This window comes from Brenneria tiliae, from assembly GCF_023347575.1.
Taxonomy (GTDB): Bacteria; Pseudomonadota; Gammaproteobacteria; order Enterobacterales; family Enterobacteriaceae; genus Brenneria; species Brenneria corticis.
In genome coordinates, this window is sequence record NZ_JAKPCB010000101.1 from 1 (window position 1) to 56954 (window position 56954).

General features: G+C 57.1%; 58 protein-coding genes (1 of these 58 running past the window's edge). 50 read left to right on the top strand and 8 right to left on the bottom strand.

Going from position 1 to position 56954, the window contains the following annotated elements:
• Nucleotides 1–140: 140 nt before the first annotated feature.
• From rbsR to MFP24_RS16950, 7 genes are all read right to left on the bottom strand, one after another.
• On the bottom strand, nt 141–1136 hold the full coding sequence (gene rbsR, locus MFP24_RS16920; RefSeq protein ID WP_249231474.1) for a ribose operon transcriptional repressor RbsR: 996 nt from the start codon (nt 1134–1136) through the stop codon (nt 141–143).
• A 3-nt stretch (nt 1137–1139) separates the two neighbouring features.
• Nucleotides 1140–2066: a ribokinase gene (rbsK, locus tag MFP24_RS16925; RefSeq protein ID WP_249231475.1), complete on the bottom strand. Its 927-nt coding sequence runs from the start codon at nt 2064–2066 to the stop codon at nt 1140–1142.
• A gap of 72 nt (nt 2067–2138) precedes the next feature.
• Nucleotides 2139–3029 (bottom strand): ribose ABC transporter substrate-binding protein RbsB, encoded by an 891-nt coding sequence (rbsB, locus tag MFP24_RS16930; RefSeq protein ID WP_136164482.1) that lies wholly within the window; start codon nt 3027–3029, stop codon nt 2139–2141.
• Between the two features lie 25 nt (nt 3030–3054).
• Nucleotides 3055–4023, bottom strand: a complete 969-nt coding sequence (gene rbsC / locus MFP24_RS16935) for a ribose ABC transporter permease (RefSeq protein ID WP_249231476.1) — start codon at nt 4021–4023, stop codon at nt 3055–3057.
• Nucleotides 4024–4030: 7 nt separating this feature from the next.
• The gene (gene rbsA / locus MFP24_RS16940; protein WP_249231477.1) at nt 4031–5536 is read right to left on the bottom strand and encodes a ribose ABC transporter ATP-binding protein RbsA; all 1506 of its coding nucleotides are present in this window, start codon (nt 5534–5536) and stop codon (nt 4031–4033) included.
• A 7-nt stretch (nt 5537–5543) separates the two neighbouring features.
• The gene (gene rbsD / locus MFP24_RS16945; RefSeq protein WP_136164485.1) at nt 5544–5963 is read right to left on the bottom strand and encodes a D-ribose pyranase; all 420 of its coding nucleotides are present in this window, start codon (nt 5961–5963) and stop codon (nt 5544–5546) included.
• Nucleotides 5964–6208: 245 nt separating this feature from the next.
• Nucleotides 6209–6613, bottom strand: coding sequence for a YgiW/YdeI family stress tolerance OB fold protein (locus MFP24_RS16950; RefSeq protein ID WP_249231478.1), 405 nt, complete (start codon nt 6611–6613; stop codon nt 6209–6211).
• A 224-nt stretch (nt 6614–6837) separates the two neighbouring features.
• On the opposite strand from MFP24_RS16950, the gene qseB reads away from it, so the two are divergent.
• Both qseB and qseC read left to right on the top strand, forming a co-directional pair.
• Nucleotides 6838–7500 (top strand): quorum sensing response regulator transcription factor QseB, encoded by a 663-nt coding sequence (qseB, locus tag MFP24_RS16955; RefSeq protein ID WP_249231479.1) that lies wholly within the window; start codon nt 6838–6840, stop codon nt 7498–7500.
• On the top strand, nt 7497–8846 hold the full coding sequence (gene qseC / locus MFP24_RS16960; protein WP_249231480.1) for a quorum sensing histidine kinase QseC: 1350 nt from the start codon (nt 7497–7499) through the stop codon (nt 8844–8846). Before qseB ends, qseC begins: the two co-directional genes overlap by 4 nt.
• Before the next feature lie 29 nt (nt 8847–8875).
• Here the strand turns inward: qseC and kup are convergent, their stop codons facing one another.
• Nucleotides 8876–10744 (bottom strand): low affinity potassium transporter Kup, encoded by a 1869-nt coding sequence (kup, locus tag MFP24_RS16965; protein WP_249231481.1) that lies wholly within the window; start codon nt 10742–10744, stop codon nt 8876–8878.
• 277 nt (nt 10745–11021) lie between these two features.
• On the opposite strand from kup, the gene ravA reads away from it, so the two are divergent.
• The 48 genes from ravA to MFP24_RS17205 all read left to right on the top strand — a co-directional run.
• Complete coding sequence (gene ravA, locus MFP24_RS16970; RefSeq protein WP_249231482.1) at nt 11022–12518, top strand: ATPase RavA; 1497 nt, start codon at nt 11022–11024, stop codon at nt 12516–12518.
• Nucleotides 12519–12524: 6 nt separating this feature from the next.
• A complete protein-coding gene (viaA, locus tag MFP24_RS16975; RefSeq protein WP_249231483.1) occupies nt 12525–13994 on the top strand; it encodes an ATPase RavA stimulator ViaA in 1470 nt (489 codons plus the stop codon).
• Nucleotides 13995–14161: 167 nt separating this feature from the next.
• Entirely contained in the window at nt 14162–14623 is a 462-nt protein-coding gene (gene asnC / locus MFP24_RS16980) for a transcriptional regulator AsnC (protein ID WP_249231484.1), read from the top strand.
• 89 nt (nt 14624–14712) lie between these two features.
• Nucleotides 14713–15156, top strand: coding sequence for an FMN-binding protein MioC (mioC, locus tag MFP24_RS16985; RefSeq protein WP_249231485.1), 444 nt, complete (start codon nt 14713–14715; stop codon nt 15154–15156).
• 392 nt (nt 15157–15548) lie between these two features.
• Nucleotides 15549–17438 carry a tRNA uridine-5-carboxymethylaminomethyl(34) synthesis enzyme MnmG gene (mnmG, locus tag MFP24_RS16990; protein WP_249231486.1) on the top strand — a complete coding sequence of 630 codons (1890 nt, stop codon included), beginning with the start codon at nt 15549–15551 and terminating at the stop codon, nt 17436–17438.
• A gap of 57 nt (nt 17439–17495) precedes the next feature.
• Nucleotides 17496–18116, top strand: a complete 621-nt coding sequence (rsmG, locus tag MFP24_RS16995) for a 16S rRNA (guanine(527)-N(7))-methyltransferase RsmG (RefSeq protein ID WP_249231487.1) — start codon at nt 17496–17498, stop codon at nt 18114–18116.
• A gap of 626 nt (nt 18117–18742) precedes the next feature.
• The gene (gene atpI, locus MFP24_RS17000; RefSeq protein WP_249231488.1) at nt 18743–19126 is read left to right on the top strand and encodes a F0F1 ATP synthase subunit I; all 384 of its coding nucleotides are present in this window, start codon (nt 18743–18745) and stop codon (nt 19124–19126) included.
• 22 nt (nt 19127–19148) lie between these two features.
• Entirely contained in the window at nt 19149–19952 is an 804-nt protein-coding gene (gene atpB, locus MFP24_RS17005; RefSeq protein WP_136164497.1) for a F0F1 ATP synthase subunit A, read from the top strand.
• 49 nt (nt 19953–20001) lie between these two features.
• Nucleotides 20002–20241: a F0F1 ATP synthase subunit C gene (gene atpE / locus MFP24_RS17010; RefSeq protein ID WP_005976545.1), complete on the top strand. Its 240-nt coding sequence runs from the start codon at nt 20002–20004 to the stop codon at nt 20239–20241.
• 64 nt (nt 20242–20305) lie between these two features.
• Complete coding sequence (atpF, locus tag MFP24_RS17015) at nt 20306–20776, top strand: F0F1 ATP synthase subunit B (RefSeq protein WP_136164498.1); 471 nt, start codon at nt 20306–20308, stop codon at nt 20774–20776.
• A 14-nt stretch (nt 20777–20790) separates the two neighbouring features.
• The gene (atpH, locus tag MFP24_RS17020) at nt 20791–21324 is read left to right on the top strand and encodes a F0F1 ATP synthase subunit delta (protein ID WP_249231489.1); all 534 of its coding nucleotides are present in this window, start codon (nt 20791–20793) and stop codon (nt 21322–21324) included.
• A gap of 12 nt (nt 21325–21336) precedes the next feature.
• Entirely contained in the window at nt 21337–22878 is a 1542-nt protein-coding gene (gene atpA, locus MFP24_RS17025) for a F0F1 ATP synthase subunit alpha (RefSeq protein ID WP_249231490.1), read from the top strand.
• Nucleotides 22879–22930: 52 nt separating this feature from the next.
• Nucleotides 22931–23794 (top strand): F0F1 ATP synthase subunit gamma, encoded by an 864-nt coding sequence (gene atpG, locus MFP24_RS17030; RefSeq protein ID WP_249231491.1) that lies wholly within the window; start codon nt 22931–22933, stop codon nt 23792–23794.
• A 32-nt stretch (nt 23795–23826) separates the two neighbouring features.
• The gene (gene atpD / locus MFP24_RS17035) at nt 23827–25209 is read left to right on the top strand and encodes a F0F1 ATP synthase subunit beta (RefSeq protein WP_136164502.1); all 1383 of its coding nucleotides are present in this window, start codon (nt 23827–23829) and stop codon (nt 25207–25209) included.
• A gap of 28 nt (nt 25210–25237) precedes the next feature.
• On the top strand, nt 25238–25651 hold the full coding sequence (locus MFP24_RS17040; RefSeq protein WP_249231785.1) for a F0F1 ATP synthase subunit epsilon: 414 nt from the start codon (nt 25238–25240) through the stop codon (nt 25649–25651).
• A gap of 240 nt (nt 25652–25891) precedes the next feature.
• Nucleotides 25892–27262: a bifunctional UDP-N-acetylglucosamine diphosphorylase/glucosamine-1-phosphate N-acetyltransferase GlmU gene (gene glmU / locus MFP24_RS17045; RefSeq protein WP_249231492.1), complete on the top strand. Its 1371-nt coding sequence runs from the start codon at nt 25892–25894 to the stop codon at nt 27260–27262.
• Nucleotides 27263–27451: 189 nt separating this feature from the next.
• Nucleotides 27452–29281 carry a glutamine--fructose-6-phosphate transaminase (isomerizing) gene (gene glmS / locus MFP24_RS17050; RefSeq protein ID WP_249231493.1) on the top strand — a complete coding sequence of 610 codons (1830 nt, stop codon included), beginning with the start codon at nt 27452–27454 and terminating at the stop codon, nt 29279–29281.
• Nucleotides 29282–29531: 250 nt separating this feature from the next.
• A complete protein-coding gene (locus MFP24_RS17055; protein ID WP_249231494.1) occupies nt 29532–29918 on the top strand; it encodes a hypothetical protein in 387 nt (128 codons plus the stop codon).
• Nucleotides 29919–29998: 80 nt separating this feature from the next.
• The gene (locus MFP24_RS17060) at nt 29999–31066 is read left to right on the top strand and encodes a methyltransferase (RefSeq protein ID WP_249231495.1); all 1068 of its coding nucleotides are present in this window, start codon (nt 29999–30001) and stop codon (nt 31064–31066) included.
• A gap of 63 nt (nt 31067–31129) precedes the next feature.
• Entirely contained in the window at nt 31130–31858 is a 729-nt protein-coding gene (locus MFP24_RS17065; protein ID WP_249231496.1) for a beta-ketoacyl synthase chain length factor, read from the top strand.
• Nucleotides 31851–32642, top strand: a complete 792-nt coding sequence (locus MFP24_RS17070) for a lysophospholipid acyltransferase family protein (RefSeq protein ID WP_249231497.1) — start codon at nt 31851–31853, stop codon at nt 32640–32642. Before MFP24_RS17065 ends, MFP24_RS17070 begins: the two co-directional genes overlap by 8 nt.
• 16 nt (nt 32643–32658) lie before the next feature.
• The gene (locus MFP24_RS17075) at nt 32659–32925 is read left to right on the top strand and encodes a phosphopantetheine-binding protein (RefSeq protein WP_009115063.1); all 267 of its coding nucleotides are present in this window, start codon (nt 32659–32661) and stop codon (nt 32923–32925) included.
• An 18-nt stretch (nt 32926–32943) separates the two neighbouring features.
• Entirely contained in the window at nt 32944–33195 is a 252-nt protein-coding gene (locus tag MFP24_RS17080) for an acyl carrier protein (protein ID WP_071778500.1), read from the top strand.
• Nucleotides 33196–33210: 15 nt separating this feature from the next.
• A complete protein-coding gene (locus MFP24_RS17085; protein WP_249231498.1) occupies nt 33211–33771 on the top strand; it encodes a COG4648 family protein in 561 nt (186 codons plus the stop codon).
• Nucleotides 33768–35120 carry an AMP-binding protein gene (locus MFP24_RS17090; protein ID WP_249231786.1) on the top strand — a complete coding sequence of 451 codons (1353 nt, stop codon included), beginning with the start codon at nt 33768–33770 and terminating at the stop codon, nt 35118–35120. Before MFP24_RS17085 ends, MFP24_RS17090 begins: the two co-directional genes overlap by 4 nt.
• On the top strand, nt 35107–35460 hold the full coding sequence (locus tag MFP24_RS17095; RefSeq protein WP_249231499.1) for an ApeI family dehydratase: 354 nt from the start codon (nt 35107–35109) through the stop codon (nt 35458–35460). Before MFP24_RS17090 ends, MFP24_RS17095 begins: the two co-directional genes overlap by 14 nt.
• Nucleotides 35461–35464: 4 nt before the next feature.
• A complete protein-coding gene (locus tag MFP24_RS17100) occupies nt 35465–37174 on the top strand; it encodes a glycosyltransferase family 2 protein (RefSeq protein ID WP_249231500.1) in 1710 nt (569 codons plus the stop codon).
• 2 nt (nt 37175–37176) lie between these two features.
• On the top strand, nt 37177–37599 hold the full coding sequence (locus MFP24_RS17105; RefSeq protein WP_136164514.1) for an acyl-CoA thioesterase: 423 nt from the start codon (nt 37177–37179) through the stop codon (nt 37597–37599).
• Nucleotides 37596–38201, top strand: coding sequence for a LolA family protein (locus tag MFP24_RS17110; RefSeq protein WP_249231501.1), 606 nt, complete (start codon nt 37596–37598; stop codon nt 38199–38201). The genes MFP24_RS17105 and MFP24_RS17110 overlap by 4 nt, the downstream gene beginning before the upstream one ends.
• Nucleotides 38173–40494 carry an MMPL family transporter gene (locus MFP24_RS17115; protein ID WP_249231787.1) on the top strand — a complete coding sequence of 774 codons (2322 nt, stop codon included), beginning with the start codon at nt 38173–38175 and terminating at the stop codon, nt 40492–40494. The genes MFP24_RS17110 and MFP24_RS17115 overlap by 29 nt, the downstream gene beginning before the upstream one ends.
• A complete protein-coding gene (locus MFP24_RS17120) occupies nt 40491–41063 on the top strand; it encodes a DUF3261 domain-containing protein (protein ID WP_249231502.1) in 573 nt (190 codons plus the stop codon). The genes MFP24_RS17115 and MFP24_RS17120 overlap by 4 nt, the downstream gene beginning before the upstream one ends.
• 1 nt (nt 41064) lies before the next feature.
• The gene (locus tag MFP24_RS17125) at nt 41065–42222 is read left to right on the top strand and encodes a beta-ketoacyl-[acyl-carrier-protein] synthase family protein (RefSeq protein WP_249231503.1); all 1158 of its coding nucleotides are present in this window, start codon (nt 41065–41067) and stop codon (nt 42220–42222) included.
• Nucleotides 42215–42691: a hotdog family protein gene (locus tag MFP24_RS17130; RefSeq protein WP_249231504.1), complete on the top strand. Its 477-nt coding sequence runs from the start codon at nt 42215–42217 to the stop codon at nt 42689–42691. Before MFP24_RS17125 ends, MFP24_RS17130 begins: the two co-directional genes overlap by 8 nt.
• On the top strand, nt 42688–43419 hold the full coding sequence (locus MFP24_RS17135) for a 3-ketoacyl-ACP reductase FabG2 (RefSeq protein WP_249231505.1): 732 nt from the start codon (nt 42688–42690) through the stop codon (nt 43417–43419). The genes MFP24_RS17130 and MFP24_RS17135 overlap by 4 nt, the downstream gene beginning before the upstream one ends.
• Nucleotides 43419–44645, top strand: a complete 1227-nt coding sequence (locus MFP24_RS17140) for a beta-ketoacyl-ACP synthase (protein ID WP_249231788.1) — start codon at nt 43419–43421, stop codon at nt 44643–44645. Before MFP24_RS17135 ends, MFP24_RS17140 begins: the two co-directional genes overlap by 1 nt.
• Before the next feature lie 192 nt (nt 44646–44837).
• The gene (ssp4, locus tag MFP24_RS17145; RefSeq protein ID WP_249231506.1) at nt 44838–45803 is read left to right on the top strand and encodes an Ssp4 family T6SS effector; all 966 of its coding nucleotides are present in this window, start codon (nt 44838–44840) and stop codon (nt 45801–45803) included.
• On the top strand, nt 45800–46405 hold the full coding sequence (locus tag MFP24_RS17150) for a hypothetical protein (protein ID WP_249231507.1): 606 nt from the start codon (nt 45800–45802) through the stop codon (nt 46403–46405). Before ssp4 ends, MFP24_RS17150 begins: the two co-directional genes overlap by 4 nt.
• A gap of 176 nt (nt 46406–46581) precedes the next feature.
• Complete coding sequence (gene pstS, locus MFP24_RS17155; RefSeq protein WP_249231508.1) at nt 46582–47622, top strand: phosphate ABC transporter substrate-binding protein PstS; 1041 nt, start codon at nt 46582–46584, stop codon at nt 47620–47622.
• Between the two features lie 204 nt (nt 47623–47826).
• Complete coding sequence (pstC, locus tag MFP24_RS17160; RefSeq protein ID WP_249231509.1) at nt 47827–48786, top strand: phosphate ABC transporter permease PstC; 960 nt, start codon at nt 47827–47829, stop codon at nt 48784–48786.
• On the top strand, nt 48786–49673 hold the full coding sequence (gene pstA / locus MFP24_RS17165; protein WP_009115079.1) for a phosphate ABC transporter permease PstA: 888 nt from the start codon (nt 48786–48788) through the stop codon (nt 49671–49673). Before pstC ends, pstA begins: the two co-directional genes overlap by 1 nt.
• Before the next feature lie 50 nt (nt 49674–49723).
• Nucleotides 49724–50500 carry a phosphate ABC transporter ATP-binding protein PstB gene (pstB, locus tag MFP24_RS17170; protein ID WP_009115080.1) on the top strand — a complete coding sequence of 259 codons (777 nt, stop codon included), beginning with the start codon at nt 49724–49726 and terminating at the stop codon, nt 50498–50500.
• A gap of 14 nt (nt 50501–50514) precedes the next feature.
• A complete protein-coding gene (gene phoU, locus MFP24_RS17175) occupies nt 50515–51246 on the top strand; it encodes a phosphate signaling complex protein PhoU (protein WP_249231510.1) in 732 nt (243 codons plus the stop codon).
• Nucleotides 51247–51582: 336 nt separating this feature from the next.
• Nucleotides 51583–51921: a helix-turn-helix domain-containing protein gene (locus tag MFP24_RS17180; protein WP_009115083.1), complete on the top strand. Its 339-nt coding sequence runs from the start codon at nt 51583–51585 to the stop codon at nt 51919–51921.
• 277 nt (nt 51922–52198) lie between these two features.
• Nucleotides 52199–53731 carry an ABC transporter substrate-binding protein gene (locus tag MFP24_RS17185; RefSeq protein WP_249231511.1) on the top strand — a complete coding sequence of 511 codons (1533 nt, stop codon included), beginning with the start codon at nt 52199–52201 and terminating at the stop codon, nt 53729–53731.
• 58 nt (nt 53732–53789) lie between these two features.
• Nucleotides 53790–54707 (top strand): ABC transporter permease, encoded by a 918-nt coding sequence (locus MFP24_RS17190; protein ID WP_249231512.1) that lies wholly within the window; start codon nt 53790–53792, stop codon nt 54705–54707.
• Between the two features lie 9 nt (nt 54708–54716).
• Nucleotides 54717–55649, top strand: coding sequence for an ABC transporter permease (locus MFP24_RS17195; protein WP_249231513.1), 933 nt, complete (start codon nt 54717–54719; stop codon nt 55647–55649).
• Between the two features lie 10 nt (nt 55650–55659).
• Nucleotides 55660–56655: an ABC transporter ATP-binding protein gene (locus MFP24_RS17200; protein ID WP_249231514.1), complete on the top strand. Its 996-nt coding sequence runs from the start codon at nt 55660–55662 to the stop codon at nt 56653–56655.
• On the top strand, nt 56652–56954 hold the start of the coding sequence (locus tag MFP24_RS17205; protein WP_249231515.1) for an ATP-binding cassette domain-containing protein. Its footprint extends 570 nt past the window's final position; only the first 303 of its 873 coding nucleotides appear in the window; it begins with the start codon at nt 56652–56654; its stop codon lies beyond the right edge, outside the window. Before MFP24_RS17200 ends, MFP24_RS17205 begins: the two co-directional genes overlap by 4 nt.

Genomic DNA, 56954 nt, shown 5'->3' on the forward strand with positions numbered 1-56954 from the left:
ACTGTCATCACAACCGCGTTGCCGCCGTTGCCCTGTCAGTGGAGGCGCATTATAGGGAGTTCTCGCCGGCTTACAAGGGCTAAATGCAAAAAAGTGACTGAGTGCGTTTTTTTTCGGCAACGCGCGGGGGAAACGCGGCGCTACCCAACGGAGTGTCGAACCATTAATTCGGGCGTCAGCACCAGAACATTCGGTTCGGTATCGGGGTGTCCCAGACGATAAAGCAAGGTATCAATGGCTAATTCGCCAAGTTCATCCTTGGGTTGATGAATCGTCGTCAGCGGGGGAGACATATAGCGGGCCAGTTCAATATCATCGTAGCCGATAACCGCCATATCTCCGGGGATGGAGAGTCCGGCCAGATACAGAGCATGATAAACGCCCACGGCCATGGCATCGTTACCGGTAAAGACGGCATCCGGTCTGTTATCCAGCGCCAATAGCTGCCGCATGGCCCGATAACCGGTTTCAAATTCAAAATCGCCGAAGATTTCATATTCGGCGGGGATCGGCAATCCTGCGCCCTGCATTGCCTGACGATACCCTTCAAGGCGGTTATAGGCGGTGGTTTTATCCTTTGGACCCGCAATGCAGGCTATTTTTCGGTAACCGCGGGAAATAAGATATTTCGTTGCCATCTCGCCGCCGAGCAGGGAGTTATCTTTAATGACGTCGATTCCCCCGTCAAACGGCGCCCAGTCCATCATCACCATGGGGATGGAAGGATAGCGACTCACCATATCAGGCAAAGGACGATGGCTCTCCGTACACATCAGCAGCACGCCATCGACGCGCTTTTGCAGCAGCGTTTCCAGACTGCGCCTCATGCGATCGGGATCGCCCTCGGTATTACACAGAATCAGACTGTAGCCGCGCTCATAGCAACAGCGCTCGACGCCGCGCACCACCTCGGCATAAAAAGGGTTACTGCTGGCCGTCAGCAACATGCCGATGGTTTGCGTCTGATTTATTTTGAGGCTTCTGGCCAGCGCCGAAGGCGCGTAGTTAAGCTGTTCAACGGCCGCCATCACCTTGTCGCGAATCGCATCGCTGACAAAGCGATCTTTATTGATAACGTGAGAAACCGTAGAGGTGGAAACGCCCGCTAAACGGGCAACGTCTTTCATGGTTGTCAAAGGTCACCCCTGAGCCTGCAAGAAAGCATCAATCTCTTCACGCCACGGAACGGAAGGCTGAGCGCCCGGACGGGTAACGGCAATCGCGGCGGCGGCGTGAGCAAACTTAACCGCGGACGACATCGGCCGGTTCTCCAGCAGCGCCGTTACCAGCGCGCCGTTAAAGGTGTCCCCGGCGGCGATGGTGTCCACCGCCTGAACCCGATAGCCGGGGATGCGTTGCCCGCGACCGTTTTCACTCAGCCAGACGCCGCGGCTTCCCAAGGTAATCAATACGCTGGCGATACCTTTATCGTGCAATACCTGCGCGGCGCGAGCGGCGTCCGCTTCCGTTTCGACGGCGACACCCGTCAAGCGCTGAGCTTCGGTCTCATTAGGCGTAATCATATCGACCAGCGCCAGCAACTCATCCGGCAGTTCGCAGGCGGGCGCAGGGTTAAGGATAACGCGAGTATGATGTTTATGCGCCAGCCGGGCGGCTGTAAGAACGGTTTCCAGCGGCGATTCCAGCTGCATAAGCAGCGCGGAGGCATCAATAATCTGCTGCTGATGGCGGCCAAGATAGTCCGGCGTAACGGCGGCATTGGCGCCGGCGTTTATGGCGATCATATTCTCCGCCTCGCCGTTGACGAAAATCAACGCCACGCCGGTGGTTTCGCCGGCGACGGCTTCCACCGCCGACACATCAATACCATCGTCGGATAGCTGCCGGCGAATGCGCGCCCCGATATCATCATCGCCGACGCAGGCGATAAACGAGATATCCGCGCCGCTGCGGCCCGCCGCCACCGCCTGATTGGCGCCTTTTCCGCCGAAAGCGATACGATATCGTTTCCCGATCACCGTTTCACCGGAACGGGGAAACTGCTCCAGATTGAGAATATGGTCAGCATTAATACTGCCCAGCACCACCAGCTTGCCCGTTTTCATTACGCCGCATTCCAACATGTTTATTATGCGCCGCCGCGGATGCGGCGGCGCTCGCCCTGCTGTTCTTTATTTTTACTGTTTGGTTACCAATTTCAGATCAACCGGGATAATGGCCTGTATTTTCTCACCTTTCAGCGCTTTATCAGCGGTTTCAACGCCGATGACGCCGATCTGATCGGGACGCTGCGCCACCGTTGCCGCCAGTTTACCCGCCTCAACGGCCTTTACGCCGTCCTCCGTGCCGTCAAACCCGACCACCAGCACATCGGTTTTACCTGCGGTTTGCAGCGCCCGCAGCGCGCCGAGCGCCATTTCGTCATTCTGGGCGAACACCGCCTGCACGTCAGGATGGGCGGTCAACAGGTTCTGCATCACGTTCAACCCTTTGGTGCGATCGAAGTCGGCGGGTTGACTGGCCAGAATGGCAAATTTGTTCTTTTCGGCGGATTTTATAAAGCCCGCCCCGCGCTCACGCGCCGCGGAGGTGCCGGCAATCCCTTCCAGCTGGATAACCTTGGCGCCTTCACCCGCCTTTTTGGCAATAAAATCGCCGGCGACTTTACCGCCGAAGGCGTTATCAGAAGCAACGTGGCTAACCACTTCACCGCTGCTGGCAACGCGATCGAGCGTAATCACCGGGATTTTCGCCTGGTTGGCCAGCTTGATGGCGTTGCCTACCGCATCGGAGTCGGTAGGGTTAATCAGCAACACTTTGGTGCCGCGAACCGTCAGATCCTGAACGTTCGCCAGCTCTTTAGCCGGGTTGTTCTGGGAATCCAGCACCACCAGGTTATAGCCCAGCTTGTCGGCTTCCTTCTGCGCCCCGTCTTTCATTGCCACAAAGAACGGGTTGTTCAATGTTGATACCACCAGGGCAATCGTATCTTTGGCTAATGCATTCGCGCTGACGGTCGCACTCAGCGCAACGGCGGAAACCAGAGTAGCCAGTTTTTTCATATTCATAGCGCAATTCCTGTGTGAATAAAGGTTATTTACTGCTTTTGTTATCCACCAGAACCGCCAGCAAAATGACGACTGCTTTGACGATCATCTGGTAGTAAGAAGAAACACCCAACAAATTCAGTCCGTTATTAAGAAAGCCCAGGATCAGCGCGCCAATCAGCGTGCCGACGATACGTCCTTTGCCGCCGGCCAGGCTGGTGCCCCCCAGCACCACGGCGGCGATGGCGTCAAGCTCGTAGCCCGTTCCGGCGGTAGGCTGCGCCGACGATAAACGGGCCACTTCGATAATTCCCGCCAGGGCGGACAGCAGCCCGCACAGGGAATAGACGATGATTTTGATTTTATCCACGCTGATGCCGGACAGGCGGGTGGCGGACTCATTCCCGCCCAGCGCGTAAATATATCGGCCTAACCGGGTGTGATGCAGCATGTACCAGGCCGCCGCAAATACCACGGCCATGATCCAGATCGGCGTAGGAATGCCTAGCGGACGGCCGATGCCGAACCAGCCGAAAGCGTCCGCCACATCGGAAAAGCCGGTGTTGATCGGGCTACCGTTGGTGTAAACCATGGTGACGCCGCGCAGCAGCAGCATCATCACCAGCGTGGCGATAAACGCCTGAACCTTGCCTTTGGAAACAATGACGCCGGTTCCGGCGCCGATAAGCGCGCCCAGCGCCAGCGCCCCGAAAACCGCCAACAGCGCATTAACCTCAAGGCCGACAATCGAGGCGGCGACCGCGCCGGTCAGCGCCAGCAAAGACCCGACGGAAAGATCGATGCCGGAGGTGAGAATAACCAGGGTCATTCCCACGGCCATAATGGCGTTCACCGAGGTTTGCTGCAGAATATTGAACAAATTGTTCAGGGTGAAAAAGTTGGGGCTCATGGCGGACACCACCGCAATAAGGATCAGCAGGGCAATCAGCGATTTCTGCTCCAAAAGCCACTCTTTGCTGAACCAGCGCTTTGCCGCGATAGATTGGGAACTCATGTCTGACTTACTCCTGCTTTACGCCGTATTGCTTACCAACGGCCGCGGCCATCAGCGCTTCCTGGGTGGCTTGTTCAATGGAAAATTCACCGCTTAAACGGCCTTCGTGCATCACGATAACGCGATCGCTCATTCCCAATACTTCGGGCATTTCGGACGACACCAGTATGATGCTCAGCCCTTCTTGTTTGAACTGATTGATTAACTGATAAATTTCTTTCTTCGCCCCCACGTCGACCCCGCGCGTCGGCTCATCGAGAATCAGTACGTTAGGGCGGGTCATCAAGCCGCGGGCGATGGCGACTTTTTGCTGATTCCCGCCGGACAGCAGCCCGATAGGCTGTTCCATGGACGGGGTTTTGATATTGAACAGACGGATAAAATCGCCCACCGCCAGCTGCTCTTCGGGATGCTTAAGCCTCCCGCCGCCATGACTGAAGTAGCGCAGCGCGGTCAACGACATGTTCTCTTTAACCGACATGCCTAATACCAGCCCGTCGCGTTTGCGGTCTTCGGAAATATAGACAATGCCGTTCGCCAGGCCATCCTGCGGCCTGCGGGTTACCACTTCGCGGCCGTCCAGCGCCACGTAGCCCGCCGTGCGCGGCAGCGCGCCGTAAAGGATCTTCATCAATTCGGTGCGGCCGGCGCCCATCAGCCCGGCCACGCCAAGAATTTCCCCTTTGCGTACGGTAAAACTGACGTCTTCCACGCCCGGCCCGGAAAGATTTTTCACCAGCAGGCGAACCGCTCCCGGCGCCTGGTTCAGGCGCGGATATTGCTCTTCAAGCTTGCGCCCCACCATCATTTCAATCAGCCGTTCTTCCTGCAGCTCGCTGACCGGGCGTTCGCCGATAAACTGACCGTCGCGGAACACGGTGACGTCGTCGCATATTTCGAAAATTTCTTTCAGACGGTGGGAAATATAGACAATGCCGCGCCCCTCGGCCTGTAGCTCTTTAATTACGCTGAATAACGACGCGGTTTCGGTATCGGTCAGGGCATCGGTGGGTTCATCCATAATGATGACTTTCGATTCAAAGCTCAGCACCTTGGCGATTTCAACCATTTGCTGATCGCCAATCGACAGTTCCGCCACCGTGCGCCGGCTGTCATAGCGCAGATTAAGCCGCTTCAGCAGTTTGTCCGCTTCCTGATACATCTTTTTCCAGTCGATGCGGCCAAAACGGTTGGTAAATTCACGGCCGAGAAAGATGTTTTCCGCGATCGTCAGTTGGGGGATCAGGTTAAGCTCCTGATGGATAATGCCGATCCCCGCTTCCTGGGAGGCTTTGGGACCGCTGAAATCCACTTCGTTTCCCAGAAAACGCACGCTGCCGGCGTCTTTGTTATAGATGCCGGTCAACACCTTCATCATGGTGGACTTGCCGGCGCCGTTCTCCCCCACCAGCGCCATGACTTTCCCCGGGTAAACGTTCAATGCGGCGCCGGAAAGCGCCTTAACGCCGGGAAACGCCTTATTGATTCCTTGCAGTTGCAGTAAAGGTTGCATCGATTCCTCAGAACGTTACGCCGGCGCAAAGGATGACATTGGCATACGGGGAACATTCCCCGCTGCGAATGACCGCCCGGCTTTTTCCGCTTTGGATCTTAAAATCTTCATGACTGACATAATGCACTTCAATGGAGTTTCCCTGGTGCAGCTCGAGTTGTTTTAGCTGATCAAGTAACGCTTTATGGAGTTGAGGATTTTTTTCGATAATTTCCTGCGCCAGGATCGCCGCTTCAACCTGCATCTCGCTGGTTACCGCCGCAACCACCTGTAAAAAAGTCGGCACGTTGTGGGTTAACGCCAGATCGATACGGGTAGTGGTATCGGGGATGGGTAAACCGGCGTCGCCGATAACCAGCCGATCGGTATGCCCCAGCCGGGAAATAAGCGCGGAAACCTCAGAATGTAGTAATACCGCTTTTTTCATGTTCTTTATCTCGCCAGCGAAACGTTTCGCTGGTAAGCATTGTAGAAAGAGACAACGCGGAAAGGCAAAAAGGAAATAGCAAAAATGTGATCGTTATCGAAACGTTTCGTTGGCGAAAAAATAAAACGGCGAATGCGGGGCGGTTGCATCAAATAGAAAGGGTTGGATAAGCATCAGGGGAAACAGGGGATGGGCTCCCTTCATCCCCTGTTTGCCGTTCCTTAATCGAGGGCGTCAGCGGTCGATTACTGGATTTTCTTTACCTGTTTGACGTCCAGCTCGGCAGAATTGAAGCCCTTATCGAGCTCGCCCTGCAGTTCAACTTTATCTTGCGGGGAGACGGACTGCCCATTCCAATATTTATCATCGATTTCAACCGTGATGGTGCCGGTTTCATCGCGGAACAGGTAATCTTCATCCCCGACGCGCTGCTCGATATTGCCGCGCAGGGTAACCCAGCTGTCGTCTTTCAGCTCTTTCGCTTTCGCGACCGTGGTTACGCTGCCGTTAGGGCCTGAAAACCCGCCCTGGGCAGGCTGTTGTTGCGTCGTTTTGGCATTCGGATCCAAAAATCCTCCGCCGCTCTGGGCGGCGAAAACCGGCGCGGAACATAACGCAGCGATAGCGAATACAGCGGCTGTCTTTTTCATAGCATCGTTTCCTTATTTCTCGCTTGTCGTCGTGCAGTAAAACTGCGCGTTGTTTGTCTGACGCGACGAGTAAAACAAAATGTTCTTAACAGAATCTTAAGGATAGTTCAGTTTCTCTTATATTTATCAATCCTGTGGATCATCACCCGTTTATGGCTTTTCCGGTTGTCAATCCGGCGCGTTAAACCGTATAACATCACCCTATACAAATAGGGTGGGCGGTGATGAGAATACTGTTGATAGAAGACGATCGTCTGATTGGCGACGGCATCAAGGCCGGACTGATTAAGCTGGGCTTTAGCGTTGACTGGTTTATGCAGGGCAAGGCCGGACGGGTCGCGCTGCAAGCCGCGCCCTATGACGCGGTGATCCTTGATTTGAGTCTGCCGGAAATAGACGGGCTGGACATCCTGCGCCAGTGGCGTCAGGCCGGACAGGATGAGCCGGTATTGATCCTCACCGCGCGGGACGCGCTGGAACAGCGCGTTGCAGGCCTGCAGTCGGGCGCCGACGACTATCTGTGCAAACCTTTTGCCCTGGCGGAGGTTGCCGCGCGCCTGCAGGCGTTAATCCGCCGCCGGCACGGTCAATTACAGCCCACGCTGACCCACGGCGCGGTATCCCTTGAACCGGGTTCCCGCACCGTTACCTGCAATAATCAGCCGGTGGCGCTTAAATCCCGCGAGCTGGCGCTGCTTGAGCTGTTCCTGATGAACCCCCAGCGGGTGCTGACCCGCTCGCAGTTGGAGGAAAAGCTCTACGGATGGGACGACGACGTTTCCAGCAACGCCGTGGAAGTGCATATTCACCACCTGCGTAAAAAACTGGGCGGCGAATTTATCCGCACGGTGCACGGCGTCGGCTATATTCTGGGAGCGGCGCCATGACGCGCCTCAGCCTGCGTTTACGGCTGATCGCCGGTTTTGTCCTGCTGACGCTGCTTTGCTGGTGCGCCGCCGGGATCCTGTCGTGGCATCAAACCCGCGAGCATATCAATGAGCTGTTCGATACCCAGCAGATGCTGTTCGCCAAGCGGCTGGCCACCATGCATCCGGATGAAATCGTGGTGGATTCCCCCTCCCTGCCGAAAACCAAAAGCCTGGTGCGCGAAAGGCGCGGGGAACAGGAAGACGACGCGCTGGCTTTCGCCATTTTTACCCGCGACGGCAAAATGGCGCTGAATGACGGCGAGAACGGCAAAGATTTTATCTTCGACTACGCGCAAAACGGCTTCACCAACGGCAGGCTGCGCGATGATAACGACCGGTGGCGCATGGTATGGCTGGCCACGGCGGATAATCGTTATGTGGTGGTGGTCGGCCAGGAGTGGGAATACCGTCAGGATATGGCGCTGGGGCTCGTCAAGACCAACCTCCTGCCCTGGCTGTTTGCCCTGCCGGTTATGCTGCTGTTGATGTTCTGGCTGGTTTCCCGCGAACTGTCGCCGCTGAAACGCCTCGCCACGCAGCTTCGCCGACGTCCGCCGGAAGATGACGCCCCGCTGGATACCCACGCCGTTCCGCAGGAAGTACGCCCGCTGGTGGATGAACTTAACAGCCTGTTCGTGCGCATCGGCGAGATGCTGCTGCGCGAGCGCCGCTTTACCGCGGACGCCGCGCATGAATTACGCAGCCCGCTGGCCGCGCTGAAGGTGCAGACGGAATTGGCGCAGTTGGCGCACGATGACGAACCCGTGCGCCGCCATGCGCTGAACAATCTGGACGAGGGGATCGATCGCGCCACGCGGCTGGTGGAGCAACTGTTAACGCTGTCGCGGCTTGACTCGGAATCGTTCGCCGACGGGCAGCAGCCGGTGGAACTCCAGGCGCTGCTGCAGCAAATGGTTATCGACCATTACCATAAAGCGCAGGCGGCAGGCATTGAACTGAAGCTGGAGGTGCCGAAAGATCCCGTCGTCCGTCAGGGGCACCCATTGCTGCTGACGCTGCTGATTCGCAATCTGCTTGATAACGCCATTCGCTACAGCCACCAGGGCGGAACGGTAACGCTGACGCTCACGGCGCGGTGTATTCAGGTTAGCGATGAGGGGCCGGGCATCGACGACGCGGTATTGGCGCGGGTCGGCGAACGCTTTTTTCGCCCGCCGGGACAGGAGAAGTCCGGCAGCGGCTTGGGCATCTCCATTGTCAACAATATCGCTCGCCTGCACGGCATGCGGGCGACCTTCGACAATCGGCCGGAAGGGGGTCTGAAGGTCGCGGTAAATTGGTGACGCTCTGCTTTCCCAGCGCGTTGCGCGATTTAAATCTCCACCTGAATACCAAGCTCAATCAACCGGTTGGGGGGAATTTCAAACTGATCGCCCGCCCGCAGGGCATTGCGGCTGAGCATCATAAACAGCTTGCCGCGCATGCGCAGATACCAGGGACGTTTCCCCATCGTCAGCGATTCATTGGACATAAAAAACGAGGTTTCCATCATCTGGCAGGTCAAGCCATCCTGCCAGCAGCGGTGAAACACCTCTTCCACGTTGGGGGTTTCGCGCCAGCCGTAGTTGGCGATAACCCGCCAGAAGGTTGGCGAAAGCTGTTCCACCGTCACCCGCCGGGCATTGAGCACATAAGGCGCGTCTTCGTTACGCATGGTCAACAGCACCACCCGTTCATGCAATATTTTGTTGTGTTTCAGGTTGTGCAACAGGGCGAACGGGATAACGTGGGTGGCGCGCGACAGGTAAACCGCCGTGCCCGGCACCCTGAGCGGCGGCGATTTTTCCAGCGAGGCGATCATCGCGTCCAGTGAATTGCCGTGTTCGTGCAGGCGGCGCAGCAGCCTGAAGCGTTCGCTTTTCCAGGTGGTCATAATGACGAACATCGCCGTGCCCAACATCAGCGGCAGCCAGCCGCCGGACAGGATTTTCCCCACGTTGGCTAAAAACATCGGCACATCGACAAGCAGTAGCCCGGTAAGCAGCGTCCACACCAGATAGCGGTGCCAGTGCCAGTTTTTCACCGCCACCGTGCAGAACAGGATGCTGGTCAACACCATGGTTCCGGTTACCGCGATACCATACGCGGCCGCCAGATTGCTCGAATGTTCAAAGCTGACGATCACGATCACCACCGCGATATATAACAGCCAGTTAACCACCGGAATATAAATCTGGCCGGATTCCATATCGGAGGTGTGCACTATGCGCATCGGGGGAAGGTAGCCCAGGCGAACCGCCTGGCGCGTAAGCGAAAACACCCCGGAAATAACCGCCTGCGACGCAATGATCGTCGCCAGCGTGGCCAGCACCATTAACGGTATCAGCGCCCAATCGGGCGCCAGCAGAAAAAAGGGGTTTTTAATCGCTTCCGGATGTTTAAGCAATAAGGCGCCCTGGCCGAAATAGTTCAGCACCAGCGACGGCAGCACCACGCTAAACCAGGCGAGACGAATGGGAAACTTGCCGAAATGCCCCATATCCGCGTACAGCGCCTCCACGCCGGTAATCGCCAGCACCACCGCGCCCAGCGCGAAAAACGACACCGTTTTGTATTCGGCGAAGAAATGGATGGCCCACAGCGGATTCAGCGCCCGCAGCACCTGCGGATTATCGATGATGCTGTCCGCCCCGAGGATCGCCAGCGTAACAAACCACACCAGCATCACCGGGGCGAACAGTTTCCCCACGCTGCCGGTGCCGCGTTTTTGAATAATAAACAGCAACGTCAGAACCATAATCGACAGGGGAACGATGTAGTGATCCATCGAAGGCGCGGCGATTTCCATCCCCTCAATGGCGGACATCACCGATATCGCCGGGGTGATGACCACTTCCCCGTAAAAGAAGCTGCCGCCTATCAGCCCCATAATCACCAGCACCGAGGTCATGCGGTCAGAAGTATGGCGCCCGGCCAGCGACATCAGGGTGAGGATACCCCCTTCGCCGGCGTTATCGGCGCGCATCACATAGGTCAGGTACTTAAGCGAAACCACAACCACCAATAACCAAAAGATCAAAGAAAGAAAACCAAATACCGAGTCAGGTTCGACGCCAAGACCAAACTGCCCGGATAAACACTCTCTTAGCGTATAAAGCGGGCTGGTGCCGATATCGCCGTATACCACCCCTATCGCCGCCAGCGTAACGGCCGGAAGCGCACGTTTATGTTCTGAGATCATAAACTTTATCTTCTTTTATCAACCAGTTATCAGACAGTGGTTTTTCCGCGTCCACTCGCCTAAAAACGCCCAGTATGCACAAATACGGCTAAAAACCTATTTTTATATCGTCCGGGAAACATCCTGTAAAAAGTGGCTTATTGATTAACCAACCGGGAAGGGTCAATAATCAGCAACGCTCTACTAATAAAAATCTGTGATCTGCCGTTTATTATTACTATTGTTTTGCGGAAAAAGATGTTTTCCGCCAACGAACCATGGGAATGATTGATTAACTATGCTGCAATCCGCCGCTTTGGCCGACAGGATTTCACGCCTTGGCAACGCGCTGGAGCATGGCCTGTATGAACGACAGCACGCCATCCGCCTGTGTTTACTGGCCGCGCTAAGCGGAGAAAGCGTTTTTCTGCTGGGTCCGCCGGGGATCGCCAAAAGCATGATCGCCCGACGTCTTAAATTCGCTTTTCGCCACGCGAATGCGTTTGAGTATCTGATGACCCGCTTCTCCACCCCGGAAGAAGTCTTCGGCCCGTTGTCTATTCAGGCGTTAAAGGATGAAGGCCGTTACCAGCGATTAACCGCGGGTTATCTGCCGGAAGCGGAGATTGTCTTTCTGGATGAGATCTGGAAAGCCGGCCCCGCCATTTTGAACACCCTGCTGACCGCCATTAACGAACGTCGTTTTCGCAACGGCAACAGCGAAGATCCCATCCCCATGCGTCTTCTGGTCACCGCCTCCAACGAACTGCCCGAAGCGGACAGCAGTCTGGAAGCGCTGTATGACCGCATGCTGATTCGCCTGTGGCTGGACAAAGTTCAGGAAAAACATAATTTCCGCGCCCTGCTGGAGAATAACGGCAGCGAGGGCGACAACCCCGTCAGCGCCGCGCTCAGCGTCAGCGATGAAGAGTACCGGCAGTGGCAAAAGGATATTGACCGCATCTCTCTGCCGGAAAACTGTTTTGAGCTGATTTATCAGCTGCGCCAGCGGCTGGACGCTTTGCCGCAATCCCCTTACGTATCCGACCGGCGTTGGAAAAAAGCCCTGCGTTTACTTCAGGCGTGCGCGTTTTTCAGCGGACGGGAAGCCATCGCCCCGGTGGATATCATTCTGCTGAAAGACTGCCTGTGGCATAACGGCGATACCCTGACGCTGGTCGAGCAACAGATCGAACAGCTGATTACCGAACAGGCCTACCAGCAGAAGAACCTGCTGTTTCGCTTGCAGCAGCTGAACGTGCAACGCCAGCAATACCAGTTGCAACAGAGCGAGCTGCAGGCGCTTTATGTGGAAAGACACGGCCACCGGTTGGGACGCAAATCCCATTATTCCCTGCCGGAAACGCTGAGCGCGGACACGCTGAGTCTGGTTTTGCAGCGGCCGCTGGTGCTTAACGATATTGAAGTCAGCCATCTGGTGATGGATAAAAACGCGCTGCAAAACTGGCTTCACAAAGGGGGGGAAATACGCGGCAAGCTGAACGGCATCGGTTTTACTCAGCCTCTGGATCTGGCGGTGGACGATCGCCATCACCTGCTCGTCCGCGATATAAGCCTGCAATCTTCCATTCTTTCCCTGCCGGAAAAACGCGACTGCACGCTACCGGCCGAACTCACCGATGAATATGAAAAGCTGACGATTCAACTGCGCGAACAGCGGCGATTATTCGGTCTGCATCAGCCCTGTCTGTTCGTTCCCGCAGAATGGCTGGCGAAAATTGAAGCCAGCCTGCAACAGGCGGCCGAACAAATTCAGCGGTCAATGCAGGATTAAGCGCCGATGATCACGCTGGAATCACTGGAAATAGTGCTGTCGATAGACGAAAACGCGCTATTGGACGAACTGGCGGTGACGCTTCTGGCCACGCCGCAGCTGGCGGTCTTTTTTGAGAAATACCCCGGCCTGAAATCCGCCCTGCTTAACGATCTGCCCGACTGGAAAGAAGCCCTGAAGCAACGGTTGCACAATACCCAGGCGCCGCCGGAGCTGGAAACCGAATTCGGCTGCTATCAACGCGCTCAGGCGGCGGACAGCCAGGCGTTTCACGCCCGCCTGCCGCGCATTATGGAAATGTTGAACGAAGTTGAATCCCCCTTTCTGACCCAGGCCGATCGGCTGATACGCCAGCCGGAACCCGAGCTGGGGCAAAAAATCAGCAGCGGCCTGCACGCCCTGTTTCTGCAACGCTGGCGGCTGAGCCTGACGCTGCAAACCCTCTCCCTGCACCAGCAGATAATGGAACAGGAGCGGGAGGCGCTGCTGGACGAATTGCAGCAACGCCTTACGCTGAGCGGCAAACTGGAGCCGATTCTGGCCGAGAACGAGCATGCCGCGGGGCGGCTGTGGGATCTCAGCGCCGGACGGCTTATCCGTAGCGACCAGCAGGTCCTGCTGGACTGCGCCGCTTTTCTGCAACGCCAGCCGGCGTTGCTGCGCCTGGCCGAACGCCTGGGGCGCAGCCGGGAAACCAAATCCGTTCTCAGCCAGGATGCGCCCAAAGAAACATTCCGCGTGATGATTCGCGAACCCGCAACCGTGCCCGAGCAGGTCAGCGGCATTCACCAGAGTGACGATATACTGCGTTTATTGCCGGCGGAGCTGGCGACCATGGGCATCGGCGAGCTGGAATATGAGTTCTATCGCCGCCTGTTGGAACATCGTCTGCTCACCTACCGTTTACAGGGGGAAAGCTGGCGCGAAAAAGCCGCCGAGCGGCCGGTTATCCACCAGCACAACGAGCAACAGCCGCGCGGGCCCTTTATTGTCTGCGTCGATACCTCCGGATCGATGGGGGGATTTAACGAACGCTGCGCCAAGGCCTTCTGCCTGGCGCTGCTGCGTATCGCCCTGGCGGACCGGCGCCGTTGCTATATCATGCTGTTTTCCACCGGGATAGTGCGCTATGAGCTAACCTCGACGGACGGGCTGGAACAGGCGGTGCGCTTCCTCAGCCAGACATTCCGCGGCGGAACCGATCTCAGCGCCTGCCTATCGGCATTGCTGGATAAAATGGACGAATGGCTGTGGCATGACGCCGATGCGGTGGTGATTTCAGATTTTATCGCCCAGCGCCTGCCCGATGAACTGGTCGACAAGGTTAAACGGCGCCAGCAACGGCTAGGGCATCGTTTTCATGCCGTAGCGATGTCCGATCACGGCAAACCCGGCATCATGCGTATTTTCGACCATATCTGGCGCTTTGACACCGGGCTGAAAAGCCGCCTGATGCGGCGCTGGCGCCACGGCTAACCTCTTGCCCTGATAAAACGCTCGCCCGCCGTCCAAAAGATGACAGGACCATCCGAATCAGCGTATAAATAATCGGGTTCCTGGCTGAACATCTTCTACCTTAATAGCCTTTTCAGGGCCAATTCATCGCCTTATAACGGTAGTTAATAAAATTTTCAGGAGAAAACGTGGCGGAAATTTATCAGATCGATAATCTCGATCGCGGCATCCTCTCAGCCTTGATGGACAATGCGCGCACCCCCTATGCCGAACTGGCGAAGCAGTTTTCCGTCAGCCCGGGGACGATCCACGTGCGGGTGGAAAAAATGAAGCAGGCGGGCATCATTATCGGCACGCGCCTGGATATCAGCCCCAAACAGCTGGGCTATGACGTCTGCTGTTTTATCGGCATCATTTTGAAAAGCGCCAAAGACTATCCCTCCGCGCTGGAAAAGCTCAACAATCTGGAAGAGGTGGTGGAGGCTTACTACACCACCGGCCATTACAGCGTGTTTATCAAGGTGATGTGCCGCTCGATCGAATCCCTGCAACACGTACTTATCAACAAGATCCAGACCATTGACGAAATCCAGTCCACCGAGACGCTGATCTCGCTGCAAAACCCCATTATGCGGACCATTGCGCCTTAATCCATTTTCTTATACCCCCATTATCCACAGGTAGATCCCAGCCTGATCACAGCGTACAATGTCCCGTCTTTTATCAGGTGGGATGGTGTATGGCTGACATTACGCTAATCAGCGGCAGTACTTTGGGCAGCGCAGAATATGTGGCGGAACATTTGGCCGAACTGCTGGAAAAGGAAAACATCTCCTCGGAGATGCTGCACGGCCCTGAACTGAACGAGCTGCCGGAAAGCGGTTTATGGCTGCTGGTCACCTCGACGCACGGCGCCGGGGAACTGCCGGATAATCTGCAGCCGCTGTTTGAACAGCTGGAGCGGCAGAAACCCGATCTCTCCCAGGTGCGCTTCGGCGCCATCGGCATAGGCAGTAAAGAGTACGATACCTTTTGCGGCGCGATCCTTACCGCGGATCGAGTATTAAGCCAGCTCGGCGCCAAAAGGATCGGCGATATTCTGAAGATCGACATCACCCAGCACCAAATTCCCGAGGATCCGGCGGAAGAGTGGCTGGGATCCTGGATTAATTTACTCAATTAAGGCGAAATATTCAGCGCTTGAATGTGTATAACTATGCTCAATTCAAGTGTAAAAGCGGTAGTTATCCCAATAACAAGCGCTGATTGTTTTTTGTCCTGTGCATAACTAGCCATTCAGATCCCAGCTTATACGCGGCAGGATCACCGATCATTCACAGCTAACGATCGTCATTAATGTATTGATCCTTAAAATGAATAATCACTTATCCACACAAAGGGCCGATCCTAATAGAAGATCTAATAAAGAGATCTTTAAATAAAAAGATCTTTAAATAATTAGCCAGGATCCAAGACGCTTGGTCGTTTGCGTAAAGTTGAGTAGAATCCTCCACCCCAGGGCAAGTAACGATCGTTTCGCCACTATCCATTCGCAACAATGCGAGGAGCAGTACCATGTTTTATCCAGATCCTTTTGACGTCATCGTGATCGGCGGAGGCCATGCCGGTACGGAAGCGGCCATGGCTTCAGCCCGCATGGGACGACAAACCCTTTTGCTGACGCACAATATCGACACGCTGGGACAGATGTCCTGCAACCCGGCGATCGGCGGTATCGGGAAAGGACATCTGGTTAAAGAGATCGACGCCATGGGAGGGCTGATGGCCAACGCCGTCGATCGGGCCGGCATTCAGTTTAGGATACTAAACATCAGCAAAGGCCCGGCGGTACGCGCTACTCGGGCACAGGCGGATCGCGTACTCTATCGGCAGGCGGTGCGCACCGCGCTGGAAAATCAACCCAACCTGACGATCTTTCAACAGGCGGTCGACGATCTTATCGTGGAAAACGATCGCGTGGTGGGCGCGGTTACCCAGATGGGGTTAAAATTCCGCGCCAAAGCGGTGGTGCTGACCGTGGGTACTTTCCTTGACGGCAAGATCCACATCGGGCTGGATAACTACAGCGGCGGACGCGCCGGCGATCCGCCTTCCATTCCGCTGGCCCGGCGTCTGCGTGAGCTGCCGCTGCGGGTTAATCGTCTTAAAACCGGTACGCCGCCGCGTATCGACGCCCGAACCATCGATTTCAGCGTACTGGCGCAGCAGCACGGCGACAATCCCATGCCGGTATTCTCTTTCCTGGGACAGGCCAGTCAGCATCCGGCGCAGATGCCGTGCTATATCACCCATACCAATGAAAAAACCCATGAGGCGATCCGCAACAACCTGGATCGCAGCCCGATGTACGCCGGGATCATCGAAGGGATCGGTCCGCGCTACTGTCCGTCGATCGAAGACAAGGTGATGCGTTTCGCCGATCGCAATTCCCATCAGATCTTTCTGGAGCCGGAAGGGCTGACCAGCAATGAGATCTACCCCAACGGGATTTCGACCAGCCTGCCGTTCGACGTGCAGTGGCAAATCGTGCGTTCGATGACCGGCATGGAAAATGCGCGCATTGTTCGCCCCGGCTATGCCATCGAGTACGACTTCTTCGATCCGCGTGATTTAAAAACCACGCTGGAGAGCAAATTTATTCACGGCCTGTTCTTCGCCGGCCAGATCAACGGCACCACCGGCTACGAGGAAGCCGCGGCGCAGGGGATGCTGGCGGGGCTGAACGCCGCCCGTCTGGCCTTCGACCAGGAAGGCTGGGCGCCGCGCCGCGATCAGGCCTATCTGGGCGTACTGGTGGATGACCTCTGCACCCTGGGCACCAAAGAACCCTATCGGATGTTTACTTCGCGCGCCGAATACCGCCTGATGCTGCGGGAAGACAATGCCGACCTGCGTCTGACGGAGATCGGCCGCGAGCTGGGAATGGTGGACGACCACCGCTGGGCGCGCTTTAACGAAAAGCTGGAAAACATTGAAAAAGAGCGCCAGCGCCTGCGCGATATTCGTATTCACCCGCAGTCCGAGCAGTTGGAGCAGGTCAACGGCCTGTTGAAAACGCCGCTGTCGCGCGAGGCAAACGGGGAAGAGCTGCTGCGCCGTCCGGAAGTGGACTATGCTCAGCTGACCGCGCTGCCGCTGTTTGCGCCGGCGTTAAGCGACCAACAGGCCGCCGAACAGGTTGAAATTCAGGTTAAATACGCAGGCTATATCGCCCGTCAGCAGGATGAAATCGAGAAACAGCAGCGTAACGAGAATACGCTGCTGCCCGTCGAGCTTGATTATCGCCAGGTTAACGGGTTGTCGAATGAGGTGATCGCCAAGCTCAACGATCACAAACCCGCGTCGATCGGCCAGGCCTCGCGTATTTCCGGCATCACCCCGGCCGCCATCTCCATTCTGCTGGTGTGGCTGAAAAAACAGGGAATGCTGCGCCGCAGCGCCTAAGCCGAGGCAACCTTGCCGGCGGTACGATATTCACATAAATAACTCCAGGATCTTAGGGTGCACAACACGCTTGATAATCTGCTGAAAACCGCCGCCATTGTGCTTTCAGAAAAGCAAAAAAACTTGCTGGTTCAGTATGTTGAGATGCTGCATAAGTGGAACAACGCCTACAATCTGACCTCCGTGCGCGATCCGCGGCAGATGCTCGTCCGCCACATTATGGACAGCATCGTGGTGGAGCCCTATTTGCAGGGAGAACGCTTTATTGATGTGGGGACCGGGCCGGGACTACCGGGGATCCCCTTGGCGATAGTGCGTCCGGCGGCGCATTTTACCCTGCTGGACAGCCTGGGAAAACGCGTGCGCTTTCTACGTCAGGTGCAGTATGAACTGCAACTGGAGAATATTTCTCCGGTGCAGAGCCGGGTCGAGGATTTCCCCGCCGAGCCGCCTTTCGACGGCATTATCAGCCGGGCATTCGCTTCGCTGCAGGATATGGTTCAGTGGTGTCATCATCTTCCCGCCAAACCATCCGGCCGTTTCTATGCCCTGAAAGGGGTGTTGCCCGCGGAGGAACTTACCGCGTTGCCCCAGGGCGTCGAACTGGAGCGGGTGGTTCGTTTATCGGTGCCGGAACTGGAAGGCGAACGCCACCTGATGGTGCTTAAACCAAATTAATTTTGCGTTTTATCAAAAAAATTATAACTAATTATTTCTCTATCGGCTGTTTACATGGCGGACGCGGCGGCGTGTGGTTTAGTGATTAACGATCACTTATATTTCACATATGGCGGGGTTTTTCTGGTAACGGGGTTAGTTTCATGGTTAATAGTCACTGGCGAAAATAACTTGCCAGCGGTAAACCTCGCTGTTTTTGGGTGTTAATTGAGTGAAAAAATAATATCAATAATGTCAATAGATGGTTGAAATGGTGTTTATCGCGTGTTTTTAGTTTGTTCTTTTTTAACTGATTGAATTTAAATAAGATAAACAGCTTTCTTTGCTAAAGACAAAAAATAACCTAATCCGCTATAAAATGCCTGTAAAGCGTTTGTGTGAGGAATGTCACATATCGGACGGCTTTAGAAATTAATTACAGCGCGTAGGTGCGATTATGATTGTTGGCGGAATTGCGTCTCCGGAAAGAAATTTAAATAATTGTTCACCTTTTCGCTACTTATCGATTGAATTCGCAGGTATGACCCGTATAATTTGCTCGTTTTTTGCTGCTTGACTCAAGGGTATAAAGGCAGTTTTATACGTCATTCAGCACACCTCTGGAAGGTACGGAGAGAGCAAAGGCCATGTCTGTATCCCTTTACAGCGGAAAAGCGGCTTTTAGGTTACTGCTACTGCAGCTGGCCGCTTTTATTCTGTTGAGCGCCGTCTTCGCCGCCGGCAGTATTGAAGCCGGGGCTTCCGCGTTAGGCGGGGGGCTGGCGGCCTGGTTGCCGAACGTCCTGTTTGTGCTGTTTGCCCTGCGTCATCAGGCGCACACGCCTGCCGACGGGCGAGTCGCCTGGTCGTTTGCCATCGGTGAGGCGCTTAAGGTATTGATCACCATTGCACTGCTGGTGGTGGCGTTAGGGATGTTCAAAGCGGCTTTTTTTCCGCTCGGCCTGACTTATCTGGCGGTGTTGGTTATGCAGATAGTGGCGCCGGCCGTAATGAACCGTTACCGTAATTAACAACAAAAGGGTAAGAGACATCATGTCTGCATCAGGAGAAATCTCTACTCCTCAAGAGTACATCGGTCATCACCTGACACACTTGCAGGTGGGGACGGGGTTCTGGTCGATCAACATCGATTCGATGTTTTTCTCTATCGCTCTCGGGGTCCTCTTTCTGGTTATCTTCCGCCGGGTCGCCAAAAACGCCACCAGCGGCGTGCCGGGTAAATTGCAAACGGCGGTCGAGCTGATTGTCGGCTTTGTCGACAGCAACGTGCGCGACATGTTTCATGGCAAGAGCAAGCTTATCGCCCCGCTGGCGCTGACCATTTTCGTCTGGGTTTTCCTGATGAACCTGATGGATCTGCTGCCCATCGATTTTCTGCCGCAGGTGTGGGCCGGCATTTATAGCCTTCTCGGCCACGATCCGGCGCATGCCTATCTGCGCGTGGTGCCGTCCGCGGACGTCAATATCACCTTGTCCATGGCGCTCGGCGTTTTTGCCCTGGTCCTGTTCTACAGCATTAAAATGAAAGGCGTTGGCGGTTTCGTTAAGGAACTGACCATGCAGCCGTTCAACCATCCAGTATTTATTCCTATCAACCTGATTCTTGAAGGTGTCAGCCTGCTGTCCAAACCGATCTCTCTTGGTTTGCGACTGTTTGGCAACATGTATGCGGGTGAGTTGATCTTCATCCTGATTGCCGGCTTGCTGCCGTGGTGGTCGCAATGGTTGTTGAATGTGCCCTGGGCCATTTTCCACATTTTGATCATTACGCTTCAGGCTTTTATTTTCATGGTTCTGACGGTTGTTTATCTCTCGATGGCATCTGAAGAGCATTGATTTTCTTTCAACACAATAACGTTTTAACTGAAACAAACTGGAGACTGTCATGGAAAACCTGAGTGTGGATCTGCTGTACATGGCTGCCGCGTTGATGATGGGTTTGGCGGCAATCGGTGCTGCGATCGGTATCGGCATTCTGGGTGGTAAGTTTTTGGAAGGCGCTGCGCGTCAGCCTGATCTGATTCCTCTGCTGCGTACACAGTTCTTTATCGTCATGGGCCTGGTTGACGCCATCCCGATGATTGCCGTTGGTCTGGGCCTGTATGTGATGTTTGCGGTGGCCTAAGCGGAGATGTTTTCCGCCGGGGTTGAAACATCAACTTATTTAACTTTGAAAGAGGCATTGTGCTGTGAATATTAATGCAACAATCCTCGGCCAGGCCATAGCGTTCGTCCTGTTTGTCTGGTTCTGCATGAAGTACGTATGGCCGCCGATTATGGCCGCCATCGAGAAGCGTCAGAAGGAAATCGCTGACGGTCTGGCTTCTGCCGAACGTGCCAAAAAAGATTTGAACCTGGCGCAGGCCAATGCGACAGATCAACTGAAGAAAGCCAAAGCGGAAGCCCAGGTGCTCATCGAGCAGGCAAACAAACGCCGTACTCAGATCCTGGATGAAGCCAAAGCGGAAGCGGAAGCTGAACGTAACAAAATTGTCGCGCAGGCGCAGGCTGAAATTGAAGCCGAACGCAAACGCGCTCGTGAAGAGTTGCGTAAGCAGGTCGCCATGTTGGCTATCGCCGGTGCCGAGAAAATTATCGAACGTTCCGTGGATGAAGCTGCCAACAGCGACATCGTTGATAAACTGGTCGCTGAACTGTAAGGAGGGAGGGGCCGATGTCTGAATACGTCACGGTAGCTCGCCCCTACGCCAAAGCAGCTTTTGACTTTGCGGTTGAGAATCAGGCGGTTGATCGCTGGCAGAATATGCTGGCGTTTACGGCCGAGGTCACGCGCAACGAACAGATTGCCGAGTTGCTTTCCGGCGCGATAGCGCCGATTGAGCTGGCGAAAACGTTTATTGCCGTTTGTGGCGATCAACTTGATGAAGCCGGGCAGAACCTGATCAAGGTGATGGCCGAGAACGGACGTTTACCGGTGCTTCCCGAAGTGCTGGCACAATTTGTTCAACTGCGGGCGGCGCAGGAATCGACGGTTGAAGTCGATGTTGTTTCCGCCGGTACGTTGAATGAGCAGCAGCTGTCGAAGATAGCCGCGGCGATGGAAAAACGTCTGTCACGCAAAGTGAAGCTGAATTGCAAAATTGATAAGTCTGTCATGGCCGGCGTGGTGATACGCGCGGGCGATATGGTGATAGATGGCAGCATTCGCGGTCGTCTGGAACGTCTGGCAGACGTCTTGCAGTCTTAAGGGGACTGGAGCATGCAACTGAATTCCACCGAAATCAGCGAACTGATCAAGCAGCGCATTGCTCAGTTCAATGTGGTGAGCGAAGCTCACAATGAAGGTACTATTGTTTCCGTCAGCGACGGGATCATCCGCGTTCACGGCCTGGCCGAAGTGATGCAGGGGGAGATGATTTCCCTGCCGGGCAACCGCTACGCGATTGCGCTGAACCTGGAGCGCGACTCCGTTGGTGCGGTGGTGATGGGGCCGTATGCGGATCTGGCCGAAGGCATGAAGGTAAAATGCACCGGCCGTATTCTGGAAGTGCCGGTCGGCCGCGGTCTGCTGGGCCGCGTGGTCAACACCCTGGGCGCGCCGATCGACGGTAAAGGTCCGCTGGAGCACGACGGTTTCTCCGCGGTTGAAGCGATTGCGCCCGGCGTTATCGAGCGTCAGTCCGTCGATCAGCCGGTGCAGACGGGCTATAAGTCCGTCGATGCCATGATCCCCATCGGTCGCGGTCAGCGCGAGCTGATCATCGGCGACCGTCAGACCGGTAAAACGGCGCTGGCCATCGACGCCATCATCAACCAGCGCGATTCCGGCATCAAGTGCGTTTATGTCGCCATCGGCCAGAAAGCCTCCACCATCTCCAACGTGGTGCGTAAGCTGGAAGAGCACGGCGCGCTGGCCAACACCATCGTGGTGGTGGCGACCGCGTCCGAGTCCGCCGCGCTGCAATATCTGGCGCCGTACGCCGGATGCGCCATGGGCGAATATTTCCGCGACCGCGGCGAAGATGCGCTGATTATTTATGACGACCTGTCCAAGCAGGCCGTCGCCTATCGTCAGATTTCTTTGCTGCTGCGTCGTCCGCCGGGCCGTGAAGCCTATCCGGGGGACGTGTTCTATCTGCACTCCCGTCTGCTGGAACGGGCCGCGCGCGTCAACGTCGACTACGTCGAGGCTTACACCAAGGGCGAGGTGAAAGGTAAAACCGGTTCTCTGACCGCGCTGCCGATTATCGAAACCCAGGCCGGCGACGTTTCCGCGTTCGTTCCGACCAACGTGATTTCGATCACCGACGGTCAGATCTTCCTGGAATCCAACCTGTTCAACGCCGGTATCCGTCCCGCGGTCAACCCGGGGATCTCGGTATCCCGCGTCGGCGGCGCCGCGCAGACCAAGATCATGAAAAAGCTGTCCGGGGGTATTCGTACCGCGCTGGCGCAGTATCGTGAACTGGCGGCGTTCTCGCAGTTTGCATCCGATCTGGATGATGCAACGCGCAAACAGCTGAACCACGGTCAGAAAGTGACCGAGTTGCTCAAGCAGAAACAGTATGCGCCGATGTCGGTTGCGCAGCAGTCTCTGGTGCTGTACGCGGCGGAACGCGGTTACCTTGAAGACGTTGAAATTGCGAAAGTCGTCGGCTTTGAAGCGGCGCTGCTGGCCTATGCCGATCGCGAGCACGGCGAACTTCTGCAACAAATCGACCAGTCTGGCGCTTATAACGACGAGATCGAGGGTAAGTTCAAAAACATTCTCGATACCTTTAAGGCAACCCAGTCCTGGTAACGCCCGGTGGCCTGCTGTAAAGCAGGCCGCAAGGCTTTGAGGAGAAGCAAAGATGGCCGGCGCAAAAGAGATACGTAGTAAGATCGCAAGCGTCCAGAATACGCAAAAGATCACCAAAGCGATGGAAATGGTCGCCGCCTCCAAAATGCGTAAATCGCAGGAACGTATGGCGGCCAGCCGTCCTTATGCGAAAACCATACGCAACGTGATTGGTCACCTTGCGTTGGGCAATCTGGAATATAAACACCCTTACCTGGAAGAGCGGGACGTTAAGCGCGTCGGGTATCTGGTGGTGTCTACCGACCGAGGCCTGTGCGGCGGGTTGAACATTAACCTGTTCAAAAAGCTGCTGGGCGAAATGAAATCCTGGAACGAGAAAGGCGTTGATGTCGATTTGGCGCTGATTGGCTCCAAAGCGGTCTCTTTTTTCAATTCGGTGGGCGGGAATATCGTCGCCCAGGTCACCGGCATGGGGGATAACCCTTCGGTGTCGGAACTGATCGGGCCGGTGAAAGTTATGCTGCAGGCCTATGACGAAGGTCGTCTGGACAAGCTGTATATCGTCTGCAACAGGTTTATCAATACCATGTCTCAGGAACCGCTGGTTGCTCAGCTGTTGCCGTTGCCGCCCGCGGATGACGGCGAGTTGAAGAAAAAGTCCTGGGATTACCTGTATGAGCCCGATCCCAAGTCGCTGCTGGACACCCTGCTGCGCCGCTATGTGGAGTCGCAGGTTTATCAGGGCGTCGTAGAGAACCTGGCCAGTGAACAGGCCGCGCGAATGGTGGCGATGAAAGCCGCGACCGATAACGGCGGCAGCCTGATCAAAGAGTTGCAGTTGGTATACAACAAGGCTCGTCAGGCCAGCATTACCCAGGAACTCACCGAAATCGTCGGGGGAGCCTCCGCGGTTTAAACCAGGTTTACGAATTACGTAGAGGATTCAAGATGGCTACTGGAAAGATTATCCAGGTAATCGGCGCCGTGGTGGACGTCGAGTTCCCGCAGGATGCGGTACCAAAAGTGTACGATGCGCTTGAGGTAGAGAACGGCGCGGAAAAACTGGTGCTGGAAGTACAGCAGCAGTTGGGCGGCGGCGTTGTTCGCTGTATCGCAATGGGCTCTTCCGACGGCCTGCGTCGCGGGTTGAAGGTCACCAATCAGGGACACCCGATCGAAGTCCCGGTGGGTAAAGCGACCCTGGGCCGCATCATGAACGTGCTGGGCGAGCCGGTCGACATGAAAGGCGACATCGGCGAAGAAGACCGCTGGGCGATTCACCGCGCGGCGCCGAGCTACGAAGAACTGTCCAACTCGCAGGAACTGCTGGAAACCGGCATCAAGGTTATCGACCTGATGTGTCCGTTCGCCAAGGGCGGTAAAGTCGGCCTGTTCGGCGGCGCCGGCGTGGGTAAAACCGTCAACATGATGGAGCTTATCCGTAACATCGCCATCGAGCACTCCGGTTATTCGGTGTTTGCCGGCGTGGGCGAACGTACCCGTGAAGGTAACGACTTCTATCACGAAATGACCGAATCCAACGTTATCGATAAAGTATCGCTGGTATACGGCCAGATGAACGAGCCGCCGGGCAACCGTCTGCGCGTGGCGTTGACCGGCCTGACCATGGCGGAAAAATTCCGTGATGAAGGGCGCGACGTACTGCTGTTCGTCGATAACATTTATCGCTACACCCTGGCCGGTACCGAAGTGTCCGCGCTGTTGGGCCGTATGCCTTCGGCGGTGGGCTACCAGCCGACGCTGGCGGAAGAAATGGGCGTACTGCAAGAACGTATTACCTCCACCAAAACCGGTTCCATCACCTCGGTTCAGGCGGTTTACGTGCCTGCGGATGACTTGACCGACCCGTCGCCGGCCACCACCTTCGCCCACCTGGACGCCACCGTGGTACTGAGCCGTCAGATCGCCTCGCTGGGTATCTACCCTGCGGTCGACCCGCTGGATTCCACCAGCCGTCAGTTGGATCCGCTGGTTGTGGGCCAGGAGCACTACGACGTGGCGCGCGGCGTGCAGTCCATTCTGCAACGCTACCAGGAGCTGAAGGATATCATCGCCATTCTGGGTATGGACGAGCTGTCTGAAGAAGACAAGCTGGTGGTATCCCGGGCGCGTAAAATCCAACGCTTCCTGTCGCAGCCGTTCTTCGTGGCGGAAGTGTTCACCGGTTCTCCGGGCAAGTACGTCTCCCTGAAAGATACCATTCGCGGTTTTAAAGGTATTATGGACGGCGAATACGACCACCTGCCGGAGCAGGCGTTCTACATGGTTGGTTCCATTGAAGAAGCAGTGGAAAAGGCCAAGAAACTGTAACGCCTTGTAGGAGGGTGATATGGCTGCTATGACTTACCATCTGGATGTCGTTAGTGCGGAACAGGAAATGTTCTCCGGCCTGGTGCAGAAAATCCAGGTAACCGGGAGCGAAGGCGAACTGGGTATTTATCCGGGACATGCCCCTCTGCTGACTGCCATTAAGCCCGGCATGGTGCGTATTGTTAAACAGCACGGTGAAGAAGAGTATATCTACCTGTCCGGCGGCGTCCTCGAGGTGCAGCCGAATATGGTTACCGTACTGTCCGATACCGCCATCCGCGGGCAGGATCTGGACGAAGCGCGGGCGCTGGAAGCGAAACGCAAAGCCGAAGATCATATTCGCAACTCGCACGGCGACGTGGATTATGCCCAGGCTTCCGCCGAGCTGAGCAAAGCGATTGCCAAGCTGCGGGTTATCGAACTGACCAGAAAAACGATGTAACGGATAGAAGCGTGATAAACAAAAGCCGGCCGGGATAAAACCCGATCGGCTTTTTTCATATCGGCGTAAGCCGCGGTGAACGGCGTCGATGAGATTAGCCCGCCTGTATTTTCAGTCCCCCCTTTTCAGAAAAAACCCATCAAAAACGGTCCGCTTTCAGTATAAGTTTAGGTACACTTTGGCTATTCTTTTTCCTATTCCTTATTGATTGTCCGCCAATCAGTTCTCGTCAGGATGCTTATGTCGAACAGCGCTATGAGTGTGGTTATCCTTGCTGCCGGTAAAGGAACCCGCATGTACTCCGATCTTCCTAAAGTTTTGCACCCGCTGGCGGGTAAACCGATGGTCCAGCATGTGATTGACGCCGCCATGACCACCGGCGCGCAGCATGTTCATCTGGTTTACGGCCACGGGGGCGACTTACTGCGGCGCGAACTGTCCGATCCGGCGTTAAACTGGGTGTTACAGGCGGAGCAGTTGGGGACCGGGCACGCCATGCAGCAGGCGGCGCCCTATTTTAGCGCTGATGAAGATATTCTGATGCTGTACGGCGATGTGCCGCTGATTTCACCGGCCACGCTGCAACGTCTGCTGCAGGCTAAGCCGCAGGGCGGCATCGGCCTGCTTACCGTGAAGCTGGACGATCCCACCGGCTATGGGCGTATCGTGCGTGAAAACGGCGCGATCGTCGGGATCGTCGAACATAAAGACGCCAGCGAGGAACAGCGGCGGATTAATGAAATCAATACCGGCATTCTGGTCGCCAACGGCGAAGATTTGCAGCGCTGGTTAAGCCAATTGAATAACGATAACGCCCAGGGCGAGTACTACATCACCGATATCATCGCCATGGCGGCGGCGGAAGGTCGCAGCGTCGTCGCGGTGCATCCCGAGCGTCTGAGCGACGTGGAAGGGGTGAATAACCGCCTGCAGCTTGCGGCGCTGGAGCGGGTTTATCAACGCCGGCAGGCGGATAAACTGCTGCTGGCCGGCGTGATGCTGCTCGATCCCCAACGCTTTGATCTGCGTGGGGAACTGCTGCACGGCCGGGATGTTGCCATTGACGCCAACGTGGTGGTGGAAGGCCGGGTTACGCTGGGGCATCGGGTTAAAATCGGCGTGGGCTGCGTGATAAAAAACAGCGTGATTGGTGATGATTGTGAAATCAGTCCATACTCGGTGTTGGAAGACGCTGTGCTGGAAGCCAACTGCACCATCGGGCCGTTCGCCCGTTTGCGCCCCGGCGCCGCGCTGGAAGAAGGCGCGCACGTCGGCAACTTTGTCGAGATGAAAAAAGCCCGTCTGGGCAAAGGCTCGAAGGCCGGTCATCTGAGCTACCTGGGCGATGCCGATATCGGCGCCGGGGTCAATATCGGGGCGGGAACCATCACCTGTAACTATGACGGCGCCAATAAGTATAAAACGATCATCGGCGATGACGTGTTTGTCGGTTCGGACACCCAACTGGTGGCGCCGGTCACGGTGGCCGCGGGAGCCACTATCGCCGCGGGCACCACGGTGATGAAAGACGTCAATGGCGCGGAGCTGGTCTATAACCGCAAAGAACAGAACCATAAAGCCGGTTGGCAACGTCCGGTGAAGAAGAAATAAGCGGCTTATCGGCCTTCGCCGGCGGCGGAGGCCGTTTTGCCCTGCGTTTGTTATCGTCATAAGAAGCGCAAGGCAAAACATAATAATCCCCAACTTTCTACCAGGCTCGGGGAATCCGGAAAAACCGGAACAATCAGGTCTAAGACATATCCGGTGACACAATATGTCACTTTAATAGGAATACAATCGATGTGTGGAATTGTAGGCGCTGTTGCGCAACGTGATATTGCAGAAATTTTGTTGGAAGGTTTACGTCGTCTTGAATACCGAGGTTACGACTCCGCCGGTCTGGCCGTGGTCGACAACGAAGGGCAGGTCGCCCGTCTGCGGCGTTTGGGAAAAGTTCAGATTCTGGCCCAGGCGGCCGAAGAGCATGCGCTGCATGGCGGCACCGGGATTGCCCATACCCGTTGGGCGACCCACGGCGAACCTTCGGAGGCCAATGCGCATCCCCATGTTTCTGAAAATATCATCATCGTCCATAACGGTATTATCGAAAACCATGAACCGCTGCGTGAACTGCTGATTGAACGCGGCTATCGCTTCGCTTCGGAAACGGATACCGAGGTGGTGGCGCATCTGGTTCATTTCGAACAGAAGCAGGGCGGTTCGCTGGTCGAGGTGGTCAAGCGGGTTATCCCGCAGCTGCGCGGCGCCTATGGCATGGTGGTGCTGGATAGCCGCGACCCGAGCGTACTGGTGGCCGCGCGCTCGGGCAGCCCGCTGGTTATCGGCCGCGGCGTGGGGGAAAACTTTATTGCTTCCGACCAGTTGGCGCTGCTGCCGGTTACCCGCCGCTTTATCTTCCTGGAAGAGGGCGATGTCGCTGAAATTACGCGCCGCGACGTGCGCGTATTTGATAAAGCCGGCAACCTTGCCGAACGTGAAGAGATCGAGTCGAAAGTCAATTACGATGCCGGCGACAAGGGCGCCTATCGTCACTATATGCAGAAAGAGATCTATGAGCAGCCGGTGGCGATCAAAAATACCCTCGAAGGGCGTTTCAGCCACGGCGAAGTCAATCTTTCTGAATTGGGCCCGCAGGCGGATGAGCTGTTGGCGAAGGTCGAGCATGTGCAAATCATCGCCTGCGGCACCTCTTACAATTCCGGCATGGTGTCCCGCTACTGGTTTGAAGCGCTGGCGGGCGTGCCGTGCGACGTGGAAATCGCCTCCGAATTCCGCTATCGCCAACCGGCGGTGCGTAAAAACAGCCTGATGATTACCCTGTCGCAGTCGGGAGAAACCGCGGACACCCTGGCGGCGCTGAGGTTGTCCAAGGATCTCGGCTATCTGGGATCGCTGGCTATTTGTAACGTGGCCGGTTCTTCGCTGGTGCGCGAGTCCGATCTGGCGCTGATGACCAAAGCGGGCGTTGAAATCGGCGTGGCTTCCACCAAAGCGTTCACCACCCAGCTAACCGTACTGTTGATGCTGGTGGCGCGTATCGGCCGCCTGCGCGGCATGGACGCGCAGATCGAGCACAATATTGTGCACGGTTTGCAGGCGCTGCCGGCGCGTATCGAGCAGATGCTGTCGCAGGACAGCCTTATCGAGTCGCTGGCGGAAGGTTTCTCCGATAAGCATCATGCGCTGTTCCTGGGTCGCGGCGATCAGTACCCGATCGCCATGGAAGGGGCGCTGAAGCTGAAGGAAATCTCCTATATCCACGCCGAGGCCTACGCCGCCGGTGAACTGAAACACGGGCCGCTGGCGCTGATTGATGCGGATATGCCGGTGGTGGTGGTGGCGCCGAATAATGAACTGCTGGAAAAACTGAAATCCAATATCGAAGAGGTGCGCGCCCGCGGCGGCGAGCTGTATGTCTTCGCCGATCAGGATGCCGGCTTCGTCAGCAGCGAAAATATGAAAATTATTCCGCTGCCGCATATTGAAGAGGTAATTGCGCCGATTTTCTATACCGTACCGCTGCAATTGCTGGCTTACCACGTTGCGCTGATTAAAGGCACCGACGTCGATCAGCCGCGTAATCTGGCCAAGTCGGTCACGGTGGAATAAACCCTGGCGTTAAAATCCCATCCGCCCGGCGGCGACTCGGTTAGCGGGTTTCCAGCGGGCGGATTTTTTTGTCTTTTTTACGCTATGACCTTTTTTTCGCGCATTGGTTTTATTCGACTGCAATGACGGATTTTTGTCAGGTTATATCTGTTTTGTGTAAAATAGTTTGCATGATGCGCTAATTATTACCTTTGGCATCAGGCGCCGGTACTTTTAGGCGGTTCAATTTTTATCAATTGATAGGGATTTTATGAAAAAACAGCTTATATTCGTCGGATTGGCCTGTGTTTTAGCGTTGACCGGCTGTGCCCGCACCGCCCCCGTGGCGAATGTGACCAAGCCGATTACGGCAAATTACAGCAGCGACCAGGTAAGAAAGGCCATTCTTCAGGCCGGCCTGGAGCGTGAATGGGTAATGACGCCCGTTTCGCCGGGCGTTATCAACGGCCGCATCGATCAGCGCGGTCATGTTGCCGATATCCGTATTAATTACTCACCAACCAGTTATTCCATCAATTACGTCAGCAGTCAGAATCTGTTGGCGATCGGTGGGAAAATTCACCGCAATTATAATCGTTGGATAAATAACCTGGACCGTGAAATTCAATTAAAACTGGCGGGACAGCAGATTAAATAATTTTTACCAGCCGAATAGGCGCTATTCGGCTGTTTTGGTTTTTTCGCTTAGTCGCATTTGCCACCTCAAGGGAAATTATCGTGTCCTACGGATATGACAAAGATAATGTCAGCGCGCTGGACGCCATTACCGAAGCTCAGCGTATCGCTTTCGCGCCGATGCTGTTTCAGGCGGCTATCAACCTGCGGAATCAGGGTATTCTGGCGTTTCTGGATAAGTGCGGCCAGCAAGGGGCAAGTCTGGATGATATCGTCAATATCACCTCGCTAAGCCGCTATGCGGTTGAACTGCTGCTGGACGTCGGCCTTAGCGGACGCATTGTCATTCAGCGCGATGACGACTATTTTTTGTCCAAAATCGGCCACTACCTGCTTCACGATCCCATGACCCGCGTCAATATGGACTTTACCCAGGACGTTTGTTACCAGGGGATGTTTTATCTTGATGAAGCGCTGGCGAAAAGCAAGCCTGCGGGATTAAAGGTTTTCGGCGAGTGGCCGACTATTTACCCGGCCTTGAGTCAGCTGCCGCCGCAGGCGAAAAAGAGCTGGTTCGCTTTTGATCATTTCTACTCCGACGCCGCGTTCGATGCCGCTTTGCCGCATATTTTTCGGCACAAGCCGCGGCACCTGTACGACGTGGGGGGGAATACCGGTAAGTGGGCGCTACGCTGTTGCGACTACGATCCCGACGTGCGGATTACCATTCTTGATCTGCCTGAGCAGATAGCGCTGGCGACGTCAAATATTGCAGATACAGGCAAATCCGATCGTATTTGCGGCGTGGCGGTGGATATGCTCGCGGATAGTCCGCTGCCGGGCGAGGCGGATATCTGGTGGATGAGCCAGTTTCTCGACTGTTTTGGCGAGGCGCAAATCGTCGCCATTCTGCGCAAAATCGCGCGGTCGATGAAAGCGGACGCGCGCGTCTGTATTCTGGAGATTTTCTGGGATCGCCAGCAGTGGGAGGCCGGGGCTTTCTGCCTGAACGCCTCGTCGCTCTATTTTACCTGTCTTGCCAACGGCACCAGCCGTTTTTATGCGGCGCGGCGCTTTTTGCCGCTGTTGAGCGCCGCGGGATTTATCGTGGAGCGGCAGGTCGACGGCCTGGGTATCGGCCACACCCTGCTTATCTGTAAAAAGCAATAAACAGCGACGGTAGTGATATGGCATGCGTGCTGCTGGTTTATGTAACACCGGAAGAACAATAGTATGAAACTCGCTTTTTCAATCCTTGACTGGCAGGCCGGCGCGCCGGGGCTCGGCGATATCGACGGCTGGCGGCGCTGGGCGATGCTGCCGGCGGCGATAGACGCCGACCGGCCGCTGGAAAAATGCCGTCAACTGCCGATGATGACGGCGCGCCGTTTAAACAGCGGCAGCCGTTTGGCGGTGGATTGCGGATTGGCGCTGCTGCGCCGTCAGTCCGTCGAGGCGATTGTTTTTACCTCGCGTCACGGCGAATTGGAACGTAATCTGCGAATTCTGCTGGCGTTGTCGCGTAATGAAAATATTTCCCCGACCGATTTCGCCATGTCGGTTCACAATGCGGCGGTAGGAAGCCTGACCATTGCCGCCGCGGCGCCGCTGGTATCGACATCGCTGGCGGCCGGCATCGACTCTTTTCAGCAGGGATTGGTTGAGGTCGCGGCATTGCAGGCGGCCGGTTATCAGAACGTTCTGCTGGTGGATTTCGACGGCGCGATCCCCGACTTTTATCATCCGCATATTGCGCCGTGGATGCCTCGCCATCCTTATGCCGTTGCCCTGCTGTTGGGCCGCGGCGAGGAGGTCAGCTGTCAGTCGTCGCCCGCGGCGCAGCGTGAAGAGCCGGAACTACCACAAAGCCTGCGGTTTTTGCATGCGTTTCTGGCGCGCCAGTCCGCGTTCACTATCCGCGGTGAACGGCTCGACTGGCAGTGGGAGCGGCGCGATGTCTGAGTCTTCATTGGTATTACGTTCATCATCGCGTTTAAATCGCTTATGGCGGCTAATGATGACCGGCTGCTGCTTTGTGATGTTTGGCCTCGGCGGTTTACTGCTGTCGCTGGTGTGGTTCAATCTGCTGCTGATTCAGCGCGACGCCCTTCGCCGCCGTCAGCTGGCGCGCCGCAGCATATCGGCCAGTTTTCGCTTCTTTTTGCGCATCTTGCGTACGCTGGGGGTGCTGGATTACAGAATCGACGGAATTGAAACTTTGCGAACCGATCGCGGCTGTCTGGTGGTCGCCAACCACCCGTCGTTAATTGACTACGTGTTGCTGGCCTCGGTGATGCCGGATGTGGATTGCCTGGTTAAAGCCGAGTTGCAGCATAATCTCTTTATTCGGGGCGTTATCCGCTCGGCGAATTACCTGCTCAACAGCCAGTCCGAGACGCTGCTGCCCGATTGCCGGCAAAGGCTGGAGAACGGGGATGTGATCGTTATTTTCCCCGAAGGCACGCGCACGCGTTACGGCGAGCCGCTGGTATTGCAACGCGGCGCCGCCAATATCGCCGTGCGCTGCGGCTGTGATTTGCGCATCGTGCACATTCGCTGTAGTCAGAGGATGTTGGATAAGCAAAGTCGTTGGTATCATATTCCGCCGGAGAAACCCTATTTCACGGTCAGCGTGCGCGAACGCATCGCCAATAAGACTTTTATGGCGCCGGAAGACCCGCATCCTCTGGCTGCGCGTCGTCTGAATCGCCTTTTGCAACAATCTTTAACACCAGAAAAAATATAACTATTCGGGAAAAGGCATGGAAAATATATTTATCGAAATCAAACAGATGATTATTGAATCTCTGAATCTTGAAGACGTTAGCGTCGATGAAATTGAAACCGATGCGCCGCTGTTCGGCGACGGCCTCGGTCTGGATTCCATCGATGCCCTTGAGCTGGGGCTGGCGGTAAAAAATCGCTATGGCGTGGTGCTTTCCGCGGAAAGCGAAGAGATGCGCCGGCACTTTTTTTCCGTTGCGACCCTGGCCGCTTTCATTAACACTCAGCGCGCAGTGGGTGCCTGATAATAGAATAACGAGTCAATGATGGATAAAAACGAAATTTATCAGGAAATTACCGGCCTGCTGGTCAAGCTGTTCGAGCTGGAGGCGGATGACATCAAGCCGGAGTCGCGCCTGTATGAAGATCTTGAACTGGACAGTATCGACGCGGTGGATATGGTGGTGCATCTGCAAAAGCGCATCGGCCGCAAAATTTCGCCGGAAACCTTTAAATCGGTGCGTACCGTGCAGGACGTGGCGGATGCGGTGGAACGGCTGATTAATGAAGGCTAACCGTGCGGGCGGGCGATGCGTACGCTGATAAACGGCCTGAGCTGGCTGATGACGCTGGCCTGGCCTTTTCTGGTGTGGTTCAGCGTTACCCGCCCCGATCATCGCTGGCTGCTGCCGGTGCTGGCGCTGGCGTTTATTCTGCGCTTCGCCACCTTGCGGGGCGATAAGCACCCGTTCAAGGGGACGGGGCTGCTGCTGGCGGCAACGGGGGCGGCGCTGTCGCTTGCCGGTTTGCTGCTGCGCGACGGCCAATGGTTATTGTGGTATCCGGTGGCGGTCAACGCCGCGCTGTTGCTGCTGTTCGGCGGCTCCCTGTATAGCGGAATGCCGCTGGTGGAGCGCCTTGCCCGTTTGCGGGAGCCGCAACTCCCGGCGCGGGCCGTCGCCTATACGCGCCGCGTAACGCAGATCTGGTGCCTGTTTTTTATTGTTAACGGCGCTATCGCCGTGCTGACTTGCCTGGCCGGCAATGTTCATTGGTGGGCGTTATGGAACGGCATGGTCAGCTATCTGCTGATGGGACTATTGATGGGGGGCGAATGGCTAGTACGCCAGCGGGTGAGAAGAGAGGCATGAGCCGCGTTACCCCCCGGGCTATCGGCGGCTGGCTGAACGGCGATGACGATGCGCAGCGCATTGTCGCCGGCAATGGCGCGCGCGCATTCACGCTGGAGATGTTGAAACGGCAGGTGGCGAAACTGTGCCGGCAGCTGCTCGGCCGCAAAGAGTCGCGCTGGGCGCTGTGCTTTGAGGACAGTTACCATTTTACCATCGGGTTACTGGCGGCGCTGCATGCGGGAAAGGTTCCGGTTATTCCCGGACACTGCCGGCAGTCGGTGCTGCAGGAGCAGGCCGACGAATTCGACGGCCTGCTGACCGATGCCGCAATCAATCTGTCCTGCCCCCTATTTAAGGTAACCGCCGACGATCAAGGCAGCGACGCCGCACTGCCCGAGATCGCGGATGACGCCCGCATTGTGCTTTTTACCTCCGGATCGACCGGCAAACCGCGGCAGGTGGTGAAACCGGTGCGCTGTCTGGATGAGGAGTCGCGCTGGCTGGCGCAATGCTGGGGGGAGCGATTGCAAGGCTGTTGCGTTGTCGCCTCGGTGACCCACCAGCATATGTATGGGCTCACCTTCCGCATCTGGCTGCCGATGGCGCTGGGCCTGCGTTTCGACAGTCGGCAACTGCTGTATACCGAACAGCTAACCGCCCAGGACCGGCAGCGGCGCTATGTTTTTATCAGCAGCCCGGCTTTTTTGCGGCGCATCGACCGTTCGCTCGCCCCTCCGTCCTGTCGGTTGATCGTTTCCGCCGGCGGCGTCCTGCCCTGGACGAACGCCGAGGCGGCGCAGCGCTGGTTTGCCGCCCCGGTTGATGAAATATACGGCAGCACGGAAACCGGCGTGCTGGCCTGGCGCTCCCGCCGGGCTGAAAACACGCCGTGGCGGCTGTTCGCCGGCGTATCGTTGTCGCCTGACGAGCAGGATAACTGGTGGGCGCGTTCGGCGCTGATCCCGCATCCGGCGGGGCAGAAACTGGATGACCGGCTGTCGTTTGACGACGCGGGGAACTTTCAGCTCTGCGGGCGGCACGATCGGGTGGTTAAAATAGAAGATAAACGCATCTCCCTCAGCGAGATCGAGCGGCGTTTGCTCGAACTGCCGGAAATCGCCGACGCCGTCGCGCTGCCGATCGCGCGCCCCGAGCGCAGCGGCATCGGCGTGGTGCTGGTGCTGACCTCCCCGGCGCTGGCCGCCGATCTGCCGCGGCTCAAGCGCCAATGGCGGCATCAGCTGCATCAATGGCTGGAGCCGCTGGCGATGCCGCGTTTCTGGCGCGTCGTCGAGGTTATTCCCCATAACAGCCAGAGCAAACGCGCCTGGCCGCAGATACAGGCGTTATTTCATGCTACCCGTTGAGCTTTCCCGGCGGATCGCGCAGCCGCGGGCCGAGCTTACCCTGCTGGCGGCTGCGGATCTGTTGTGGTTTAAAGGCCATTTTCACGGTCTGCCGTTATTACCCGGCGTGGCGCAGCTGGACTGGGCGTTGCATTACGGCGTTGAGCTGCTGGCGCCGGGCTGGCGGTTTTCGGCGGTGGAAAATATCAAGTTCCAGCAGCCGATCCTGCCCGGCAACACCCTGCGCCTGGCGTTGACGTGGCATGCCGGGAAGCAGTGTCTCGCTTTCAGCTACCATATTGCGGGGGATGAGACGGAGCGAACCTCCAGCAGCGGAAAAATCAAACTATGCCGGAATTAAGCCCATGTCAGTGAATGGCCCGTTCTCACCCTGCGTGGTGATCCCCTGCTATAACCACGGCGCCATGATGCGCGACGTTATGGCGCGTTTGGCGGCGCTTTCCCTGCCGATTTTCATCGTCGATGACGGCAGCGCCGCGCCGACGCAAAGGGTGTTGGAGCAGCTGGCGGCGGAAAACGACGGCGTCGTTCTGCTGCGTCTGGCGCAGAATGGCGGGAAAGGGGCGGCGGTAATCCGCGGTCTGGAGGCCGCGGCGCAGGCCGGGTATAGCCATGCGCTGCAGGTGGACGCCGACGGACAGCACCGGATTGAGGATGCGCCTAGGCTGTTGGCGCAGGCGAAACGTTATCCCGACCATCTGATCTCCGGCCGGCCGGTTTACGATGAGTCGGTGCCGAAATCGCGCCTTTACGGGCGCTATATCACCCATATCTGGGTGTGGATTGAAACGCTCTCGTTTTCCCTGCGGGACAGCATGTGCGGATTTCGGGTCTACCCGGTCGACGCCTCTTTATCCCTGATTGCTCGACAGCCCGTGGGCCGGCGGATGGATTTCGATACCGAAATCATGGTGCGGCTTTACTGGGCGGGAACGCCCAGCCGCTTCGTCGAGACGGCGGTGATCTATCCGCACGACGGGCTGTCTCATTTCGATGCGCTGCGCGACAACCTGCGTATCTCCCGCATGCACGCCCGGCTGTTTTTCGGCATGCTGCCGCGTATCCCCGCGCTGCTGAAGCGCCGCCGCCAGGCGCATTGGTCGAGCGTCGGCGAGCGCAAGGGGTTGCTCGGCATGCGTTTTATGCTGGCGGTTTATCAACTGCTGGGGCGCGGGGCGTTTACCCTGTTTCTCTGGCCGGTGATCGCCTTTTACTGGCTTACCGGCAGCGCGCAGCGCCAGGCGTCGCAGGCGTGGCTGCGCCAGGTAACCGATTACGCGCGTCGGCATGAGCTGGCTTTGCCTAAACCGCTCAACAGCTATCGCCATTTTCTGCGTTTCGGTCAGGCGATGCTGGATAAAATCGCCAGCTGGCGCGGGGATTTACGCTGGGGAAAAGAGATCGATTTCGCCCCCGGCGCCCGTGAGACCATTGAACGGGGGCGACGACGCGGGCAGTTGATCCTGGCGTCCCATCTTGGCGATATCGAAGTCTGCCGGGCGCTGGCGCAGCAGGTGAGCGGGCTGGCGATCAATGCGCTGGTGTTCACCGAAAACTCGCAGCGCTTTAAACGGCTGCTGGAAGAGATAGCGCCGCAGGCGGGGGTAAACCTTATCCCGGTCAGCGATATCGGCCCGGACACCGCCATATTGCTGCAACAAAAGCTGGATGCCGGCGAGTGGGTGGCGATCGTGGGCGATCGCACGGCGGTAAACCGCCAGCGCGGCGGGGCGCGGCGCGTGGTGTGGAGCCGTTTTCTCGGCCGCGAGGCGCCTTTTCCCCAGGGGCCTTTCGTGCTGGCGGCGGCGTTGCGCTGCCCGGTACTGCTGATGTTCGTGCTGCGTGAAGGCCAAAGGCTGCGCGTTTACTGCGAGCCGTTTGCCGACCCCCTGGCGCTGCCGCGGGACGCCCGTCAGCAAGCCTTGCAGCAGGCGGTCGATCGCTACGCCGAACGCCTGGCGCACTATGCGCTCAAGTCTCCCCTCGACTGGTTTAATTTTTTTGATTTCTGGAGCCTGCCTGATAACAGGCCGGCCGCCGGGAAAAAGGAGTAACAGTGTTAAACGATCCCCGTTTAAGCCATGAGGTAGAACTGACGGTCTCTTTCCATGACTGCGATCCCATGGGCGTGGTCTGGCACGGCAACTATTTTCGCTTTTTCGAAGTGGCTCGCGAGGCGTTGCTCAGCAAGTTCAACTACGGCTACCGCGAGATGAAGGCTTCCGGCTATGTCTGGCCGGTGGTGGATACGCGGGTGAAGTACCGCGCGGCGCTGACCTATGAACAGCGTATCCGCGTACGGGCCACCGTCGACGAAGTGGAAAACCGTCTGCGCATCGTCTACCAGATTTTCGACGCGCAAAGCGGCCGGCGCACCACCACCGGCTATACGATTCAGGTGGCGGTGGAGGAAGGGAGCCGCGAGCTGAGTTTTGTTTCTCCCCCCATTTTGTTTGAGCGCCTTGGAGTGACGCCATGATACGAATAATGATTGCGGTTTTACTGCTGTTGAGCGGCGCGGCGCAGGGCGTCACGCTGGACGAGCTGCAACAGCGGTTCAGCAGTCAGCCGGTGGTGCGCGCCGACTTTACCCAGCTGCGCGCCATCAAGGGCATGGCGAAGCCGCTTAAATCCAGCGGCCAGCTGTTAATCGCCCAGGACAAAGGGCTGTGGTGGCACCAGGCCTCGCCGTTCTCCCTGACCATGGTGCTGGATGATACGCGCATGGTGCAGGTGATGAACGATCAGCCGCCGCAGATTGTCACCGCGGAAAACAATCCGCAGATGTTTCAGTTCAATCACCTGCTGCGCGCCCTGTTTCAGGCCGATCGCCGCGTGCTGGAGCAAAACTTCGCCATCGGCTTCAGCGATCTCGGCCAGGGGCGGTGGCGGCTGTTGCTGACGCCGAAAACCTCGCCGCTGGATAAGCTGTTCAACGCCATCACGCTGAACGGCGGCGAGTTTCTCGACGGTATCGAACTGGACGATCGCCAGGGCGATATGACCAGAATTACCCTGAGCAATCAACGGCTCACACCCAGGACGTTAAGTGATGACGAGCAGCGGCGTTTCGTTTTCTAACCGGGTGCGCCGGGCGGCCGTTTTCTGGGGGATAGGCTGTCTTGCGCTGATCGCCGCGCTGCTCTACCTGTTGCCGAAGGCGCAGATCAACAGCAGCGTGCTTGCGCTGCTGCCGCAGCAGTCGATGGGCGTCGTTCCCCCCGAACTGCAGCAGGGATTTATGCAGCGCCTCGACCGGCAGATGGTGTGGCTGGTGACGTCCGGCGAGCGGGCGGACCCGGCGGTGGCCGAGTGGTGGCTGCAGCAGCTGCGGGCGCTTCCCGAGCTGCAAAACGTTAAAGGCCCGATTGACGCCGATCGGCAGCAGCAATGGGGAAAGTTCGTATTTGAACACCGCAACGGGCTGGTTGATCCCGCCGCGCGCGCCCGGCTGGAAAATGGCGGCGGCGCGCAGGCGGACTGGGTGCTGGCGCAGCTTTACTCGGCGTTCGCCGGGGTAAGCGGCAACGAACTGCGTCACGACCCGCTGATGCTGGTGCGCGGCTCGCAGCTGGCGATGCAGCAAAACGCCAGCCGGCTGGGGCTGGCGCAGGGCTGGCTGAGCGCTAAAGATGCGCAGGGCCGCAGCTGGTATTTCCTGCACGGCGAGCTGCGCGGCGGTTCGTTCGATATGCAGCATAACCGGCAGCTGGTGGATAAGCTCGAGGAACTCAAGGCGTCGCTTCACGCGCGGTTCCCCACCGCCGAGGTGATGACGCGCGGTACGGTGCTGTTCAGCAACCACGCCAGCCAGCAGGCGAAGCATGACGTCTCCACCCTGGGCGCGGCGACGGTGGCGGGGGTATTGCTGCTGATTTTCTCGGTGTTTCGCTCCCCGCGGCCTTTGCTGCTGTGCGCGCTGTCGGTGGGGATCGGCGCGCTGGCGGGAACGGTGTTTACGCTGCTGCTGTTCGGCGAGCTGCATCTGATGACGCTGGTGATGAGCATCAGCATCGTCGGCATTTCGGCGGACTACACCCTGTATTACCTGACCGAGCGCATGGTGCACGGCGGCAGCGTTTCGGCGCTTGAGAGCCTGAGAAAAGTGCTGCCCGCCTTGCTGCTGGCGCTGGGGACGGCGGCGATCGCTTATCTGATGATGGCGCTGGCGCCGTTTCCCGGTTTACAACAGCTGGCGGTATTTGCGGCGACGGGGCTGACGGCGTCCTGCCTGACGGTGGTGTGCTGGTATCCTTTTCTGGTCAGGGGGCTGCCGGTACGGCCGGTTCCCGCCATGGTGGCGATGCGGCGCTGGCTGGCCGCCTGGCGGCGTAACCGCAAGCTTCGCTGGGGGCTGCCGCTGGCGCTGCTGGTTATCTCCGCGGCCGGGCTGCTGCGGCTGGAGGTGAACGATGATATTTCGCAGCTTCAGGCGCTGCCGGCGGCGTTAATGCAGCAGGAGAGACAGATAACCGCGCTGACGGGACAGAGCGCCGAGCAAACCTGGTTTGTGGTCTACGGCGACAGCGCGCAGCAAACCCTGCAGCGGCTGGAGCAGCTGGCGCCCAAACTGCGCGACGCGCAGCGTAACGGGTGGTTAACCACCTACCGCCTGCTGCCGCTCTCTTCGCTGCGGCAGCAGCAGCGCGATGCGCAGCTGATTGCGGCGGCGGCGCCCGCGGTGATCGGGCGTCTTAACGAGGCGGGCGTGGAGGCGGCGCCGCCGGATGTGCAGCCGATGCCGGTAACGCCTGAAACCTGGCTGAACAGCCCGATAAGCGAAGGGTGGCGGCTGCTGTGGCTGACTCTGGCGCAGGGCAAAAGCGGGGTGCTGGTGCCGGTCGGCGGCGTCGGCGACGGCGCCGCCTTGGCCCAGCTGGCGACAACGCTGCCCGGCGTGGCGTGGATTGACCGCAAAAGCAGCTTCGATGAGCTGTTCGGTTTTTACCGCGTGATGCTGGGCTGGCTGTTGGCGGCGGCGCTGGCGGCGATTGCCCTGAGCTATGTTCTGCGTCTGGGGCCGCGCCGCGGGCTGCTGAGCGTGGTGCCTTCGCTGCTGTCGCTGGGCGGCGGGCTGGCGGCGCTGGCGCTGAGCGGCCATGCGCTGAACCTGTTTTCATTGCTGGCCCTGGTGCTGGTGCTGGGCATCGGCATTAACTACACGCTGTTTTTCAGCAACCCGCGCGGCACGCCGATGACCTCGCTGCTGGCGGTTACGCTGGCGATGTGCGTGGCGCTGTTGACGCTCGGCATGCTGGTGTTCAGCAGCACGCCGGCGATCGGCAGCTTCGGCATTGTGCTGTGCAGCGGTATTTTTACCGCCTTTCTGCTGGCGCCGCTGGCGTTGCCTGATTCAAAAGGGAAAAGAAAATGACGTTTTTACGATGCGGGCTATTGCTGGTCGGCGCGCTGTTGCTGAGCGGCTGCGCCGGCAAGCATGACGACCCCCGCCCGCAGGCGTGGCTCAAGCCGGGGGTGAAAGTGACGCTGCCGGCGCCGGGCATTACGCCGGCCGTCAATGAGCAACAGCTGTTGACCGGAACCTTTGGCGGCAAGCGGCAGTCGCTGCTGGTGATGCTAAGCGCCGACGACAAACAGCTCTCTCTGGTCGGGCTCTCTTCAATCGGTATTCGCCTGTTTCTGGTGACCTATGACGCGCAGGGCATCCGCACCGAGCAGTCCATCGTGCTGCCGCAGATGCCGCCGGCCAGCCAGGTGCTGGCGGATATTATGCTGAGCCACTGGCCGATAGCCCTATGGCAGAAACAGCTTCCCGCCGGCTGGACGCTACGGGATAATGGCGACAGCAGGCAGCTGCGGGATAATGGCGGCGATTTGATTACGGAAATTCGCTATATGACGCGCAACGATCGGCGTGAGCCCATCAGCGTTCAGCAGTTCGCCTTTGGTTACCATATCGTTATTCAACATCTGGACGGCTAGCATGATTTACATTAACGCTGTGGGTGCGCTTAACGCCTTGGGCAACACGCTGGATGAGATGGCCGACAACCTTGCCGGCGGCGTCGCGCCGGGCATGCGCCCCGACGGCGGCTGGCTGGTGCAGGGAAAAGCGTGCTGGACCGGCAACGTCGATGCGGATTTGCCGGCGATACCGTCGGCGCTGGCCGAGCACGACAGCCGTAATAATCGACTGTTGCTGGCGGCGCTGGCGCAAATCCGTCCGCAGGTGGATAAGGCCATCGCCCGGTTCGGCGCCGATCGCGTCGCCGTGATCCTGGGAACCAGCACCTCGGGTCTGGACGAAGCCGATCGCTACGTCAGCAGTAATCTGCCGGGCTATCGTTATGCCCAGCAGGAGCTGGGCGATCCCTCGCGTTTTCTGGCCGCCTATCTGCGGCTGAACGGCCCGGCCTATACCCTTTCCACCGCCTGCTCTTCCAGCGCCAGGGCGCTGATCAGCGGGAAACGGCTGATTGACGCCGGGCTGGCGGATGCGGCGATCGTCGGCGGCGCGGACACGCTGAGCCGCATGCCGCTCAATGGCTTCGACAGTCTGGAGTCCCTGTCGCCGACGCGCTGCCAGCCGTTCAGCGAGCGCCGCAACGGGATTACCATTGGCGAAGGGGCCGCCTTGATGCTGATTAGCGGCGAGCCTGACGGCGTATCGCTGCTGGGCGTCGGCGAATCTTCCGATGCGCACCATATGTCGGCGCCGCATCCCGAAGGGGAAGGCGCGGCGCGGGCGATCCGCATGGCGTTGGCGCACGCCGGGCTGCGGCCCGAGGATATCGGCTACATCAATCTGCACGGCACGGCGACGCGCCTTAACGATCGGATCGAGGCGAAAGTGGTGCAGTCAATCTTTGGCGAGCGCGTGCCCTGTAGTTCCACCAAGCACCTGACCGGCCATACGCTGGGCGCGGCGGGTATTTGCGAGGCGGCCATCTGCTGGCTGCTGCTGACGCGCGATCTTCCCTTGCCGCCGCAGGATTTTTCACAGGGCGCGCGGGATGAAACGCTGCCGCCCTGCGGTTTGCTCAGCGAACCGGGGCGGCTTGCCCGCCCGGTCATCCTGTCCAACTCCTTTGCCTTCGGCGGCAATAACGCCTGCCTGATTGTGGGGAAAGCCCATGGCTGACTATCTGCCGGCGGCGAGCTATCTGCCCCACGAATCGCCGATGGTGCTGGTGGACGAGGTGATGCACGTCGATAATGAACGCGCCCGCTGCCGGGTGGCGGTGAGCCGCGACGGCATTCTGGCGCCTTTTCTGGATAGCGCGGGGCATCTGCCCGCCTGGTTCGGCATTGAAATCATCGCCCAGACGATTGGCGTGTGGGCGGGCTGGCACGCTCGCCAAAACCATGATCAAAAACCGCGTCCCGGCATGCTGCTGGGCGGGCGGGGCTATCGCTGTCGGCAGGCGTTTTTTCCCGCCGCGTCGCAGCTTGATGTGAGCGTGACCCTATTGATGCGTGATGAAAAAATCGGCTGTTTTGACGGCGAAATCAGGATTAACGGTGAAAAATACGCCTCCGGCAGGCTCAATACCTATCAGCCCGACGACCACGAATTAAAGCAACTTTTAGCACAGGGAAAAGAGTCATGACGCGTAGCGTGTTAGTGACCGGCGCCAGTAAGGGGATTGGTCGAGCCATCGCCCTGCGCCTGGCGGCGGATGGTTTTACCGTCGCGGTGCATTACCACCGCGACAGAGACGGCGCTGAAGATACGCTGCGCCGCATCCTCGACGCCAACGGCGCCGGCCGTATCCTCGGGTTCGATATCGCCGACCGGGAGGCGTGCCGCGCGGTTATCGGGCAGGATATCGAGGCGCACGGCTCCTATTACGGCGTGGTCAGCAATGCCGGCATTACCAGCGACGGCGCCTTTCCCGCGCTGGACGACCACGCCTGGGACAGCGTGATCCACACCAATCTCGATAGCTTCTATAACGTGATCCACCCCTGCGTAATGCCGATGATCGGCCTGCGCCAGGGGGGGCGCATCATTACCCTGTCCTCGGTTTCCGGGATAATGGGCAACCGCGGGCAGGTTAACTACAGCGCGGCGAAGGCCGGGATTATCGGCGCTTCCAAGGCGCTGGCCGTCGAGCTGGCGAAGCGGAAAATTACCGTCAACTGCATCGCCCCCGGATTGATCGATACCGGCATGATTCAAATGGAGCCGCCAGCCGTTGCAGAAGCGATGAAAATGATCCCCATGAAACGCATGGGGCAGGCGGATGAGGTCGCGGGGCTGGCGAGCTATCTTATGTCCGATATCGCCGGATACGTAACGCGTCAGGTGATTTCTATTAACGGAGGGATGCTGTGATGCGTCGTGTGGTGGTAACGGGAATGGGCGGCGTAACCGCGTTTGGCGAGTCCTGGCAGCGCGTGTCCGACGGCCTGCGCGCCGGGCGCAATGCGATACGCAAGATGCCGGAGTGGCGGGTGTACGACGGTCTGAATACGCAGCTGGGCTCGCCGATTGATGATTTCACGTTGCCGGAGCATTACACTCGTAAACGCATTCGCTCCATGGGGCGCGTCTCGCTGATGGCGACGCGCGCCACCGAGCTGGCGCTGCAACAGGCGGGGCTGCTGGAGCATCCGGTATTGACCAGCGGGGAAACCGGCATCGCCTACGGCTCGTCGACGGGCAGCACCGGTCCGGTGAGCGATTTCGCCACCATGCTGACGGAAAAGCATACCAACAATATTACCGGCACCACCTATGTACAGATGATGCCGCACACCACGGCGGTGAATGCCGGGCTGTTCTTCGGCCTGCGCGGCCGCGTTATCCCCACCTCCAGCGCCTGTACCTCCGGCAGCCAGGCGATTGGCTACGCCTGGGAAGCGATTCGCCACGGCTACCAGACGGTGATGGTCGCCGGCGGCGCGGAGGAGCTGTGCCCTTCGGAGGCGGCGGTGTTTGACACCCTGTTCGCCACCAGCCAGCGCAATGACGCCCCGCACACTACGCCGTCGCCTTTCGACGCCGGGCGCGACGGGCTGGTGATCGGCGAGGGCGCCGGGACGCTGGTGCTGGAAGAGCTGGAGCACGCGCAGGCGCGCGGGGCGACCATTTACGCCGAGCTGGTGGGGTTCTATACCAACTGCGACGCGGCGCACATCACCCAGCCGCAGCGCGAAACCATGCAGATTTGTATCGAGGGTTCACTGCGCTGCGCGGGGCTGAGCGCCGGCGATATCGGTTATATCAATGCGCACGGCACGGCGACGGATCGCGGAGACGTGGCGGAAAGCCTGGCGACGGCGGCGGTTTTCGGCGACGCGACGCCGATTTCTTCCCTGAAAAGTTATTTCGGCCACACCCTGGGCGCCTGCGGCGCGCTGGAGGCCTGGATGAGTATTGAAATGATGCGCGAAGGCTGGTTCGCCCCCACCCTCAATCTGCGGCAGCCGGCGGAAGACTGCGGCGCGCTGGATTATATTATGGACGAGCCGCGTTATATCGACACCGACTATGTGCAGTCCAATAACTTTGCCTTTGGCGGCATCAATACCTCGCTGATTTTTCGCCGCTGGAGGTAAATTGGGATAACGGGGCAACCGATCCGTCAGGCAAATAATAAAGCAGGGTATCGGGATATCGCCGCGGTCAGCGCGCGATATCCCGCGAAAAGCCATGGCCGCTTTCCGGCATCTTGCAATCTATTGTGGGTAATAAGAGAATGCGGGAGCATATATAGTCGCTAATTTTCCCCAACGGATGGAGATAGATAAATGACTGCGCTGAATTATTCTGCTGAACATGGATTAACGAATTACGATTTTTCCCGATGGATGGGAAATGGCGCCGGGGCGGACTTTGATTTTAAAGCGCTGGGGCAGGCGATGGATTGCCATCGCACGTTCAATCAGGCCGGCATCATTTTCAATGATGGCGCCCGCAGTTTTCTGGTTCGCCCTTCTCGCCGCTATGCCAATCCGTCGCATAGTCAGGTAACGCATGTGGTTGTCAGCAAAGTGCCTCAATTTAATAGTCACTTTACGGAAAAGAGCATCAAAGAGGCTGTATCTTCACCTTCATTGGGGGTGGAAATTGCATCAACGGCATTATCCTGTGGCGCTTCGTTACTAACTGCTGCTGTTTTTATTTTCGGATCTTCGGCTATGCCTATCACTGCTGGCGCCAGTGGTGCATTAGCTGTTCTTGCTTATGCGGGCACGATGGCGACGGGGGCTCAATGTATTAACGGTACATTGCGCGTAGTAGATATTGGATTATTAGATTCTCAAACGGTTAGCTGGTTGGATTCAGAGGATTGGTATATAGCGACTTCAACGGCTTTGGATTTGATCTCGCTTGCGGCGGCGGGTGGTGCGCTGAGAGAGGTATTAAGAACATATAACGCCATGAAATCTATATCATCGCTGAAAGTTCGTGACTGGTTAAAAACCTATCCGCGTCAGGATCGCGCTCGTCTTACAGAGCAAATTATCAAAGCTCAAAACCCTGGCATTTCCAATAAAGAAATTAAAGCGATGATTCGTGCAGGAATCTATCCGAAGCGTTTTCCTGTTGAGCCTGTTCAAAGAGAATTGCAAAAACAGTTGATCAATACACTTAATAGCGCAATGGCATTTACCGGAAGCGCCGTTAGCGGTGTGGTTGCCGCGCCTGGTAATGTGCGACGTACAGGAAATTATGTTTTGGGCACTCTTCAGTCTCTGGCGACAATAAAATGAAGTGGATAGAGCTCATTGTTGGCAGCACTTTTCAGGATCTCATCGCTCATGGGAAAGAGATTGATACGGCAATCCGGCAAGGGGGATATACGCTGACCGAGCGCTCAACGCGGGAAATGGAAGACTATTTTGATAAACCCCTTTATGAACAGGCGATTCCCCACCCTTTTGCTGCCGGTGGAATTTACCTCATTTTACTGGTAGCGTTTTCAGTAAATATGGTATTTACGTTATATTCTTTCCATCTGGCGCCAGTCGTTTTTATATCGATATATTTTGGCGCCATGTCGATTTTCTTAATCATTTTACTTTCTGCCGCTCGTTTTATCGCGCGTGGGCAGGTGCAGGGATTAGTTTTTTTTAATTATCTATTTATTATTGTTTTTTTTATGTTGATTGCCACATCAGGATACACCGCCTTCGTTGAAGGATTGCATGATACGAAAAAAGTGATTTTCTTCATTGGTGAATTCGTTGTGCTTTGGTGCTGTCGCTGGTTAATGAATAGCCGCGCTTTTTTTATCTTTGCGTTGTATTGCAGAACGAAGCGCCTTGCCCATGCTGCAAAACAGGTCAGAATGCGCAAAATAAGCAAAACGTAAATTTGTCGATAAGCGCGTGTTTATCGTAAAAGCGTCTGTATCGTCCGCTATGTCATAAAACTGTCACATTACATACATTTTACTGTCACCCAACTGTCCTATTTTTCCTCCTGCACACTACACTCTGATTAATCACGATTTCGGGTCGACATTTTTGCTATCCCACAGGAGGGATTATGAAAATCATGCGTACCACTATTGCCAGTATCGCCGCGGCGGCGTTTTCGCTGACGGCGGTTTCCACCTTTGCCGCCGTCAATCTCACCGGCGCCGGAGCGACGTTTCCCGCGCCGGTCTATGCCAAATGGGCCGACACCTATCAGAAAGAAACCGGCAATAAAGTCAACTATCAGGGCATCGGATCGTCAGGCGGCGTAAAACAGATTATCGCCAAGACCGTGGATTTCGGCGCGACGGATGCGCCGCTGTCCGACGATAAGCTGGCGCAGGATGGTTTATTCCAGTTCCCGACGGTTATCGGCGGCGTGGTGCTGGCGGTTAACATTCCGGGCATCAAATCCGGCGATCTGACGCTGGACGGTAAAACGCTGGGTGATATCTATCTGGGTAAAATCAAGAAGTGGAACGATCCCGCCATCACCAAACTGAACCCGAACGCCAAGCTGCCGGATCAGGATATTGCGGTGGTGCGTCGCGCCGATGGTTCGGGCACCTCTTTCGTGTTCACCAGCTACCTGGCGAAAGTGAATGCGGAATGGAAGGAAAAAATCGGTTCCGGCTCCACGGTTAACTGGCCGACCGGTCTGGGCGGCAAAGGCAACGACGGGATTGCCGCGTTCGTTCAGCGTCTGCCCGGTTCCATTGGCTACGTTGAATACGCCTACGCCAAGCAGAATAATCTGGCCTACACCAAACTGGTTTCCGCGGACGGTAAAGTCGTCAGCCCGACCGGGGAAAGTTTCAGTAATGCGGCCAAAGGCGCAGACTGGAGCGCGTCTTTCGCTCAGGATCTGACCAACCAGAAAGGCGAGGATGCCTGGCCGATCTCTTCAACCACCTTTATTCTGGTGCAGAAACAGCAGCCTAAAGCCGAGCTGGGCGCCGAAGTGCTGAAGTTCTTTGACTGGGCTTATACCAAAGGCGGCGATGAGGCAACGGCGCTGGATTATGCTATTTTACCCGCTGAAGTGGTAGAGCAGATCCGCGCCGCCTGGAAGGCCAATATCAAAGACGGCAGCGGTAAAGCACTGTATTAAAAATAACCGGCATCAAGATAATTAGTATTAAAAACAATTGCATTAAGCATAATTGTACTAAAATCGTACCAGGTTCCTTGTGTTTGATCGCAAGGCCGTTAGCTAAGTTGCTGCTGGATTGATAATGGGGCAAAGAGGTCACCAGATCTCTTTGCCCCAACGGCACTTTGGTATCAAACGCGGTTAAATTGAGAAGAGAGACGCATGGCTGAGTACAAGCCAACTATCAAAGCCCCCGGGAAACATGGCGATATCATTTTTGGCGCGCTGGTGAAACTGGCCGCGCTGGTGACGCTGTTGTTGTTAGGGGGCATTATTGTTTCCCTGATTGTGGCTTCCTGGCCCAGCATCGAAAAATTTGGCTTTTCCTTTCTGTGGACCAAAGACTGGGATGCGCCGGCCGAGCAGTTCGGCGCCCTGGTGCCGATCTACGGCACCATTGTCACCTCGCTGATCGCCCTGATTATCGCCATACCGATCAGTTTCGGCATCGCGCTGTTTTTGACCGAGCTGGCGCCGGGCTGGCTGCGGCGTCCTCTGGGCGTCGCCATCGAGCTGCTGGCCGCCATCCCCAGCATCGTCTACGGCATGTGGGGGCTGTTTGTTTTCGCGCCGCTGTTCGCCAAATATTTCCAGCAGCCGTTAGGCAGCGTGCTGTCCGGTATCCCGATTGTCGGCGCGCTGTTCTCCGGTCCGGCGTTTGGCATCGGCATTCTTGCCGCCGGGGTGATTCTGGCCATCATGATTATTCCGTACATCGCGGCGGTGATGCGCGACGTGTTTGAACAGACGCCGGTGATGATGAAAGAGTCCGCCTACGGTATTGGCTGCACCACCTGGGAAGTCATCTGGCATATCGTTCTGCCTTACACCAAGAACGGGGTGATCGGCGGCATTATGCTGGGGCTGGGGCGCGCGCTGGGCGAAACCATGGCGGTGACCTTTATTATCGGCAATACCTATCAGTTGGATAGCATATCGCTGTATATGCCCGGCAACAGTATTACCTCGGCGCTGGCCAATGAATTCGCCGAGGCGGAGTCCGGCCTGCATACCGCCGCCCTGATGGAGCTGGGGCTGATCCTGTTTATGATTACCTTTATTGTTCTCGCGTGCTCAAAGTTGATGATTATGCGTCTGACAAAGAATGAGGGGACGCGCTGATGGCTGCGTTAAACACGGAACAACAAGCGTCGCTGGCGCGTTCGCGACATAAAATGCAGGCCTGGCGGCGTCAGAAAAACCGCATAGCCCTGTGTTTATCCATGGTCACCATGGCGTTCGGCCTTTTCTGGCTGGTGTGGATCCTGTTTTCAACCATCAGCAAAGGGATGGACGGCATGTCGCTGGCGTTATTCACCGAGATGACGCCGCCGCCGAATAGCCCGGGCGGCGGGCTGGCGAACGCCATCGTCGGCAGCGGCCTGCTGATCCTGTGGGCGACGGTATTGGGCACGCCGCTGGGGATTATGGCCGGTATCTATCTGGCGGAATACGGGCGGAAATCATGGGTCGCCGAAGTGATTCGCTTTATTAACGATATCCTGCTTTCCGCGCCGTCCATCGTGGTCGGGCTGTTCGTCTACACCCTGGTGGTGGCGAAAATGCAGCACTTCTCCGGCTGGGCCGGGGTGATTGCGCTGGCATTGTTGCAGATACCCATTGTTATCCGCACCACGGAAAATATGCTCAAGCTGGTGCCGGACAGCCTGCGCGAAGCGGCGTATGCGCTGGGAACCCCGAAATGGAAGATGATTTCCGCCATCACGCTGAAAGCCTCGGTTTCCGGCATTATGACCGGGATTTTACTGGCGATAGCGCGCATTGCCGGGGAGACCGCGCCGCTGCTGTTTACCTCGCTCTCCAATCAGTTCTGGAGCACGGACCTGATGCACCCGATCGCCAACCTGCCGGTCACCATATTCAAGTTCGCCATGAGTCCGTTCGTCGAGTGGCAGCAGCTGGCCTGGGCGGGGGTATTGCTGATTACCCTGTGCGTTCTGCTGCTGAATATTCTGGCGCGGGTTATTTTTTCCGCCAAGAAACACTAATAATTTTAAGGCGTTGCCTTGCAGCGCCCGTGTAAAAGAGAGAAGTCTTGATGAGTATGGCTACTGAGACATCCACCAGTAAAATCCAGGTTCGCAATCTGAATTTCTATTATGGGAAGTTCCATGCGCTAAAGGATATCACGCTGGATATTGCCGCCAATCAGGTTACCGCCTTTATCGGCCCTTCGGGCTGCGGCAAGTCCACGCTGCTGCGTACCCTGAATAAAATGTATCAGCTCTATCCGGAGCAGCGCGCCGAAGGCGATATTCTGCTTGATGGCAATAATATCCTGACCGATAAACAGGATATCGCGCTGCTGAGGGCCAAGGTTGGGATGGTTTTCCAGAAGCCGACGCCGTTTCCGATGTCCATTTACGACAACATCGCTTTCGGCGTACGCTTGTTTGAAAAATTATCGCGCGCGGATATGGATGAACGGGTGCAGTGGGCGCTGACCAAGGCGGCGCTGTGGCACGAAACCAAAGACAAGCTGCACCAGAGCGGTTACAGCCTGTCTGGCGGTCAGCAGCAGCGCTTGTGCATCGCGCGCGGCATCGCCATCCGTCCCGACGTGCTGCTGCTGGATGAGCCCTGCTCCGCCCTGGATCCTATCTCCACCGGCAGAATTGAAGAGCTGATTTCCGAGCTGAAAAAAGATTACACCGTGGTTATCGTCACCCACAATATGCAGCAGGCCGCGCGTTGTTCGGACCATACGGCGTTTATGTATCTGGGTGAACTGATCGAATTCAGCGATACCGACACCCTGTTTACTGCGCCACGGCAGAAACAGACCGAAGATTACATCACCGGCCGCTACGGTTGATTACGGGAAGCATCATGGAAAATCTGAATCTGAACAAACATATTTCCGGGCAGTTCAACGCCGAACTGGAACATATCCGCACCCAGGTGTTGACCATGGGCGGGCTGGTGGAGCAGCAGCTGACCGACGCCATCACCGCGATGCATAACCAGGATGCCGCGCTGGCGCAGCGCGTGGTGGAAGGGGATGCCAAAGTCAACATGATGGAAGTGACGATTGACGAGGCCTGCGTACGCATCATCGCCAAACGCCAGCCCACCGCCAGCGACCTGCGTCTGGTGATGGCGATCATCAAAACCATCTCCGAGCTGGAACGCATCGGCGACGTGGCGGACAAGATATGCCGCACCGCGCTGGAAAAATTCTCTCATCAGCATCAGCCGCTGCTGGTCAGCCTGGAGTCGCTGGGGCGCCACACGGTGCAAATGCTGCACGACGTGCTGGATGCGTTCGCCCGGATGGATCTGGATGAGGCGGTGCGTATCTATCGTGAAGATAAAAAGGTGGATAAGGAGTACGAAGGGATTGTGCGCCAGTTGATGACGCATATGATGGAAGACTCCCGCACTATCCCCAGCGTGCTGACGGCGCTGTTCTGCGCCCGTTCCATCGAGCGTATCGGCGACCGTTGCCAGAATATCTGCGAATTTATTTTCTATTTCGTCAAAGGTCAGGATTTCCGCCATCTGGGCGGCGACGCGCTGGAAAAACTGCTGGTGGAGAAAGAGGTTAAAAAACAGGGGTAGTTTGCCAACGAGGTTTGCTTTTACTTGGTTTTAGGAAAAATACGGGGATGGGTAGGGATATACCGCCCCGTGGTGGTTTTGTTGTTGAATTGTATGGTGATTGTCCGTTGTTGAGTTGTTGTACGTGCCTGCTGTTTTTCCCCGCTTGGTTCCAATACCACCTGTTTCCGTGGTTCACTGTTGCAGAATCTATCGACTCCTATCCCAATGTTCCACTCCACCTTTCTCAATACGGTGATTTTTATTGAGCTTCCTTGCAGGATGTATAAAATTTTATACATACGTGAGGGGTAAGGTACGTTATCAAGCGGTAATCACTGAGCGGAGAAAGGAAAAATGACTAATCATATTGACGTTAAGTCTCGCCATATCACGGCGGCGACCGATAATATTTTTTCAGATCTCGGCTTTTCCGCAGAGAAAGCGGAAGCATTGCTATCAGAGTCCGATAAAGAAATTGAACAGGCTTTGGCTATGAAGAAAGCGCTGATGGCTTCAATAGCTGCCTGGATAAAATCGCAAGGATACCGCCAATCTGAGGCGGCAAACGTTTTGCATGTTTCCCGTCCGCGCATATCTGATGTCGTGAATCAAAAAACAGAGAAGTTTACCCTTGATTCGTTGGTTGGAATGGCGGGAAAAATTGGTAAGCGAGTAAAACTGGTGATTGAATAGCTTGCTCGCGCTGTTGCTTTTAAATAGTGCAAAAAAAGAGCATTGGCGCACTATTAGCGCGCTAATTATCTAGATGAAATACTTATCCTAAAAATGTAACTTAATTTCTCAGCAGCAGTATTCAAAAATAGTGCACGCCACGTCTACGGTTTCTCATTTTTAGAAATCACTTACCTAAAATCTGTAAGGTCATAAACCCGCTATTGGCTTCACTCTTGCAATGATTACACCGTGGGTATTCAGCATGGTTTATTCATTAACGGCGTGGAGAAATAGCATGACTCGTTCCCTGGCAAGACGGATACAACAATACGCTTTATCTGCATTACTGATGGGATGTGCTTCATACGGCTATGCGGGCAAACAGAACGATACTCTGGTGTATGCCTCGGATAACGAGGTGGAGAATATCAGCCCTTATCATAATACCCTGCGCGAAGGGGTGATTATTTCCAACCTGGTGTGGGACCGTCTGGTTTATCGCGATCCCAAAACCGGCGAATATGAACCCCAGCTGGCCGCCTCGTGGGAATGGGACTCGCCGGAAATACTGGTTCTGCATTTGCGCAAAGGGATTAAATTCCATAACGGCGATGATTTTACCGCCGATGACGTGGTTTACACCTTCAATAATATTGCCGGCGATAATACCGATTCCGTGATGCCGCAGAGCGTCAACTGGATAAAGGAAACCGAAAAGGTTGATGACTACAGGGTAAAACTGCATCTGAAAAAACCTTTCCCGGCGGCGCTGGAATATTTGTCCGGCCCGACGCCGATCTTTCCCGCCAAATACTACCAGCAGGTTAAGCTGGCCGGCTTCAGTAAAGCCCCGATCGGCACCGGCCCCTATAAGGTCACCAGCGTGACGCCGGCGCAGGGGGTCGCCATGGAAAAAAATCCCGCTTACTTTAAGGAAAGCCCGGTTGGACAACCCAAAATCGGCAAGCTGCAGTTTGTGGTGATCCGCGATCCGGAAACCCGGCTGGCGCAACTGATGACCGGTCAGGTTGACTGGATCTGGCGGGTGCCGGCGGATCAGATCGCCTCGCTGGAAACCATGCCGAATATCGCGGTGAAAAGCGGCGAAACCATGCGCATCGGCTTTCTGGCGCTGAACACCAACGCCGGCGGGCCGGGCGGGGAGCCGTTCAAGGATCTGCGCGTCCGGCAGGCGGTGAACCACGCCATCAACCGCCAGGGAATGGTGGATAATCTGGTGCGCGGCGGCAGCCAGCCGGTCTATTCCGCCTGTTTCTCCGCTCAGGCCGCCTGTAACACCAGCAAAGTGATCAAGTATGAGTACGACCCGGAAAAAGCCAAACGGTTACTGGCGGAGGCCGGCTATCCCAACGGTTTTGATACCGATATCTGGGCCTATCGCGAACGGGACTACGCCGAGGCCATCATCGGCGATCTGCGCAAGGTCGGCATCAATGCCCGGCTGCATTATGTGCAGCATTCGGTGCTGGCGGCCGATCTGATTTCCGGCAAGGCGCCGCTGGCGGTGCGGACCTGGGGCTCTTATTCCATCAACGATGCGTCCGCTTTCGTCACCCCTTATTTCGGCGGCAAGGGGGATGACATCTGGAAAGACGCGGAGGTCACCGGCCTGCTGGCCAAGGCCGATGAAACCATCGATACCAAACAGCGCAGCGCCCTGTATGCCGACGTGCTGGGGCGGATTTCTTCCCAGGCGTATCTGGCGCCGCTGTTTTCCTATTCAACCAACTATGCCTTTACCTCCGACCTGAACTTCGACAGCTGGCCGGATGAGCTGCCGCGCTTCGCGCTGGCGAGCTGGAAGTAACAGGCCCTGGGGAATCTATCGATTCCCCCCGATATCCGGTGAGAATGAGGAACAGCTCATGATTATCTATATGTTACATCGGCTGCTCGTGGCGCTGGCGGTGCTGTTTACCGTGGCGATCGTCAGTTTCTCTCTCCTGCATCTTTCCGGCGATCTGGCGGCGGCGATTGCCGGACCGGACGCCACGGCCGAAGTGGTCGAGCGTATTCGGGTGCAGTATGGGCTGGATCAGCCGTTGACCACGCAGTTCGCGCAGTGGATGTGGTCGGCGCTGCATCTCGATTTCGGCCGCTCGTTCTACTTTGAAAATACGGTGATGGAACTGGTCGGCCAGAGAATGCCCATTACGCTGAAGCTGGGGGCGGTTTCCCTGCTGCTGGCGCTGGTGGTGGCGATCCCTCTCGGGGTGCTGGCCGCGGTATTCCGCGATACCTGGATCGACAGATGTTCCGTTTTTATTTCCGTTATCGGACAGGCGATGCCGAATTTCTGGTTTGCCCTGCTGCTGATCGTCGTCTTCGCCGTGGGGCTGAAATGGCTGCCGGTGGCGGGGAACGGCAGCTGGCGGAACTTTGTGTTGCCGGCGATCGCCCTTGGCTATTACGCCATGCCGTCGCTGATGCGCCTGACGCGCTCCGGCATGCTGGACGTGCTGGGCTCGGACTATGTCCGCACCGCGCGGGCCAAGGGGCTGAGCGCCTTCCGGGTCATCGTCAAGCACGGTCTGCGTAACGCCATCATTCCGGTGGTGGCGCTGGCGACGGTGGAACTGGGCTTTATGCTGGGCGGCTCGGTGGTGATTGAGTCGGTGTTTGCCCTGCAGGGACTGGGGCAACTGGCGTGGGATTCCATTTCCCGCAACGACTTTCCCGTGGTGCAGGCCATCGTACTGATTATCTCGGTGTTTTATATCGGGCTGACCTTTCTGGCCGATGTCCTTAATGCGGCGCTCGATCCGCGTCTGCGTACCTCATAGGGAGCTTCCATGAAAACCTCTTCATCACTCTCTTCCGCGCTGGCGGCCAAGGCGCCGATGCCCGAAGCGGGGCTGATTGCGGAGCCCGCGCCCTGGCGCAAGTGGCTCGGCAGCATTCTCGGCCATCACAGCATGACGCTCGGCCTGACTATTCTGGCGGTTATCGTACTGGCGGCCGTCCTTGCGCCGTTAATCAGCCCGCACGATCCCTACGCGCAGGATGTGAGCCGGCGTCTGATACCGCCGGTATGGCATGAAAAAGGCGGTTGGGAACATATTCTGGGCACCGACAAGCTGGGGCGCGACTATCTGAGCCGGCTGCTCTTCGGGGCCAGGGTGTCGTTGACCATCGGTCTGGTTTCGGTGCTGGTGGCCGGGTTTATCGGCATCACGCTGGGGGTGCTGGCCGGCTATTTCGGCGGGCGGGTGGATGCGCTGGTCAGCTATATCCTGACGGTCCGCCTGTCCATGCCGATCATCCTGGTGGCGCTGGCGACCGCTTCGCTGGTGGGCGGCTCGGTGAAAGTGGTGATCCTGCTGCTGGGATTACTGCTGTGGGATCGCTTTCTGATTGTCTCCCGCTCGGTGACCCGGCAGCTGCGCGAGGCGGAGTTTATCGCCGCCGCCAAGACGCTGGGCGCCTCCTCGTTGTTCATTATGCTGCGCGAAATCCTGCCCAATCTGCTCGGCCCGCTGACGGTGGTGGCGACGCTGGAAATCGCCCACGCCATTCTGCTGGAGGCCACGCTCTCTTTCCTCGGGCTGGGCGTACAGCCGCCGATGCCGTCATGGGGGCTGATGGTGGCGGAAGGCAAGGCGTACATGTTCTTTCAACCCTGGGTCATCCTGATCCCCGGCATTGTGCTGGCCGTTCTGGTGCTGGGGATCAATCTGGTGGGAGACGGCCTGCGCGATATTACCGCGCTGGACGGACGTAACTGAGGAAAAGGCCATGAATAACGACATTTTGCTGGATGTAAAAAACCTGCGGGTCGATCTCCCCACCTCCCGCGGTACGCTGCATGCGGTGCGCGGGCTGGATTTTTCGGTACGGCGCGGGGAAATGCTGTGCCTGGTGGGCGAGTCCGGCTGCGGCAAGTCGATGACGTCGCTGGCGCTGATGGATCTGCTGCCGCGCAAGGCGGTGCGCACCGCGGACCATATGCTCTTCAAAGGCACCGAGTTGCAGTCGCTGAAAAAGCGCGACATTACCGCGCTGCGCGGCGACCAGATGTCGATGATCTTTCAGGAGCCGATGACCTCGCTGAATCCCTCGTTCACGCTGGGCAATCAACTGTGCGAAACGCTCCTGGCGCACCGCAGGGTTTCCCTGGCGCAGGCCCGCGAACGGGCGGTTTATCTGATGGAGCGCGTGGGCATCCCCATGGCCGCCGAGCGTCTGAATCAGTATCCCCACCAGCTTTCCGGCGGCCTGCGCCAGCGCATTATGATCGCCATGGCGCTGATGTGCGAGCCGGAGCTGATTATCGCCGACGAACCGACCACCGCGCTGGACGTCACCATTCAGGCGCAGATCCTGCGCATGCTGCGCGAACTGCAGCGGGAGTTCGGCATGGCGGTGATTTTCATCACCCATGATTTGGGGGTGGTGGCGCGTATCGCCGATCGGGTGGCGGTGATGTACGCCGGGCAGATTGTGGAAACCGCCCCGGTGATGACGTTATTTAACCAGCCGCAGCACCCCTATACCCAGGCCCTGCTCGACTGCATTCCGATACAGGGCAAGACCATACCGGGCCAGCCGCTAAAGGCGATCCCCGGCGTGGTGCCCAGTCTGATCGGCGTGCAGCAGGGCTGCGCGTTCAGTAATCGCTGTTCCCACTGTACCGACGCCTGCCGCCAGGAAACGCCGTATGTCGATGTGACGGAGCGGCACGCGGTGCGCTGCCTGCGGGCCCTGCCGGTACGGGATGCGGAGGTCGCATGAGCCATAGCCTGAACCATAGTGCGGCGACGTCGGCGTTGCCGACGCATATTCCGGGCAATGATGATATCGCGCTGGAGCTGTGTTCCCTATCGCGGGTTTTTCGTCTTAATCGCGGTCTGTTTACCCGCGCGGGCGAGATCCGGGCGGTAAATGATGTTTCCCTGCGTATCCGGCGGGGAGAAACGCTGGGGCTGGTGGGGGAATCCGGATGCGGCAAAAGCACGCTGGCCAAAATGCTGCTGGGCCTGCTGCCGCCGACTTCCGGCAACGTGCTGATCGAAGGTCGTGAAATCGACTCC

Coding starts and splice junctions, on each gene's coding strand:
- pstB (WP_009115080.1), top strand. CDS start 49,724: ATGAGTATGGCTACTGAGACATCCACCAGTAAAATCCAGGTTCGCAAT.
- MFP24_RS17130 (WP_249231504.1), top strand. CDS start 42,215: ATGGCTGACTATCTGCCGGCGGCGAGCTATCTGCCCCACGAATCGCCG.
- atpE (WP_005976545.1), top strand. CDS start 20,002: ATGGAAAACCTGAGTGTGGATCTGCTGTACATGGCTGCCGCGTTGATG.
- MFP24_RS17110 (WP_249231501.1), top strand. CDS start 37,596: ATGATACGAATAATGATTGCGGTTTTACTGCTGTTGAGCGGCGCGGCG.
- pstA (WP_009115079.1), top strand. CDS start 48,786: ATGGCTGCGTTAAACACGGAACAACAAGCGTCGCTGGCGCGTTCGCGA.
- MFP24_RS16950 (WP_249231478.1), bottom strand. CDS start 6,613: ATGAAAAAGACAGCCGCTGTATTCGCTATCGCTGCGTTATGTTCCGCG.
- rbsK (WP_249231475.1), bottom strand. CDS start 2,066: ATGAAAACGGGCAAGCTGGTGGTGCTGGGCAGTATTAATGCTGACCAT.
- MFP24_RS17090 (WP_249231786.1), top strand. CDS start 33,768: ATGAGCCGCGTTACCCCCCGGGCTATCGGCGGCTGGCTGAACGGCGAT.
- MFP24_RS17135 (WP_249231505.1), top strand. CDS start 42,688: ATGACGCGTAGCGTGTTAGTGACCGGCGCCAGTAAGGGGATTGGTCGA.
- MFP24_RS17085 (WP_249231498.1), top strand. CDS start 33,211: ATGCGTACGCTGATAAACGGCCTGAGCTGGCTGATGACGCTGGCCTGG.
- rbsA (WP_249231477.1), bottom strand. CDS start 5,536: ATGCAACCTTTACTGCAACTGCAAGGAATCAATAAGGCGTTTCCCGGC.
- rbsB (WP_136164482.1), bottom strand. CDS start 3,029: ATGAATATGAAAAAACTGGCTACTCTGGTTTCCGCCGTTGCGCTGAGT.
- pstS (WP_249231508.1), top strand. CDS start 46,582: ATGAAAATCATGCGTACCACTATTGCCAGTATCGCCGCGGCGGCGTTT.
- ssp4 (WP_249231506.1), top strand. CDS start 44,838: ATGACTGCGCTGAATTATTCTGCTGAACATGGATTAACGAATTACGAT.
- MFP24_RS17075 (WP_009115063.1), top strand. CDS start 32,659: ATGGAAAATATATTTATCGAAATCAAACAGATGATTATTGAATCTCTG.
- qseC (WP_249231480.1), top strand. CDS start 7,497: ATGACGCGCCTCAGCCTGCGTTTACGGCTGATCGCCGGTTTTGTCCTG.
- ravA (WP_249231482.1), top strand. CDS start 11,022: ATGCTGCAATCCGCCGCTTTGGCCGACAGGATTTCACGCCTTGGCAAC.
- kup (WP_249231481.1), bottom strand. CDS start 10,744: ATGATCTCAGAACATAAACGTGCGCTTCCGGCCGTTACGCTGGCGGCG.
- MFP24_RS17195 (WP_249231513.1), top strand. CDS start 54,717: ATGAAAACCTCTTCATCACTCTCTTCCGCGCTGGCGGCCAAGGCGCCG.
- MFP24_RS17040 (WP_249231785.1), top strand. CDS start 25,238: ATGACTTACCATCTGGATGTCGTTAGTGCGGAACAGGAAATGTTCTCC.
- atpA (WP_249231490.1), top strand. CDS start 21,337: ATGCAACTGAATTCCACCGAAATCAGCGAACTGATCAAGCAGCGCATT.
- MFP24_RS17070 (WP_249231497.1), top strand. CDS start 31,851: ATGTCTGAGTCTTCATTGGTATTACGTTCATCATCGCGTTTAAATCGC.
- MFP24_RS17150 (WP_249231507.1), top strand. CDS start 45,800: ATGAAGTGGATAGAGCTCATTGTTGGCAGCACTTTTCAGGATCTCATC.
- atpB (WP_136164497.1), top strand. CDS start 19,149: ATGTCTGCATCAGGAGAAATCTCTACTCCTCAAGAGTACATCGGTCAT.
- MFP24_RS17125 (WP_249231503.1), top strand. CDS start 41,065: ATGATTTACATTAACGCTGTGGGTGCGCTTAACGCCTTGGGCAACACG.
- mnmG (WP_249231486.1), top strand. CDS start 15,549: ATGTTTTATCCAGATCCTTTTGACGTCATCGTGATCGGCGGAGGCCAT.
- atpI (WP_249231488.1), top strand. CDS start 18,743: ATGTCTGTATCCCTTTACAGCGGAAAAGCGGCTTTTAGGTTACTGCTA.
- pstC (WP_249231509.1), top strand. CDS start 47,827: ATGGCTGAGTACAAGCCAACTATCAAAGCCCCCGGGAAACATGGCGAT.
- MFP24_RS17185 (WP_249231511.1), top strand. CDS start 52,199: ATGACTCGTTCCCTGGCAAGACGGATACAACAATACGCTTTATCTGCA.
- atpH (WP_249231489.1), top strand. CDS start 20,791: ATGTCTGAATACGTCACGGTAGCTCGCCCCTACGCCAAAGCAGCTTTT.
- MFP24_RS17200 (WP_249231514.1), top strand. CDS start 55,660: ATGAATAACGACATTTTGCTGGATGTAAAAAACCTGCGGGTCGATCTC.
- MFP24_RS17120 (WP_249231502.1), top strand. CDS start 40,491: ATGACGTTTTTACGATGCGGGCTATTGCTGGTCGGCGCGCTGTTGCTG.
- qseB (WP_249231479.1), top strand. CDS start 6,838: ATGAGAATACTGTTGATAGAAGACGATCGTCTGATTGGCGACGGCATC.
- MFP24_RS17095 (WP_249231499.1), top strand. CDS start 35,107: ATGCTACCCGTTGAGCTTTCCCGGCGGATCGCGCAGCCGCGGGCCGAG.
- phoU (WP_249231510.1), top strand. CDS start 50,515: ATGGAAAATCTGAATCTGAACAAACATATTTCCGGGCAGTTCAACGCC.
- glmU (WP_249231492.1), top strand. CDS start 25,892: ATGTCGAACAGCGCTATGAGTGTGGTTATCCTTGCTGCCGGTAAAGGA.
- MFP24_RS17055 (WP_249231494.1), top strand. CDS start 29,532: ATGAAAAAACAGCTTATATTCGTCGGATTGGCCTGTGTTTTAGCGTTG.
- mioC (WP_249231485.1), top strand. CDS start 14,713: ATGGCTGACATTACGCTAATCAGCGGCAGTACTTTGGGCAGCGCAGAA.
- rbsC (WP_249231476.1), bottom strand. CDS start 4,023: ATGAGTTCCCAATCTATCGCGGCAAAGCGCTGGTTCAGCAAAGAGTGG.
- atpG (WP_249231491.1), top strand. CDS start 22,931: ATGGCCGGCGCAAAAGAGATACGTAGTAAGATCGCAAGCGTCCAGAAT.
- MFP24_RS17115 (WP_249231787.1), top strand. CDS start 38,173: ATGACGAGCAGCGGCGTTTCGTTTTCTAACCGGGTGCGCCGGGCGGCC.
- atpD (WP_136164502.1), top strand. CDS start 23,827: ATGGCTACTGGAAAGATTATCCAGGTAATCGGCGCCGTGGTGGACGTC.
- MFP24_RS17065 (WP_249231496.1), top strand. CDS start 31,130: ATGAAACTCGCTTTTTCAATCCTTGACTGGCAGGCCGGCGCGCCGGGG.
- glmS (WP_249231493.1), top strand. CDS start 27,452: ATGTGTGGAATTGTAGGCGCTGTTGCGCAACGTGATATTGCAGAAATT.
- MFP24_RS17190 (WP_249231512.1), top strand. CDS start 53,790: ATGATTATCTATATGTTACATCGGCTGCTCGTGGCGCTGGCGGTGCTG.
- MFP24_RS17100 (WP_249231500.1), top strand. CDS start 35,465: ATGTCAGTGAATGGCCCGTTCTCACCCTGCGTGGTGATCCCCTGCTAT.
- MFP24_RS17080 (WP_071778500.1), top strand. CDS start 32,944: ATGATGGATAAAAACGAAATTTATCAGGAAATTACCGGCCTGCTGGTC.
- MFP24_RS17180 (WP_009115083.1), top strand. CDS start 51,583: ATGACTAATCATATTGACGTTAAGTCTCGCCATATCACGGCGGCGACC.
- rbsD (WP_136164485.1), bottom strand. CDS start 5,963: ATGAAAAAAGCGGTATTACTACATTCTGAGGTTTCCGCGCTTATTTCC.
- viaA (WP_249231483.1), top strand. CDS start 12,525: ATGATCACGCTGGAATCACTGGAAATAGTGCTGTCGATAGACGAAAAC.
- MFP24_RS17140 (WP_249231788.1), top strand. CDS start 43,419: ATGCGTCGTGTGGTGGTAACGGGAATGGGCGGCGTAACCGCGTTTGGC.